At 68.5% G+C, this 55,110-nt stretch carries 54 protein-coding genes (1 of these 54 only partly in view); 7 read left to right on the top strand and 47 right to left on the bottom strand.

Annotated features, from left to right (window positions below):
• Positions 1–972 carry the 3' portion of a GTP-binding protein gene (locus GSQ87_RS16625; RefSeq protein ID WP_158917807.1) on the top strand. Its footprint begins 120 nt before the window's first position, so 972 of the gene's 1,092 nt are visible here — the last part of the coding sequence; its start codon lies off the left edge, out of view; its stop codon occupies positions 970–972.
• Between the two features lie 124 nt (positions 973–1,096).
• On the opposite strand, the gene GSQ87_RS16620 is transcribed toward GSQ87_RS16625, so the two are convergent.
• Complete coding sequence (locus GSQ87_RS16620) at positions 1,097–1,531, bottom strand: biopolymer transporter ExbD (RefSeq protein ID WP_158916445.1); 435 nt, start codon at positions 1,529–1,531, stop codon at positions 1,097–1,099.
• 119 nt (positions 1,532–1,650) lie between these two features.
• Between GSQ87_RS16620 and GSQ87_RS16615 the strand changes: the two genes are divergently transcribed.
• Positions 1,651–2,625 (top strand): WD40 repeat domain-containing protein, encoded by a 975-nt coding sequence (locus GSQ87_RS16615; RefSeq protein ID WP_158916444.1) that lies wholly within the window; start codon positions 1,651–1,653, stop codon positions 2,623–2,625.
• Positions 2,626–2,653: 28 nt separating this feature from the next.
• A complete protein-coding gene (locus tag GSQ87_RS16610; RefSeq protein WP_158916443.1) occupies positions 2,654–2,995 on the top strand; it encodes a response regulator in 342 nt (113 codons plus the stop codon).
• On the opposite strand, the gene flhA is transcribed toward GSQ87_RS16610, so the two are convergent.
• The 7 genes from flhA to fliF are packed head-to-tail and all read right to left on the bottom strand — an operon-like array spanning position 2,992 to position 11,005.
• Positions 2,992–5,082 (bottom strand): flagellar biosynthesis protein FlhA, encoded by a 2,091-nt coding sequence (gene flhA / locus GSQ87_RS16605; protein WP_158916442.1) that lies wholly within the window; start codon positions 5,080–5,082, stop codon positions 2,992–2,994. The genes GSQ87_RS16610 and flhA overlap by 4 nt on opposite strands.
• Complete coding sequence (bla, locus tag GSQ87_RS16600) at positions 5,075–5,962, bottom strand: class A beta-lactamase (RefSeq protein ID WP_158916441.1); 888 nt, start codon at positions 5,960–5,962, stop codon at positions 5,075–5,077. Before bla ends, flhA begins: the two co-directional genes overlap by 8 nt.
• A gap of 4 nt (positions 5,963–5,966) precedes the next feature.
• Positions 5,967–7,334, bottom strand: coding sequence for a sigma-54-dependent Fis family transcriptional regulator (locus GSQ87_RS16595; protein WP_158916440.1), 1,368 nt, complete (start codon positions 7,332–7,334; stop codon positions 5,967–5,969).
• Positions 7,335–7,360: 26 nt separating this feature from the next.
• Positions 7,361–7,687 carry a flagellar motor switch protein FliN gene (gene fliN, locus GSQ87_RS16590; RefSeq protein WP_158916439.1) on the bottom strand — a complete coding sequence of 109 codons (327 nt, stop codon included), beginning with the start codon at positions 7,685–7,687 and terminating at the stop codon, positions 7,361–7,363.
• Positions 7,684–8,346 (bottom strand): flagellar assembly protein FliH, encoded by a 663-nt coding sequence (locus GSQ87_RS16585; protein WP_158916438.1) that lies wholly within the window; start codon positions 8,344–8,346, stop codon positions 7,684–7,686. Before GSQ87_RS16585 ends, fliN begins: the two co-directional genes overlap by 4 nt.
• A complete protein-coding gene (gene fliG, locus GSQ87_RS16580; protein ID WP_158916437.1) occupies positions 8,346–9,374 on the bottom strand; it encodes a flagellar motor switch protein FliG in 1,029 nt (342 codons plus the stop codon). Before fliG ends, GSQ87_RS16585 begins: the two co-directional genes overlap by 1 nt.
• A complete protein-coding gene (gene fliF, locus GSQ87_RS16575; protein ID WP_158916436.1) occupies positions 9,374–11,005 on the bottom strand; it encodes a flagellar basal-body MS-ring/collar protein FliF in 1,632 nt (543 codons plus the stop codon). The genes fliG and fliF overlap by 1 nt, the downstream gene beginning before the upstream one ends.
• 182 nt (positions 11,006–11,187) lie before the next feature.
• Here fliF and GSQ87_RS16570 point away from each other — a divergent pair, with 182 nt between their 5' ends.
• Positions 11,188–12,546, top strand: a complete 1,359-nt coding sequence (locus tag GSQ87_RS16570) for an AarF/ABC1/UbiB kinase family protein (RefSeq protein WP_158916435.1) — start codon at positions 11,188–11,190, stop codon at positions 12,544–12,546.
• Positions 12,547–12,564: 18 nt separating this feature from the next.
• Here GSQ87_RS16570 and GSQ87_RS16565 read toward each other — a convergent pair whose 3' ends face one another.
• The 4 genes from GSQ87_RS16565 to GSQ87_RS16550 all read right to left on the bottom strand — a co-directional run bounded on the left by GSQ87_RS16565 (position 12,565) and on the right by GSQ87_RS16550 (position 15,251).
• Positions 12,565–12,897, bottom strand: a complete 333-nt coding sequence (locus GSQ87_RS16565; RefSeq protein WP_158916434.1) for a (2Fe-2S) ferredoxin domain-containing protein — start codon at positions 12,895–12,897, stop codon at positions 12,565–12,567.
• A 55-nt stretch (positions 12,898–12,952) separates the two neighbouring features.
• A complete protein-coding gene (locus GSQ87_RS16560) occupies positions 12,953–13,348 on the bottom strand; it encodes a protease inhibitor I42 family protein (protein WP_158916433.1) in 396 nt (131 codons plus the stop codon).
• 45 nt (positions 13,349–13,393) lie between these two features.
• Positions 13,394–14,443 carry a ribonucleotide-diphosphate reductase subunit beta gene (locus tag GSQ87_RS16555; RefSeq protein WP_158916432.1) on the bottom strand — a complete coding sequence of 350 codons (1,050 nt, stop codon included), beginning with the start codon at positions 14,441–14,443 and terminating at the stop codon, positions 13,394–13,396.
• A gap of 106 nt (positions 14,444–14,549) precedes the next feature.
• Complete coding sequence (locus GSQ87_RS16550) at positions 14,550–15,251, bottom strand: thiamine phosphate synthase (RefSeq protein WP_158916431.1); 702 nt, start codon at positions 15,249–15,251, stop codon at positions 14,550–14,552.
• 71 nt (positions 15,252–15,322) lie between these two features.
• Here GSQ87_RS16550 and GSQ87_RS16545 point away from each other — a divergent pair, with 71 nt between their 5' ends.
• Positions 15,323–15,967 carry a YggS family pyridoxal phosphate-dependent enzyme gene (locus GSQ87_RS16545; RefSeq protein WP_256375891.1) on the top strand — a complete coding sequence of 215 codons (645 nt, stop codon included), beginning with the start codon at positions 15,323–15,325 and terminating at the stop codon, positions 15,965–15,967.
• Positions 15,968–16,065: 98 nt separating this feature from the next.
• Here GSQ87_RS16545 and GSQ87_RS16540 read toward each other — a convergent pair whose 3' ends face one another.
• The 10 genes from GSQ87_RS16540 to GSQ87_RS16495 all read right to left on the bottom strand — a co-directional run bounded on the left by GSQ87_RS16540 (position 16,066) and on the right by GSQ87_RS16495 (position 25,323).
• Entirely contained in the window at positions 16,066–16,503 is a 438-nt protein-coding gene (locus GSQ87_RS16540; protein ID WP_158916429.1) for a helix-turn-helix domain-containing protein, read from the bottom strand.
• 73 nt (positions 16,504–16,576) lie between these two features.
• Positions 16,577–18,139, bottom strand: coding sequence for an apolipoprotein N-acyltransferase (lnt, locus tag GSQ87_RS16535; RefSeq protein WP_158916428.1), 1,563 nt, complete (start codon positions 18,137–18,139; stop codon positions 16,577–16,579).
• A complete protein-coding gene (locus tag GSQ87_RS16530; RefSeq protein ID WP_158916427.1) occupies positions 18,136–19,131 on the bottom strand; it encodes a hemolysin family protein in 996 nt (331 codons plus the stop codon). The genes lnt and GSQ87_RS16530 overlap by 4 nt, the downstream gene beginning before the upstream one ends.
• Entirely contained in the window at positions 19,124–19,621 is a 498-nt protein-coding gene (gene ybeY, locus GSQ87_RS16525) for an rRNA maturation RNase YbeY (RefSeq protein ID WP_158916426.1), read from the bottom strand. The genes GSQ87_RS16530 and ybeY overlap by 8 nt, the downstream gene beginning before the upstream one ends.
• The gene (locus tag GSQ87_RS16520; protein ID WP_158916425.1) at positions 19,618–20,574 is read right to left on the bottom strand and encodes a PhoH family protein; all 957 of its coding nucleotides are present in this window, start codon (positions 20,572–20,574) and stop codon (positions 19,618–19,620) included. The genes ybeY and GSQ87_RS16520 overlap by 4 nt, the downstream gene beginning before the upstream one ends.
• Positions 20,571–22,034 (bottom strand): tRNA (N6-isopentenyl adenosine(37)-C2)-methylthiotransferase MiaB, encoded by a 1,464-nt coding sequence (gene miaB, locus GSQ87_RS16515; RefSeq protein WP_256375906.1) that lies wholly within the window; start codon positions 22,032–22,034, stop codon positions 20,571–20,573. Before miaB ends, GSQ87_RS16520 begins: the two co-directional genes overlap by 4 nt.
• Before the next feature lie 4 nt (positions 22,035–22,038).
• Positions 22,039–22,452 (bottom strand): Fur family transcriptional regulator, encoded by a 414-nt coding sequence (locus tag GSQ87_RS16510; RefSeq protein ID WP_158916423.1) that lies wholly within the window; start codon positions 22,450–22,452, stop codon positions 22,039–22,041.
• A gap of 31 nt (positions 22,453–22,483) precedes the next feature.
• Positions 22,484–22,963: a ribosomal protein S18-alanine N-acetyltransferase gene (gene rimI, locus GSQ87_RS16505; RefSeq protein WP_254063033.1), complete on the bottom strand. Its 480-nt coding sequence runs from the start codon at positions 22,961–22,963 to the stop codon at positions 22,484–22,486.
• Positions 22,960–23,628, bottom strand: a complete 669-nt coding sequence (gene tsaB, locus GSQ87_RS16500) for a tRNA (adenosine(37)-N6)-threonylcarbamoyltransferase complex dimerization subunit type 1 TsaB (protein ID WP_158916422.1) — start codon at positions 23,626–23,628, stop codon at positions 22,960–22,962. Before tsaB ends, rimI begins: the two co-directional genes overlap by 4 nt.
• 141 nt (positions 23,629–23,769) lie before the next feature.
• Positions 23,770–25,323, bottom strand: a complete 1,554-nt coding sequence (locus tag GSQ87_RS16495; protein ID WP_158916421.1) for an inorganic phosphate transporter — start codon at positions 25,321–25,323, stop codon at positions 23,770–23,772.
• 245 nt (positions 25,324–25,568) lie between these two features.
• Between GSQ87_RS16495 and GSQ87_RS16490 the strand changes: the two genes are divergently transcribed.
• Positions 25,569–27,017, top strand: coding sequence for an AMP nucleosidase (locus tag GSQ87_RS16490; protein ID WP_158916420.1), 1,449 nt, complete (start codon positions 25,569–25,571; stop codon positions 27,015–27,017).
• Positions 27,018–27,133: 116 nt separating this feature from the next.
• Here the strand turns inward: GSQ87_RS16490 and metH are convergent, their stop codons facing one another.
• Genes metH through metF form a run of 4 tightly spaced genes read right to left on the bottom strand, consistent with a single transcriptional unit; the run spans position 27,134 to position 32,161 of the window.
• Positions 27,134–29,782, bottom strand: a complete 2,649-nt coding sequence (metH, locus tag GSQ87_RS16485) for a methionine synthase (protein WP_158916419.1) — start codon at positions 29,780–29,782, stop codon at positions 27,134–27,136.
• Entirely contained in the window at positions 29,779–30,195 is a 417-nt protein-coding gene (locus GSQ87_RS16480; RefSeq protein WP_158916418.1) for a hypothetical protein, read from the bottom strand. The genes metH and GSQ87_RS16480 overlap by 4 nt, the downstream gene beginning before the upstream one ends.
• Positions 30,192–31,253, bottom strand: a complete 1,062-nt coding sequence (locus tag GSQ87_RS16475; protein ID WP_158916417.1) for a homocysteine S-methyltransferase family protein — start codon at positions 31,251–31,253, stop codon at positions 30,192–30,194. The genes GSQ87_RS16480 and GSQ87_RS16475 overlap by 4 nt, the downstream gene beginning before the upstream one ends.
• Complete coding sequence (metF, locus tag GSQ87_RS16470; RefSeq protein WP_158916416.1) at positions 31,250–32,161, bottom strand: methylenetetrahydrofolate reductase [NAD(P)H]; 912 nt, start codon at positions 32,159–32,161, stop codon at positions 31,250–31,252. Before metF ends, GSQ87_RS16475 begins: the two co-directional genes overlap by 4 nt.
• Before the next feature lie 150 nt (positions 32,162–32,311).
• Here metF and GSQ87_RS16465 point away from each other — a divergent pair, with 150 nt between their 5' ends.
• Positions 32,312–32,851 (top strand): hypothetical protein, encoded by a 540-nt coding sequence (locus GSQ87_RS16465; protein WP_158916415.1) that lies wholly within the window; start codon positions 32,312–32,314, stop codon positions 32,849–32,851.
• A 69-nt stretch (positions 32,852–32,920) separates the two neighbouring features.
• On the opposite strand, the gene GSQ87_RS16460 is transcribed toward GSQ87_RS16465, so the two are convergent.
• From GSQ87_RS16460 to glnD, 21 genes are all read right to left on the bottom strand, one after another.
• Complete coding sequence (locus tag GSQ87_RS16460) at positions 32,921–33,511, bottom strand: glycine zipper 2TM domain-containing protein (RefSeq protein WP_216839360.1); 591 nt, start codon at positions 33,509–33,511, stop codon at positions 32,921–32,923.
• 276 nt (positions 33,512–33,787) lie between these two features.
• A complete protein-coding gene (locus GSQ87_RS16455; RefSeq protein ID WP_158916413.1) occupies positions 33,788–34,570 on the bottom strand; it encodes a succinate dehydrogenase iron-sulfur subunit in 783 nt (260 codons plus the stop codon).
• Between the two features lie 81 nt (positions 34,571–34,651).
• Entirely contained in the window at positions 34,652–36,439 is a 1,788-nt protein-coding gene (gene sdhA / locus GSQ87_RS16450) for a succinate dehydrogenase flavoprotein subunit (protein WP_158916412.1), read from the bottom strand.
• Between the two features lie 2 nt (positions 36,440–36,441).
• The gene (sdhD, locus tag GSQ87_RS16445) at positions 36,442–36,843 is read right to left on the bottom strand and encodes a succinate dehydrogenase, hydrophobic membrane anchor protein (RefSeq protein ID WP_158916411.1); all 402 of its coding nucleotides are present in this window, start codon (positions 36,841–36,843) and stop codon (positions 36,442–36,444) included.
• A gap of 4 nt (positions 36,844–36,847) precedes the next feature.
• On the bottom strand, positions 36,848–37,273 hold the full coding sequence (gene sdhC / locus GSQ87_RS16440) for a succinate dehydrogenase, cytochrome b556 subunit (RefSeq protein WP_158916410.1): 426 nt from the start codon (positions 37,271–37,273) through the stop codon (positions 36,848–36,850).
• Between the two features lie 128 nt (positions 37,274–37,401).
• Entirely contained in the window at positions 37,402–37,830 is a 429-nt protein-coding gene (gene mmcB / locus GSQ87_RS16435) for a DNA repair putative endonuclease MmcB (RefSeq protein ID WP_158916409.1), read from the bottom strand.
• 67 nt (positions 37,831–37,897) lie between these two features.
• On the bottom strand, positions 37,898–38,398 hold the full coding sequence (locus GSQ87_RS16430) for a lipocalin family protein (protein WP_158916408.1): 501 nt from the start codon (positions 38,396–38,398) through the stop codon (positions 37,898–37,900).
• A 159-nt stretch (positions 38,399–38,557) separates the two neighbouring features.
• Positions 38,558–39,442 carry a dienelactone hydrolase family protein gene (locus GSQ87_RS16425; RefSeq protein ID WP_158916407.1) on the bottom strand — a complete coding sequence of 295 codons (885 nt, stop codon included), beginning with the start codon at positions 39,440–39,442 and terminating at the stop codon, positions 38,558–38,560.
• Between the two features lie 99 nt (positions 39,443–39,541).
• Positions 39,542–40,615 (bottom strand): XdhC family protein, encoded by a 1,074-nt coding sequence (locus GSQ87_RS16420; protein ID WP_158916406.1) that lies wholly within the window; start codon positions 40,613–40,615, stop codon positions 39,542–39,544.
• A 42-nt stretch (positions 40,616–40,657) separates the two neighbouring features.
• Positions 40,658–41,851, bottom strand: coding sequence for a DUF4167 domain-containing protein (locus GSQ87_RS16415; RefSeq protein WP_158916405.1), 1,194 nt, complete (start codon positions 41,849–41,851; stop codon positions 40,658–40,660).
• Between the two features lie 191 nt (positions 41,852–42,042).
• Entirely contained in the window at positions 42,043–42,921 is an 879-nt protein-coding gene (prmC, locus tag GSQ87_RS16410; RefSeq protein WP_158916404.1) for a peptide chain release factor N(5)-glutamine methyltransferase, read from the bottom strand.
• On the bottom strand, positions 42,918–43,709 hold the full coding sequence (locus GSQ87_RS16405) for an MOSC domain-containing protein (RefSeq protein ID WP_158916403.1): 792 nt from the start codon (positions 43,707–43,709) through the stop codon (positions 42,918–42,920). The genes prmC and GSQ87_RS16405 overlap by 4 nt, the downstream gene beginning before the upstream one ends.
• A gap of 92 nt (positions 43,710–43,801) precedes the next feature.
• Positions 43,802–45,283, bottom strand: coding sequence for a chromosomal replication initiator protein DnaA (gene dnaA, locus GSQ87_RS16400; protein ID WP_158916402.1), 1,482 nt, complete (start codon positions 45,281–45,283; stop codon positions 43,802–43,804).
• Positions 45,284–45,656: 373 nt separating this feature from the next.
• The gene (gene rpsT, locus GSQ87_RS16395; protein ID WP_158916401.1) at positions 45,657–45,926 is read right to left on the bottom strand and encodes a 30S ribosomal protein S20; all 270 of its coding nucleotides are present in this window, start codon (positions 45,924–45,926) and stop codon (positions 45,657–45,659) included.
• Positions 45,927–46,025: 99 nt separating this feature from the next.
• A complete protein-coding gene (locus tag GSQ87_RS16390; RefSeq protein ID WP_158916400.1) occupies positions 46,026–47,132 on the bottom strand; it encodes a 2OG-Fe(II) oxygenase in 1,107 nt (368 codons plus the stop codon).
• A 53-nt stretch (positions 47,133–47,185) separates the two neighbouring features.
• A complete protein-coding gene (locus GSQ87_RS16385; protein WP_158916399.1) occupies positions 47,186–48,799 on the bottom strand; it encodes an FMN-binding glutamate synthase family protein in 1,614 nt (537 codons plus the stop codon).
• A 71-nt stretch (positions 48,800–48,870) separates the two neighbouring features.
• Positions 48,871–49,488, bottom strand: a complete 618-nt coding sequence (locus tag GSQ87_RS16380; RefSeq protein ID WP_254063031.1) for a DNA-3-methyladenine glycosylase — start codon at positions 49,486–49,488, stop codon at positions 48,871–48,873.
• Positions 49,489–49,516: 28 nt separating this feature from the next.
• A complete protein-coding gene (locus GSQ87_RS16375; protein WP_158916398.1) occupies positions 49,517–49,930 on the bottom strand; it encodes a hypothetical protein in 414 nt (137 codons plus the stop codon).
• Between the two features lie 87 nt (positions 49,931–50,017).
• Entirely contained in the window at positions 50,018–51,040 is a 1,023-nt protein-coding gene (trpS, locus tag GSQ87_RS16370; protein WP_158916397.1) for a tryptophan--tRNA ligase, read from the bottom strand.
• Between the two features lie 160 nt (positions 51,041–51,200).
• Positions 51,201–52,817, bottom strand: coding sequence for a murein biosynthesis integral membrane protein MurJ (gene murJ / locus GSQ87_RS16365; RefSeq protein ID WP_158917802.1), 1,617 nt, complete (start codon positions 52,815–52,817; stop codon positions 51,201–51,203).
• 146 nt (positions 52,818–52,963) lie between these two features.
• Positions 52,964–55,110, bottom strand: a 2,147-nt coding sequence (gene glnD, locus GSQ87_RS16360) for a [protein-PII] uridylyltransferase (protein WP_158916396.1), incomplete at its 5' end; no start/stop codon positions are given.

Here is a 55,110-nt window from a genome sequence, read left to right as displayed (position 1 = left end):
ACCGAGGATCACGGGCGCCGCTATGCGGTGATCGTCAACGAGTTCGGCGAGATCGGCATCGACAACGACCTCGTGGTGGACACCGACGAGGAGGTGTTCGAGATGAACAACGGTTGCGTCTGCTGTACCGTGCGGGGCGATTTGATCCGGGTGCTGACGGGATTGATGCGCCGCCAGACGCCTGGGAAGCGGGCGTTCGACGCCATCGTGATCGAGACGACCGGCCTTGCCGACCCCGGTCCGGTCGCCCAGACCTTTTTCGTCGACGAGGACGTGCGCGCCAAGACCCGGCTGGACAGCGTCACCACGGTGGTTGACGCCAAGCATGTGCTGCTGCGCCTGGCCGACAGCCGCGAGGCGCGCGAGCAGGTGGCCTTCGCCGACCAGATCGTGCTCAACAAGACCGATCTGGTCGAGCCGGCGGAGCTTGCCGAGGTCGAACGGCGTCTGCGGGCGATGAACCCCCTGGCGCCGATCCATCGCGCCGTGCGATCCGATGTTCCGCTCGACGCGATCCTGGGACGGGGCGGCTTCGATCTCGACCGGATGGTCAGCCTGGAGCCGGATTTCCTCAATCCGGCGCATGGCGACGCGGGCCACGTCCATGACGAGCATTGCGACCACGACCACGATCATGGGCACGACCACCAGCATGGCGGCCACGCGCACGAGGATCAGGATATTCAGGGGGTCTCCATCACCTCGGAACGACCGATCGACGGCCAAAAGGTGACGCGTTGGTTGAACGAGCTGCTCCAGGCGCAGGGACCCGACATCCTGCGCACCAAGGGCATTCTGGATGTTAAGGGCGAGACACGGCGGTTGGTGTTCCAGGCCGTGCACATGATCCTGGAGGGCGACCTACAGAAGCCCTGGCGCGACGATGAACGGCGCTACAGCCGCATGGTCTTCATCGGCCGCAACCTGGATCGGGCCAAGCTGCAGGCGGGCCTGACGAGCTGCGAAGCCTGACGGCAGGTACGAAAACGTCCCTGGAAACAACAGGTCAGGTTCGATCCGCAAGCCAATGCGGCGAACCTAACCCCTGTTTCGCAGGGACGTCTAAAACAGCGAGACCGCTAAGGCGCGGATCGAATCAGACGCGATCTTCGGTGATCAGCGACACCTTGTAGAAGCCGTTCTTCTGCAGGTCGTTCAGGATGGTCATGAAGGCGTCGTACTTCACTTCCTTGTCGGCGCGGATATAGACCGTCTCGTCCTGGGGATGGGGGACCGACAGGGCGCTGACCAGATCGCCGATCAGGGTCGGCAGCTGGGTTTCGCGCGGGCCGATGAACACCGCGCCCGACTTTTGCAGCGAGATGACCGTCGGCAGCTTGAGCGGCTTGACGGAATTCGGCAGGGCCGGCGGCAGGTCGAGCTTGATCGACACGGTGGCCAGAGGGGCGGCGACCATGAAGATGATCAGCAGCACGAGCATGACGTCCACCAGCGGGGTGACGTTCATGTCGGAATTGGTGGCGACGGTGAATTTGGACCCGCCCGAGGGACCGGAAAGCTGCGCACCCATATACCTGGGACTCCCAAATAGCCCGCTTCGCAGGCGCTTTGGAGGACCTTTTGCGCGTAACTTGCGAGATGTAAAGACCTGCTTCCGCATGAATATCGAGTCTGGCGTTGGGAAATACGATGAGTCCGTTTCAGTATGACGCCCAGGCGGTATCCGCCCATTTCGACGGCGCCGGTCAGGCCTACTTCGTCCTGGGCGACGGCACGGTGCGTGGGCCGGGCCTGGAGAGGCGCCAGGCGCACAAGGGCGCAGCTCTGTGCAGCGTCCCCCACCCATCCGGGCGCGGGGTGCTGACGGGCGGCGACGACGGGCGAGTGTGCTGGACCGATGCGGAAAGCTGCACCGAGGTCTATGCAGGGGGAAGCCGGTGGGTGGACGCCATCGACGCCAGTCCCGCCTCAGGCCTGATCGCCTTCGCCGTGGGACGAGACCTGCACGTATGCGATGCGGGCGATCCGGCCTTTGCACGCAGCTTCAGGCATGAGCGTTCGGTCGCGGCGGTGGCGTTCGAGCCCAAGGGCCGGCGGCTGGCTGCGGCGACCTATGGCGGGGCCATGCTCTGGTACGCCCGTATTGCCGACCAGAAGCCCCAGACGCTGAAATGGGCGGGCTCCCACATCGGGATCGCCTGGAGCCCGAACGGTAAGTTCCTGGTCAGCGCCATGCAGGAGAACACCCTACACGGCTGGCGGCTGTCGGACGGCAAGGACATGAAGATGGGCGGCTACCCGTCCAAGGTCAAAAGCCTGGTCTTCTTCGCCGACGGCCTGATGCTGGCGACGTCGGGGGCGGCCGGGGCGGTGGTCTGGCCCTTCGCCGGGGCCAATGGGCCCATGGGCAAGGAGGCGTCCGAGGTCGGCTATCAGGAGGGGGCCGAGGTGGTCCTTGTGGCCGCCGCGCCGGGCGAGCGGGTGATTGCGGCGGGCCTGGCCGACGGACGGGTGTGGACGACGGACCTGCGGAGTGGCAGGACGGTCGCGGTGGAGGCTGGCGCGGGCGCGCGGGTTTCCGCGCTCGCGATGTCGGGGGACAGCCGCCGGATCGCCTTCGGCGACGAGGGTGGTCGCGCCGGGGTGATCGAGCTGGACGGCTGAAGGCCAAGTTGGGGAAGCGACCACACCGATGCGGATACTGATCGTCGAGGACGAAGCGCTCGTGGCCATGTTGCTCGAGGATATGCTGGCCGATCTCGGCCACACGGCGGTGTTCAGCGCGGCGAGCACGACCGAGGCGTTGGCCTATATGAGCCAGAACCCCGACGCCTTCGACTTCGCCATCACTGATGTGAATCTCGCTGGCGAGCAGAGCTACCCGATCGCCGAGGCGCTGGCGGCGGCCGGCAAGCCCTTCGCCTTCGCCACCGGCTATGGCCCCGGCAGCCTGCCCGAGGCGTGGCGCGACCGGCCGGTCCTGGCCAAGCCCTTCGGCACCAGCGACGTCGCGCGGGTGGTCGGGCCGGCTTAGATCTGCCCCACCGTCTTCAGCCGCGCGCGGGGATGCACCTCGTTCTGGGACATGACCACGGTCTGGCCGCGGAACCGCTCGACGATGGAGCGGACATAGGGGCGGATGGCGGGGCTGGTCAGCAGCACGCCGGTTTCGCCGATCCGGGCCGCCTGGTCGAAGGTCTCGCGCACCGAGCGGATGAACTGCTGCAGCTTGGAGGGCGCCAGCGCCAACTGTTTGTCCTCGCCCGTGCCGATCAGGGCGTCGGCGAAGGCTTGCTCCCAGTCCGGCGACAGGGTGATGATCGGCAGGGCCCCATCGTCGCCGCGGTTTGACCAGCAGAGTTGGCGGGCCAGTCGCGAACGCACGTGTTCGACCACGCTGCTGACGCCGGCCGACTGGGCCGCCGCTTCGCCCACGCCCTCCAGGATCAGCGGCAGGTCGCGGATCGAGACGCGCTCCTTCAGCAGCGCCTGCAGCACGCGTTGCAGCGTGGTGGCGGTGACGACGCTGGGGATCAGGTCGTCGGCCAGCTTCTTCTGGTCGGGCGTCAGCTCCTTCAGCAGTTTCTGCACCTCCGCATAGGAGAGCAGGTCCGACATGTTGTCCTTCAGCACCTCGGTCAGGTGGGTGGTCAGCACGGTGGCCGGGTCGACCACGGTGTAGCCGCGGAAGGTGGCCTCCTCGCGCAGGCTCTCGTCGACCCAGGTGGCGGGCAGGCCGAAGGCGGGTTCGCGCATCTGCTCGCCGGGCAGTTCGACCTGGCCGCCGCGCGGGTCCATGGCCATCAGGCAGCCGGTGCGCACCTCGCCGGTGCCCGCGTCCATCTCCTTGATCCGCAGGGCGTAGCCCTGGTTTGGCAGGCGCATGTTGTCCAGGATGCGCACCGCCGGCATGACAAAGCCGTAGTCGGCGGCCAGCGTCCGGCGCAGCGCGCGAATCTGGTCGGTCAGCTTGCGTCCGTCCAGGTCGTTGATCAGGCCGAGCAGGTTGTAGCCCAGCTCGATCTTGACCTCGTCGATAGCCAGCGCGGTGGAAATCGGCTCGTCGGCCGCCGCCTGGGCGACGACCGGCGGCGGCATGGCGGCGGCTTCGGCGGCCTTGGAGCGCTTCCAGGCCAGGGCGCCGGTCGCCAGCGAGATGCCCGCGAACGGCAACAGCGGCATGCCGGGCACGAACCCCATCATCCCCGAGGCCGCCGACACCATGCCCAGGCTGATCGGGTTGGTGGCGAGCTGGGTGACCAGGGCCTTGTCGGCGGAGCCTTCGACCCCGGCCTTGGAGACCAGGAAGCCGGCGGCGATGGAGATCACCAGGGCGGGAACCTGGCTGACCAGGCCCTCGCCGATGGTCAGTACGGTGTAGGTGGAGGCGGCGGTGGCGAAGCTGACGTGGTGCTGGAACACCCCGATCAGGATGCCGCCGACGATGTTGATGCCCAGGATGATCAGGCCGGCGACCGCATCCCCGCGCACGAACTTGGAGGCGCCGTCCATGGCCCCGAAGAAGGTGCTTTCCTGCTCCAGCTCCTTGCGGCGGCGCTTGGCGTCTTCCTGGTTGATCAGGCCGGAGGACAGGTCGGCGTCGATCGCCATCTGCTTGCCGGGCATGGCGTCCAAGGTGAAGCGCGCCGCCACTTCGGCGATGCGGGTCGAGCCCTTGGTGATGACCACGAAGTTCACCACCACCAGGATGATGAACACGATCACCCCGATGATGAAGTTGCCGCCCATCATCAGCTGGCCGAACGCCTGAATCACATGGCCCGCCGGATCGCCGCCCTCGTGCCCGTGGCTCAGCACCAGCCGTGTGGCGGCCACGTCCAGGCCTAGACGGTACAGGGTGGTCGCTAGCAGGACGGTGGGGAAGGCGGTGAACTCCAGCGGCCGCCCGATCAGCAGGGAGGTCATCAGGATCAGCACGGCGGTGGTCAGCGACAGCGCCAACAGCAGGTCGAGCAGCATCGCCGGCAGCGGCAGGATCAGCAGCACGACGATGCCGATCACGCCCAGGGCCAGCGCGACCTGGCCGCGGCCGACGATCGCCCAGATGTCCTTGGGCGTGGAGGCGGAGATGTTGAACTTGGGCAGGGCGAGTTCAGCCATGGGCCGGTCTCCATCGCCCGATCAGCGCGCCGACCGAAGCAATCGCGTGATTCGCGGCTTCCTGCGAGGTGGCGCGGGTGACGAATACCGCGGCGATCAGCGGCGCGCGGCCCGGCGGTCGGATCAGGGCCACGTCGTTGGCGGTGTCGGCGCCGTTGGAGCCGGTCTTGTCGCCGAGCGTCCAGGGTCCCGGCAGGCCGGCGCGCAGCCGATCCGCGCCCGTGGTGTTGGCGGCGAGCCAGGCCTGGAGCCGGTCCCGCGAGGCGGGTTTCAGGATATCGCCCAGGGTCAGTCTCTCGAACGTCGCGCCCATCGCCAGGGGCGACGTGGTGTCTCGCGGATCGCCGGGAATGGCTGAATTCAGGGCCAGCTCGTTGCGGTCGAGCCGAGTGATGGCGTCGCCCTGACCGCGCAGCCACGCGGTGAGACTGGCGGGGCCGCCGATCTCGCGCAGGATCAGGTTGGCCGCGCCATTGTCGCTGTATTCGATCACCGCCGCGCACAGCTCGCGCAGGGGCAGGCCGCCCTTGGCGACATGTTTCGAGGTGACGGGCGAGGTGGGCAGCAGGTCGGTGCGTCCGTAGGCGATACGCTTGTCGAGGGACACCTGACCGTGGTCGACCTGGCTCAACACCTGTCCCACCATCAGCGCCTTGAAGGTGCTGCACATCGGAAAGCGTTCGTCGGCGCGGTGGAGCAGGCGGCCGCCCGATCCCGTGTCGCGTACATAGACGCCCATGCGGCCGCCGCAGGCCCGTTCGATGGCGACGAGTTCGCCCGCCGTGACGCCGCTCGCCCATGCGCCTTCGAACCCGCCGATGGCGAGCCCGGCGCCCAGAAGCACGGCGCGGCGATGGGGGATTGTGGCGCGCGCCGTCATGGCGTCAGGCCGCGTAGGCGCCCTGGGGCGCGGGGACGCTGACGCCCGCCTCGCCGTACTCCTTCAGCTTGTTGCGCAGCGTGCGGATGGAGATGCCCAGGATGTTGGCCGCGTGGGTGCGGTTGCCGAAGCAGTGGACCAGGGTGTCCAGGATCAGCTGCTGCTCCATCTGCGACACCGTCTGGCCGACGAAGGCGCGCGAGGCGCTCTCGGCCGCCTGGGTGGCGCGCGCGACCGTCTGCTGAGCCGGATCGGGGCCGAGCGACATCGGCTGGCCGTCGGGCAGGCGCACGGCGGTTTCCTCGATCTCGGCGCCCGGAGAGAGCAGCACCGCGCGGTGCATGGCGTTCTCCAGCTCCCGCACGTTGCCGGGCCAGCGATGCAGCACCAGGCGGCGCCTGGCCTCCGCCGACAAAGGCTTGGCTTGCAGGCCGTTGGCGGCGGCGTACTTCTTCACGAAGTGCTCGCACAGAGCCAGCACGTCGGCCGGACGATCGCGCAGCGGCGGCAGGCGCAGGTTGACCACGTTCAGCCGGTACAGCAGGTCCTCGCGGAAGCCGCCGGCCTTCACCGTGGCGGCCAGGTCGCGGTTGGAGGTGGCCAGGATGCGGATGTCGATCTTGACCGGCTTGGAGCCGCCGACCCGGTCGATCTCGCGTTCCTGGATGGCGCGCAGCAGCTTGGCCTGCAGGCGCACGTCCATTTCCGAGATTTCGTCGAGCAGCAGGGTGCCGCCGTCGGCCTCCTCGAACTTGCCGATCCGCCGGGCCAGGGCGCCGGTGAAGGCGCCCTTCTCATGGCCGAACAGCTCGGACTCCAGTAGGTTTTCGGGGATGGCGGCGCAGTTGACCGAGATGAACGGCTTGTCGGCGCGGCGCGACTTCTTGTGGACGTAGCGGGCCATCACCTCCTTGCCGACGCCGCTTTCGCCGGTGATCAGGATCGAGGCGTCCGACGCCGCCACCTGGTCGGCCAGCGACAGCACCACCTGCATGGAAGGATCACGCGTGACCAGCGGCCGGTCGTCGTCCGACACCGCCGCCAGCACCGCCGCGATCAGCTCCGCGTCGGGGGGCAGGGGGATGAACTCCTGCGCCCCGGCCCGGATGGCGGCGGCGGCCTTGCGCGCGTCGTTGCCCACGCCGCAGGCCACGATCGGCACGCGGATGCGTTCGGCCTCGTTGGCGGCGATCAGGCTGGCGATGTCGAGGTCGAAGTCGACCATCAACAGGTCCGCCCCCTGGCCCGCGCGCAGGGCGTGGGTCGCCTGCGCCTCGGTCTCCACGTGGGCGACCTTGGCGCCGGTCTGCATCGCCATCTTCACCGCCAGGGCGAGTTGGCCGCTGAGACGGCCGACGACTAAGAGCCGCATCGGTTTTCTCCTTCAGCTTCCGGACCTTACAGGCCCTGATCGCCGTCCTTGATGATTTCGGTCATGGTCACGCCCAGGTGCTCGTCGACGATGACGACCTCTCCCCGGGCGACCAGGCGATTGTTGACGTAGATGTCGATGGCCTCGCCGACCTTGCGGTCCAGCTCCAGGATGCTGCCCTGGCCGAGCTTCAGCAGCTGGGCGACGGACATGTGGGCCTTGCCCAGCACCGCGGAGATATTGACCGGGACGTCGAACACCGGGGCCAGGTCGGTGGCGGATTTCTCCTCGGCGTCGTCCACCGCGACCAGCGCGGCGGTGGGTTCGAATTCCTCGAGGGTCAGGTCGCTCATCGATCGGTCTCCAGGGTCGGGACGAGGGGATCGGCGTGCAGGCCTTCGGCCGCCAGGGCGGTTTCCAGGGCTGCAGCCACGCGGGCCGCGGCGGCTTGCGGATCGAAGGCCGCGCGGCCGTCGCCCCAGTCGAAGGTGAAGGCGGCGCGGGGTAGGGCTGGGTCGGTCTTGACCAGGACCTGGGCCGAAAGCCCGAGCCCGTCGCCCATGCGCTGCAGCGCCTCGCCGATCCGCTCGGCCTCTTCGGGCCGTGCGCGCACCACCAGGCGGGCATGGCCGTCGAGCTCGCGTCCGAGCGCGGCCAAGGCTTCGGCGGCTGGCTGTTCGGGGAAACGATCCAGCGCCGCATCGGCGATCTTGCGGGCGCAGGCCATGGCCAGTCGGGCGCTGTCGATGCGGTTGGCGTGGGAGATTTGGCTCAGATAGCCCAGCGCCGTGCGCGTGGCGGCGGCGATCTCCGATAGGGCGCGGGCGGCCTCGGCCTCGGCGCGGGCCACGACGGAGCGCTCGCCCTCGGCGAGACCCTTGGCGTGGGCGGCCTCGACCTCCTCGGCGGAGAAATGGCGCTTAGGCTTGGGCGGCGCGATCACCCGATCGCCGTCGAACACGGTGTCGAAGGTGAAGGGCCTGGCGACCGAAGGGGTGGGCGGAGCGGCCATCAGTAGATCAGCTCATCGTCGCTGCTGGAGCCGGCCAGCATGATCTCGCCCGAGGCGGCCAGGTTCTTGGCGGTCAGCACCATGGCCATCTGGGCCTGGTCGACGTCCTTGAGCCGGACGGGACCCATGGATTCCATGTCCTCGCGCATGATCTTGGCGGCGCGCTCGCTCATGTTGGAGAAGAACATCTCCCGCAGCGCGTCCGAGGCGCCCTTCAGGGCCAGGCCGAGCTGATCCTTGTCCACTGCGCGCAGCAGGGTCTGCACACCGCCGGGGTCGAGCCGGCCCAGGTCCTCGAACACGAACATCAGGGCGCGGATGCGCTCGGCCGCCTCGCGGTTGCGCTCTTCCAGGGCGGACAGGAAGCGGACCTCGGTCTGGCGGTCGAAGTTGTTGAATACCTCAGCCATCATCTCGTGGCTGTCGCGCTTGGAGGTGCGCGCCAGGTTCGACATGAACTCGGTGCGCAGGGTCTGTTCGATCTTGTCCAGGATCTCGCGTTGCACCGGCTCCATGCGCAGCATCCGCTGCACGCATTCCAGGGCGAAGTCCTCGGGCAGGGCGGCCAGCACACGGGCGGCGTGCTCGCCCTTCACCTTGGACAGGATGACGGCGACGGTCTGAGGGTATTCGTTCTTCAGGTAGTTGGCGAGCACGGCCTCGTTCACGTTGCCGAGCTTGTCCCACATGGTCCGGCCCGCGGGTCCGCGGATCTCGTCCATCAGCGCCTCGACCTTGTCGGGGGCCATGAAGCTGGCGAGCAGACGCTGGGTCTGTTCGTAGGAACCCATGATGGCCCCGCCGCTGGACATGCCCGAGACGAAGTCGACCAGCAGGCCTTCCACCGCGCCGGCGCTGACGGTGCCCAGGTTGGACATCACCTGGGAGATCTCGCGGATCTCCTCCTCGTCCAGCGCCTCCCACAGCCGGGTATGGTCTTCGCCGAGTGCGAGCAGGACGATCGCCGCCTTCTCCGGGCCGGAGAGCCGTTCGGGGTCCTCGACGGTTTTTTTGCGGGCCGGCAGCATCAGGCTTCGTGCAGCCAGGTGCGAAGGATGGCGACCGACTCGTCAGGATGCTTTTCCACGAACTCGGAAACTCGCCGGACCGACGAGGCCTTCACCTGACCCTCGATGCGGGCGATGTCGATACGGGCGTCAATCTCGGGATTGGGCAGGGCCAGAATCTCCCCGCTTGGTCCAGTTAGGGCGCCTCCCGGCGCCGGAGACCCCGGACGCGGCGTCATGTTCAGGGCCGTGACCATCGGACCGCCTCCGCCGCCCGAACCGCTCAGCATCGGCTTGATCACGAAGAAGACCACCAGTCCCGCCACCACCAGCAGGACGCCCAGCTCGGCGATCCGCATGATGTCGTTCTTGTCGAAGGTGAAGGGCGAGGCCGCGCTGACCCCGTCGGCGCCGCTGAGGTCGTGATCGAAGCGCACGTTGACCACGGTGACCTGGTCGCCGCGCTGGGCGTCGAAGCCCACCGCCGAGCGGACCAGTTGTTCGATGTGCTTCATCTCGTCGGCCGAACGCGGGGTGTAGGGACCGGGCTTGCCGCCCTTGGCGGGGGTCGAGACCCCGTCCACCGCCACCGCCACCGACAGGCGCTTGACGCTGCCGGGTTCCTGCACCTCGCTGCGGGTGGTCTTGGAGATTTCGTAGTTGGTGGTCTCCTCCTGCTTGCCGGCGACGGAGCTGTCGCTGCTGCTCGGCGCGGCGGGCTGGGCGCCGGGTACGTTCTGGGATGCCGAGGTCGCACCCGAGCTGTTGGGCTTGCTCTCGTTGGACTTCTCGTCGGCGGTCTGGGTGGAGCGCACGACCTGGCCGTCCGGATCGAACTTCTCCTGCTGGGTGGTGATCCGGTTCATGTCGAGATCGGCGGAGACCTGGACCCGCACCTTGCCGGGACCGACCATGCCTTCGACCATATCCTTGACTGAACGGCGGATGCGCTCCTCGACCTGGCCGCGGGCCGAGCCCCCGGCGCCGTCGGGGCTGACCCCGGAATCGCCTTCGCTGGCGAGCAGTTCGCCCTGCTGGTCGGTGATGCTGACCCGTTCGGCCTTCAGGTCGGGGACCGCGCCGGCCACCAGGTTGCGGATGGCGCGCACCTGCTCGGCGCCCAGGCGACCGCCGCCGGTGGCGATCAGGATCGACGCGGTGGGCGATTCGGTGTTTTCCTCGAACAGCTGGTGCTTGGGCATCACCAGGTGGACGCGAACGAAGCTGACGCCCTGGATCGAATGGATGGTGCGGGCCAGTTCGCCCTCCAGGGCCCGCTGGCGGTTCAGGTTCTGGATGAAGTCGGTTTGGCCCAGCGCCGAGGCGTTGTCGAAGATCTCGTAACCCACCGAGCCCGAGGTCGGCAGGCCCTTGCCCGACAGCAGCAGGCGGGTGGAGGCGACCTTGTCGCGATCCACGAAGATGGTGGAGCCGTCGCCCTTCAGTTCGTACTTCACCCCCGACTGGTCGAGTTGGCCGGTGATCTGGGACGCCTCCTTCATGTCGAGGTTGGCGTAGAGCAGCGACTTGGATTCGCCGCCGACGCGCAGCATCACCGCGACCAGGACGGCGGCCACGCCCGCGCCCGCGCCCAGGATGGCGGCGAGCCGGCCGATGCCGAAACCCTGCAGTGCTTTTAGGAAAGACTCCAACGCCCGGCCCCACTGGCGGTCATGTCCAAGGGACCGCGCTAGGCAGGAATTACCGGGTCTAAGGTAAAGGACCGCTTAAGGTTAACGACGCGACCCACCGGCGCCGGCGCAAAATGCATTGCGTGGGCGGTAATCCGCGCCGTGGGCTGTTCGTCCGAAGCCGCCGTGCTTAGCTGTGTTCCATGTCCGACGACGCCCCCGATCCCGAACGCAACCGCCTGACCGGGCGAGTGCAGCGCTTCGCCAAGGTCGGCGCAGGGCTGGCGGGCGCGGGCGCCGCCTACGGCGCCAATCGCCTGTTCGGCGGGGATGAGACCGAGGTCCGCAACGCCCGCGCGCTGAAGGCGGCCCTGGGGCAGCTCAAGGGGCCGCTGATGAAGGCGGCGCAGATGTTCGCCACCGTGCCGGACCTGCTGCCGCCCGAACTGGCGGCGGAGCTGACCGAGCTGCAGACCAACGCCCCGGCCATGGGCCGACCCTTCGTGCGCCGTCGCATGGCCGCCGAACTCGGGCCGGATTGGACCGCGAAGTTCAAGAGCTTCGATCTGGACGCCGCCGCCGCCGCCTCGCTCGGCCAGGTGCACCGGGCGACGGGGCTGGACGGACGCGGCCTGGCGGTGAAGCTGCAGTACCCGGAGATGCAGAGCGCGGTGGAGAGCGACCTCGGCCAGCTCCGCGCCGTGTTCGCCCTGTTCCGGCGCATGGACAAGGCGCTGGACCCGTCGGAGATCGTCGACGAGATCGGCGATCGCTTGCGGGAAGAGCTGGACTACACCCGCGAGGTGAAGGCCATGCGCCTGTACAGCCGCTTCTTCGAGGGCCGCGCCGACATCGGCACGCCCGAGCCGGTGGATGCGCTCTGCACCCGGCGGTTGCTGACCATGACCTGGCTGGACGGGCGCGGGCTGATGGCGTTCAAGGACGCGCCGCTGGAGACCCGCAACCGCATCGCCGCCCTGCTGTTCGAGGCCTGGTGGGGCCCGATGATCAAGCTGGGCGTGATCCACGGCGATCCGCATCTGGGGAACTACACCTTCGGCGGCGAGGCGGAGCGGCTGAACCTGCTGGACTTCGGTTGCGTGCGCATCTTCCCGCCGCGCTTCGTGGCCGGGGTGGTGCGGCTGTTCCACGCCCTGTCCAGCGACGACCGCGCCGAGCAGAAGGCCGCCTACGAGAGCTGGGGCTTCCGAGGCATCTCGGACGATCTGGTCGAGGTGCTGAACCTGTGGGCCCGCTTCATCTATGGCCCGTTGCTCGACGACCGGGTGCGCACGGTGGCCGACGGGGTGAAGCCCGGCGCCTATGGCCGGCGCGAGGCCTTCCAGGTGCGTCAGGCGCTGAAGGACAAGGGGCCGGTGCGGATTCCGCGCGAGTTCGTGTTCATGGACCGCGCCGCCATCGGCCTGGGCTCGGCCTTCCTGCACCTGGAGGCGGAGCTGAACTGGCGCCAGCTGTTCGAGGCGTCGGTGCAGGGCTTTTCCGAAGCCGCCCTGGCCAAGCGGCAGGGCGAGGCGCTGGGGGCGGTGGGGCTGGAGGGATAGTACGGCGCGGCTTGGCGCTCAGTCCCCCACCGGCCCCAGAAGTTGCCCTAAGGCGGCGTCGATATCGAAGCCCGGCTCGACCACCACCAGCCGGTGCTCGGCCAGGGTGCGGCCGCTGGCCAGCACTTGGCGGCGCTTGGGACAGAGATCGAAGCAACGGGTCTCCACCACCCGCACCTTGCCCCAGCGCCGATCCTTGAGCGCCGCCTTCAGCCGCTTGGCGACGCCCTTGGCGTTCTTCTCGCCGAGGAACTTCCTGGCGCACTTGCCGCAGACGAGCACGGTCTCGGCGAAAGGCGTCTTGGCGAGCTTGATCCGTTCGATGTGGGCGGCCTGTTCGGAAACTGACATGGAAGCTCTAACGCCGGCCGTGGCGGTCGGATGCCCCGCCAGTCACGCCGGCCAACTAGGCCGGATGGGCGGCGAGCACCTTGATTTTCACCTGGTAGACCTTGGCCAGGGTCATGTGCAGGTTCCCGCGGGTGTAGACCATGGACAGCTTGATGGTCTGTCCGGGCCGGCCTGCGACGCGCATGCGGAACACCTGCTGGCCCACCGGCGGATCTGTTGGACCCGGTCCGAGCGCCTTGGGGCCGAGGATATGCGGTGGCGGAGCGCCGTGGGGATCGTAGCTCTGGCTGATCGGGGTGAGCGCCGGCGGCCCGGAGGTCACGCGCCAGCCATAGCCGGTGCCCGGACGGGCGCCGAGGCGGATGTTCAGCACCTGCCCGACGGCCGCGTTTATTTTCGCGCCGTTCTGAGCGTCGAACAGGACCAGTTCGCCGGGTGGGATCGGGACCATGATGGGCCCTGAATACGCCTACCCGGCGCGTCTGTCAGCTTTGCCTTATTCGGCGGGCAGGGTGTTTTCGCTTCGCCGGCTCATCAGGTTGTCGAATTCCGACCAGACACCGCCCGCGCCCTGCCACTGGCCGCGCGTCGCCGCCTTGGAATATTCGGTGGAGCGCGCCTCGAAGAAGTTGGCGTGCTCCACGCCCGACAGCAGCGATTGGAGCCAGGGCAGCGGGTTCTCCTGCACCCCATAGACGGGAGGCAGGTCGAGCTGGCGCAGGCGCCAGTCGGCGATGAAGCGGATGTAGCGCTTGATGTCGTCCGGGGTCATGCCCTCGATCTCGCCGGCCTCGAACGCCAGGTCGATGAACTTGTCCTCGAGCGCCACCACGGTCTTGCAGCAGTCGACGATGTCGTCGGCGACCGACTTGGTGACGCAGCCCGTCTCCTTGTTGAAGGCGTGGTAGAGCTTGATCATGCCTTCGCAGTGCAGGCTCTCGTCGCGCACCGACCAGGATACGATCTGGCCCATGCCCTTCATCTTGTTGAAGCGCGGGAAGTTCATCAGCATGGCGAAGCTGGCGAACAGCTGCAGCCCCTCGGTGAAGCCGCCGAACATGGCCACGGTGCGGGCGATGTCGGCGTTGGTCTCGACCCCGAAGGCCTGCATGTAGTCGTGCTTGGCCTTCATCGCCTCGTATTCGAGGAAGGCGCCGAACTCGGACTCCGGCATGCCAATGGTCTCGAGCAGCAGGGCGTAGGCGGCGATGTGGACGGTCTCCATGTTGGAGAAGGCCGACAGCATCATCTTCACCTCGGTGGGGCGGAAGACGCGCGCGTACCGCTCCATGTAGTTGTCGTTCACCTCGATGTCGGACTGGGTGAAGAAGCGGAAGATTTGGGTCAGCAGGTTGCGCTCGCCGTCGTTCAACCGCGCCGCCCAGTCCTTGCAGTCCTCGCCGAGCGGGACCTCTTCCGGCATCCAGTGGACCTGCTGCTGGCGCTTCCAGAAGTCGTAGGCCCAGGGATAGCGGAACGGCTTGTAGGCGTAGGAGGGGGTGAGCAGGCCGGGACGCGCCGGAGTGGGGATAATGAGTTCGGCCATGTCGAATCCCAGGGAATCGGTGAACGTCTGACGATAACCAAGCTGCACAGAATGTGGAGCCCCCATGGGGACCACTCCACAAGATATGGTGTGTCTGTGGATAAAATCAAAGCAGGTCGCTTAGGCAGGCCTCTGTTTGCGCTGGGATTCGGGTCGTCGAAGCGCGAGGGGTGAGACCATCCACCGCGGCCAGGCCCACAGCTCCGGTCAGCCCCAATCTTCTTGCGGTGATCGCGTCCACGCCCCCCAGGGCATAGACCGGTACGCGCGCCAGGGCGACCAGGCTGGCAAACCGCAGCGGACCGAGCGGTCGGGTCGCCGAAGGACTGCGACTCGGGAACACCGGCGACAGCAGGACGGCGTCCACCCTCAAACGCCCGGCGGCGACCACGGCGCGGGCGTCGTGGGCGGCGCAGCTCAGTCTCCATTGCGGCCATCGCGCGCGCAGGCGGGGCGCCAGATGCATCAGGCGCTGGGGCAGGTGGACGCCGTGCGCGCCGATGCGTCGGGCCAGCACCGGGTCGGCTCCGACCAGCAGCATCAGTCCTCGTCGCCGGGCCAGCGCCGCCAAGGTTCGTCCCACCGTCTCCGCATCGGCCGCCCCGAAGGCGCGGTAGATCACGCCCGAACCGCGCGGCAGGGTCTCGGCCACGGCGAGGGGGTCGGGCGTTCGAACCGGATCGGTGACGAACCAGAGGTCGGGCAGGCGCGTATCGGCCGAGCGCGCATCGCGCTTTTCCCGAGCTGCGCGACGGCCTAGGGTCGCCGCCGCCCGCGCCAGGGCTTCAGCCTCTGATTTCGATGCCATCGTTCGACACGCTATCCGGCTCGGGGCCGGCCGACCAGACGGATGACCGGACTCAGGATCGGTCCAAGGGATTGGACGATGTCCGCGCGCGCATGGCGGCGGCGGCGAAAACGGTCGGCCGCGAGCTTGGCGCGATAACCCTGGTCGCGGTGTCTAAGCAGCAACCCTGGAGCCATGTCGCGCCCGTGCTCGACGCCGGCCAGCGGGTGTTCGGCGAGAACCGGGTGCAGGAGGCGATGGTGCGCTGGGGCGAACTTCGCGTGGCGCGCCCGGACCTGGAGCTTCGCCTGATCGGCCCCCTGCAGACCAACAAGGCCAAGGAGGCGGTTGGGTTCTTCGACGTGATCGAGACCGTGGATCGCGATCGGTTGGCGCGCGCCGTGGCGGACGCCGTCCAGGCGCTAGGCCGAACGCCGAAACTGTATATCCAGGTCAATACCGGCGAGGAGCCGCAGAAGGCCGGCGTGACCCCCGCCGATGCGGACGCCTTCGTCGCCGCGCTGCGCCGGGACTATGGCCTGTCGGTGGAAGGCCTGATGTGCATTCCGCCGGCGGACGAACCGGCCGGCCCGCATTTCGCCCTACTGGCCAAGATCGCGGCCCGCAACGGTCTGACCGGGCTGTCCATGGGCATGAGCGCCGATTTCGAGACCGCGATCCGGTTCGGAGCGACGTCGGTGCGGGTGGGTTCGGCCCTGTTCGGCGTGCGGAACTAGAGCGTTTTGCGAACCTGTCGGTTCGGCCGAACACTCTAGTTTCCTCATTCGGCGCATTTCCCCCGCGCGACCCGATATCCACGTCGCTGGAAGATGCTCTAGCCTTCCGATGTAGTCTCGGCCGAGCCCTCGGTGTCGGCCAGTGTGCGGACCAGATCCAACAGGCGTTTGCGCACCCGCCGGCTTTCGATCTGCGACAGCCAGGTGGCGAACTCCCGCTCTTCCGGCGTCAACGGCAGTTCACGGACGAACGTCGCGGGCTCGACCGGCTCCACATCCTTGTTCTGCGCCGGGTCCGGTAGGCCATCGAAAAAGTAGGGGATCGGCGCATGCAGGGCGTGGGCGACCTGGTAGAGCTTGGACGCACTGACCCGATTGGCCCCGCGTTCGTATTTCTGGACTTGCTGGAAAGTCAGGCCAAGCGCCTCGGCCAGCTTGTCCTGGCTGATGCCTAGGGCGCGGCGGCGGCGGCGGATCCGATCGCCGACATGGACGTCGACGGGGTTGGGGGAGCGGTCGTCGTTCAGGGCTTCCATACCTGCCTCTGACCTGCTCAAAAACGTATTGTCAAGCTTTCGCCCATTTGGCCCAGGTGATGGTGCGGCTGATTTATAGTTTAGATTTCTTAATAAACAACGCCGACGCGAAACCGAGCAACAGAAGCACGCAGAACGGCAGTTCTCGCAACTTTGAATAGGGTGTGGGAGCAAGACGACCGGGCAGGGCCGTGTCGATGATCCCTTGGCGGCCAAGGCCCAGCCGTGCGCGAACTCGTCCATAGGCGTCAACAACAGCAGAAACGCCCGTAGGGGTTGCGCGGATCAGTGGGAGTCCTTCTTCGATCGCCCGGTAGCTGGCGAGATTCAGGTGCTGGAGCGGTCCGGTGGTCTGACCAAACCAAGCATCGTCAGAGACATTGACGATCCAGTCGGGTCGTCCGCCTATGGATGAGGTGAAGCCGGGAAACAGGCTTTCGTAGCAGATCAGGGGTTGCATCCGCGGCACGCCCGGGATGCTGACCGGCGCCGGTACGGGCCCGGGCGAGAACGGTTCGCCGTTCTGCACCAGGCTGCTCAGGTGCAACAGCGAGAACAGTCCAGGAAAGGGCAGGAACTCGCCGAACGGCACCAGCCGGTACTTGTCGTAGACGGCCAGGGCGCGGAAACCCGTCTGGGTCCGGCGCATCATCAGCAGGCTGTTGTAGGCCTTCTGCGCGCTTTCCGGTCCGCTGAAGCGGTAGCCGCCGTTCAGCAGGGTCTGGCCGGGACGGAAGGCTGAGGCCAGTTCGGCTTCGGTCCAGGTCCCCTCCGCCAGGTAGGTGTTGAACGGGGCCGGGATCGCGCCTTCGGGCCAGATCACCACATCGGGCGTCCGCGCGGCCGGCCAGGCGCTGAGGCGCATGAACCGATCGAACCGCTGGCGGAACAGGGCCTCGGTCCAGACCGGTTCCTCCTTCAGTCCCGGTTGGACGATCCGTAACCGGACGGATGTATCGGCGGGAAGCGGTACGGCGAGCCGCATCGCGCCATAGCCCCACAGCACTCCCAGGGCGAGGGCTGCGGCGGCGAGGGCGGCGGCGCTCGATTTCGGGCGGTCCCGGTCGGCCAGGACGATCGGGGTCGCGCCTATGGCCACGGTGAGGAAGGTCATGCCGTAGGCGCCGATCAGGCTGGCGCCCTGCGACATCGCCGATCCCGCGCGCCACGTCTCGCCCGGCAGGTCCCAGGGAAAGCCGGTCAGCACATGGCCGCGCAACCACTCGAAGCTGGACCAGACCGCGGCGAAGGTGAGGATGCGCCAGGCTCCTCGCGGTGCGATCAGCCGATAGACCAGGCCCGCCCCGCCCCAGAACACCCCGATGCCGCCAGCGGTGAACAGCACCGCCAGCGGCGCCTGCCAGCCATGGGCGGCGGCGTCGACGAAGAAGGCCTCCGCCACCCACCAGGTGCCGACCAGCAGATAGCCCGTCCCCGCAGCCCAGCCGCGGAAGAAGGCGGCGCGCAAGGGTCGGTGCGCTGGCGTCAGATCCAGGCTCAGTTGCAGCAGGGCGTAACCGAACACCCCGATCCAGAGCCCGAACGGCGGGTGGGCCAGGGCGGCGATCACCCCCGCCGCGCACGCCAATCCAGCGCCTCGCCAGGGAGCGAGACCATCCGTCGATCGCAGGTTCACAAAGTCTCGCTGCTAGGCAGGCTGAGCGGTTCGACCCCGAAGGCCTCGGATATGGGCGTGGCGGATGGGTTGGTTTGAGCCGACATCGGCCCGAGCGCGGCCGCACCGGCCCGGTCGGGCGCCGGACGGATGCGCAGGCGGCGGATGCGCCGGGGATCGGCGTCGACCACCTCGAACTCCACCCCTGCCGGATGCACGATCACCTCGCCCCTCTGCGGCACGCGTTTGGCCAGGGTGGCCACCAGACCCGCCACGGTGTCCACCTCCTCGTCCTCGTCGGGCAGGGACAGGCTGTGGCCGAGCAGGGCTTCCAGCTCGTCCAGGGGGACGCGGGCGTCGGCTTCCAGCAGGCCGCCGGGGCGCGCCACCACCGAGGGTTCGGCCTGTTCATCGTGTTCGTCGGAAATCTCGCCGACCACCGCCTCGACCAGATCCTCCAGCGTGACCAGGCCGTCGGTGCCGCCAAACTCGTCGATCACCAGCGCCATGTGGCTGCGCGCCACCCGCATCCGCAACAACAGGTCCGCCGCTCGCATCGAGGCGGGGACGTACAGCAGGTCACGTCGCAGGCGGTGCAGCACCGGTTCGCGCCACGACAGGGCGATATCGGTGGCGGGTTCGGCGCCCATGGGCGCGATCAGCCGCAACAGGTCCTTGATGTGGACCACCCCGATGGGGTCGTCCAGGGTCTCCCGATAGACCGGCATGCGCGAATGCTCGGAGTCCACGAACCGGCGCACCACCTCCGATAGGGGGACGGACACCTCCAGCGCCAGGATGTCGGCGCGCGGTGTCATCACGTCGGAAATCCGCAGGTTCTGGAAGGCTTCCGCCTGGTCGACCAGGTCGACCGCCGCTTCGTCGGCCTCGGGCGCGGCGGTGTGGGGCGCGGCGTCGCGGCGCAGCCAGCGCGACAGCAGGCCGCCCATGCCGGCCCGGCGGGTGCGCCGACCGTAAGGATCGCCCGGACTTCGGCCGTGTGGATCAGCCATGACGGATCATCCCGTCCTGTCCGAGCCCGTCGGGGTCGGCGTAGGGGTCCGAAATATCGAGCGTCTGGAGGATCGCCCGTTCCATCGCTTCCATGGCCTCCGCCTCGGCGTCCGCCTGATGGTCGTAGCCGAGCAGGTGCAGGGTCCCATGCACCGCGAGATGCGACAAGTGGTGGCTCAGCGGCTTGCCCTGGGCCTCCGCCTCGCGCGCGCAGACGCCGTAGGCCAAGGCGATGTCGCCCAGGTGCGGATGGGCGCTCTCGGCGGCGGGGAAGGACAGCACGTTGGTCGGCTGGTCCTTGTCGCGGAAACGGGCGTTCAGCTCGCGTACCGCTTCGTCGTCCGCGAGCAGGACGGCGATGGTCTCATCCGAAACGGTGGGCGCTTCGACCTCGAACGCCAGCGCGGCTTCGACCGCGCGGCGGACCAGCGTTTCCGCGTCGGGCAGCGCCTGGGTCCACGCCTCGTCCTCGACTTCGACCTCGATCATTTGCGGCCCTGCGCGGCGTCGGCGTCGTAGGCCTTGACGATCCGCTCCACCAGCGGGTGGCGGACCACATCGGAGGCCTCGAACCGCGCCACCGCCACGCCCTTGACGTTCTCCAGGATGCGGGTGGCGTGGGACAGGCCGCTGTCGCCGCCGTTGGGCAGGTCGACCTGGCTCGGATCGCCGGTCACCGCCATCCGCGCGCCCTCGCCCAGCCGGGTCAGGACCATCTTCATCTGCAGCCGGGTGGTGTTCTGCGCCTCGTCGACGATGACATAGGCGTGCGACAGGGTGCGGCCGCGCATGAAGGCGATGGGCGCCACCTCGATCTCGCCCCGGTCGCGGCGGCGGCGCAGTTGTTCGGCCCCCATGATGTCGGACAGGGCCTCCCAGATCGGGGCCAGATAGGGATCGACCTTCTCGGTCAGGTCGCCGGGCAGGAAGCCGAGCCGTTCGCCGGCCTCCACCGCCGGGCGGGTGACCACCAGCCGATCCACCTCGCCGCGCATCAGCAGCGAGGCGCCGTAGGCCACCGCCAGGAAGGTCTTGCCGGTGCCGGCCGGCCCGACGCCGAACACCAGCTCGCAGCGGGCGAGATCGTCGAGATAGCGCGCCTGGGCCGGGGTCTTGGGCGCGATGGCGCCTCGGCGGCCCATCGGGAGGGCGGGTCCACCCGAGGCGGCGGCGTCGCCTGAACGGGCGGTGAGGATGGCGGCGCGCACATCGCTCTCGCCGACATCCGAGCCGTCCTGAGCGCGGGCGGCGATGGCGCCCACCGCGCGCTTGGCCCCGGCGCGGCCCTTGGCGTCGCCCTTGATCCTCACGCCGCCGCCGGGCGTTTCGAGCAGCACATGGAAGGCGTCCTCGATCAGGGCGGTGTGTCGGCTGTGGGGTCCGGCGACCGCGCGCACGGCGAGGTCGGGCAGGGCGAGGAACTCTTCGGCGTCGCGGCTCAAGCCGACGCCTCGGTGCGTGGTCGAACCGGCGTGTCCGCCGATGCGCCCGCCAAGGCGTTGGCTAGAGAGTCGGCTAGGGAGCCAGTGAGGCTGTTGGGACCTTGGGCGGTGATGTCCACCTGGACGATTTCTCCGATCATCGACGCCGGCGCCTCGGCCCAGACGGCCTGGAGATAGGGGCTGCGGCCGATCAGCTGACCGTCCTGGCGCCCCAGTTTCTCGAACAGCACCGGCAGGCGTCGCCCGACCGTGACGGCGTTGAAGGCCGAGGTCTGCGCGGCCAGCACGGCTTGCAGCCGGGCCAGGCGTTCGCTTTTCACGGCTTCGTCGACCTGACGCGGCATGGCGGCGGCGGGGGTGCCGGGGCGGGACGAATATTTGAACGAGAAGGCCGAAGCGTAACGGACCTGCTCGATCAGGCTCAGGGTGGCCTCGAAGTCGGCGTCGGTCTCGCCGGGGAAGCCGACGATGAAGTCGCCGGACAGCGCGATGTCAGGCCGGGCCGCACGGACGCGCTCGACCAGCCTGACGTAGTGATCGGCGGTGTGGCCGCGGTTCATCGCCTTCAGCACCCGGTCGGAGCCGGACTGGACCGGCAGGTGCAGGTAGGGCGCCAGCGCCTCCACCTCGGCATGGGCTAAGACCAGATCCTCGCCCATGTCGCGCGGATGACTGGTGGTGTAGCGGATTCGGTCAAGGCCTTGGATTTCGGCCAGCCGGCGGATCAGCCGGGCCAGCGACCAAGTTCCGTCCGAGTGCCGGCCGTCAGAACCCTGGCCCGCATAGGCGTTGACGTTCTGGCCGAGCAGGGTGACTTCGCGCACGCCCTGGGCCGCGAGGCTTTCCGCCTCCGCCAGGATCGCCGAGGCCGGGCGGGAATATTCCGCGCCACGGGTATAGGGCACCACGCAGAAGGTGCAGAACTTGTCGCAACCCTCCTGAACGGTGAGGAAGGCCGCCGGGCCGCCGACGTGGCGCGCGGTGGGCAGGGCGTCGAACTTGTTTTCCGGCGCGAAATCCGCCGCTAAACGCTCGCCCTTGGCGCGCGACACCCGCGCGATCAGTTCGGGCAATTGATGATAGGCCTGGGGTCCGACGACGAGGTCCACCGCCGGCGCGCGGTTCATGATCTCCGCGCCTTCCGCCTGGGCCACACAGCCGGCCACAGCGATCGTCATACGCGGGCCGCCGGCCTCAAGCCGCTCGTCGCGCAGCTCGCGCATGCGGCCGATTTCGGAATAGACCTTTTCGGCGGCCCTCTCGCGAATGTGGCAGGTGTTCAGCACCACCAGGTCCGCGCCTTCGGCGGCGTCGGCCAGGCTGTAGCCCAGCGGGCGCAGGACGTCGGCCATCCGCTCGCTGTCGTAGACGTTCATCTGACAACCGTAGGTCTTGATGAACAGGCGCTTTGGCGCGGTCTCGCCGACTGCCGCCGCGCCGGAAGGGACGTCGGGTTCCAGGTGCCTACGCGCCCTTATCCAGCGGTATGCCGTACAGCTCCAGCCGGTGGTCCACCAGCCGGTAGCCCAACCGCTGGGCGATCAGGCTCTGCAGACGTTCGATCTCCTCGTCCACGAACTCCACCACCTGGCCGGTCTTCATGTCGATCAGGTGGTCGTGGTGGATGTCGGGCGCCTCCTCGTAGCGGGAGCGGCCGTCGCGGAAGTCGTGGCGGGCGATGATGCCGGCCTCCTCGAACAGCCGCACCGTGCGGTAGACGGTGGCGATCGAGATGTGGGGGTCCACGGCCACGGCGCGACGGTACAGCTCCTCGACATCCGGATGGTCGTGGGCGTTCGACAGCACGCGCGCAATGACGCGACGCTGGTCGGTCATGCGCAGGCCCTTGTCCGCGCAGGCTTTCTCTATCCGGTCCAAGTCGCCGCTCCTCAACCGTCTTTACATAGTCTCAACCGCGCCCGGTGTTAAGCGGACGCCGCATCAGCAGGGCGTCGATTGCGACCCCGCCCGTACGGGCATAATAGCGCGGCCGGCGGCCTTCGGCGACAAAGCCCGTCCGGCGATACAGCGCAATGGCGGCGGCGTTGTCCTCGGCGACTTCCAGCCACAGAGTTTCGGCCCCGGCCGCCAGGGCCACGGCGACCCCCGCCTCGACCAGGGCGGCGGCGAGGCCCTGCCGGCGAGCGGTGGGAGACACCGCCAGGGTCAGGATCTCGGCCTCTCCGGCCACGGTGCGGATCAGCAGGAACCCGGCGGCCTTCATGTCCGTCCCGGCGACCAGTCCCGCGACGCAGGGACCGTCCAGCGTCTCGCGCAGGGCGTCGGCCGACCAGGGGTGATCGAACCCCGCGGCATGGATGTCCGCCAGGGTCGGCAGGTCCGAGGGCGCGACGGGCCGCAGCCGGGCTTTGGCCGCCGGGATGCTCACGATGCGGCCGCGGTGCGTTCGGCGATCGTGCGGGCGTCCGGCGCCCGCAGGTAGAGCGGTTGGGGCCGGCGGTCGGGGACGGAGCGGTTCAGGGCCAGGCGGCCCAGGATCGAGGCGTCCGCTTCCGGGCTGGGCAGGATGTCCACGCCTGCGAGGCGCTCGGCGAGCAGGGCCGCGCCCGAGCCGGTCAGGACGCCGCCGTCCCGGAAACCTAGCCCCTCCAGGCGCTCGGCCGCGGCTTCGATGTCCATAGCGGCCGGCGGGTCGAGCGGCGTCCCGTCGCGGAAGGCCTGGAGATAGACCTGCCCCCGCTTGGCGTCGATCACCGCCGCCGCCAGGCCATGGGCCGCGCCTGGCGTCGAGGCGATCATGACCTCCAGCGTGCCGACGCCGATACAGGGGACGTCCAGCGCCAGCGACAGCGCCTTGGCGAAGGCCAGCCCGACCCGCACGCCGGTGAAGGAACCGGGGCCGACGACCACGGCGATCCGCGCCAGGTCCGCGAAGGCGAGGCCGGCTTCGGCCATCGCCTCGGCCACCATAGGGGCGAGACGCTCCTGGTGCCCGCGCTGCATGGGTTCGGAGCGGACGGCGAGGGCGGCGGAGCCGTCGAGCACGGCGACCGAACAGGCGTCGAGCGCGGTGTCCAAGGCGAGAAGTTTCATCCCACCAAATCTAGAACCAAATCGGCGCGCTTAGAACCGGATCGGTTCCGTTTTAGGTCCAGCGAGGCCGGCGGGGGGCCAAACGAATTCGGGCGGCGCCGTTTCCGACGCCGCCCGCAGCTTTCGTTGCTGACGGATGCCTTAGCCGGCGGCGCCGAAGACCATGCGCAGGATGGCGTAGAGCACCCCGGAGATGGTGATGGCGGCGGGCAGGGTCAGCACCCAGGCCAGGCCGATGTTGCGGAGCGTGCTCCACTGCAGCCCTGATCCGTTGGCCACCATGGTTCCGGCCACCCCGCTGGAGAGGATGTGGGTGGTGGACACCGGCAGGCCCAGATATTCGGCGCCGCCGATGGTGATGGCGGCGACGATCTCGGCTGCGGCGCCCTGGCCGTAGCTCAGATGGTCCTTGCCGATCTTCTCGCCGACCGTGACCACGATCCGCTTCCAGCCGATCATGGTGCCCAGGCCCAGCGCGATGGCCACCGAAGCCTTCACCCAGAAGGGGATGAAGCGGGTGCCCTTGTTCAGCAGGCCGCCGTAGCTCTTCATGTCCTTGGCTTGGTCGCCGGCGAACTTGAAGCCTTTCTTGCCCAGCGCCGTGACGGCGTCGGAGACCATGAACATGTCGGCGCGCAGGTTCTGGGTCCGGGCGGCCGGCACCTTGCGGACCGCGCCGTAGGTCTTCACCTCGTTGCCGATCTCGCCGGACAGGACGGCGAGCGCCGCCATGCTCTGGCCGTTGGTGACGTCGCCGCCGTTCAGGGCGGTCTTCACCTGGGCGCGGGCCGTGGTCGGGTCCGGCGCGGCGGCGCCTTTGGCGTAGCTCAGGAAGGCGGTCTGGGCCTTGGCCGAGGAGCTGATGAAGGCCGGGGCCTGGCTGTCGGGCATGGTGCGGTTCAGCGCATAGGCTGTGGGCGCCACGCCGATCAGGATCAGCATGATGATGCCCATGCCCTTCTGCCCGTCGTTGCCGCCGTGGAAGAAGGACACGCCGGTGCAGGTCAGGATCAGCAGGCTGCGGATCCACAGCGGAGGGCTGTGGTCTGGGTCGGCCGGCTCGTAGAGCTTTTTCGAGCGGACCAGCAGCTTGAACATGAGCAGCATCAGGGCCGCCAAGGCGAAGCCGCAGACCGGGCTGAACAGCAGGGCCTGGATGATCTTGCCGGCCTGGCCCCAATCCACTCCGGCCGAGGCGTTGCGGCCGGACAGCAGTTGGTTGGCCAGACCCACGCCCAGGACCGAACCGATCAGGGAGTGGGAGGAGGAGTTCGGCAGGCCGAACCACCAGGTGCCCAGGTTCCAGATCACGGCAGCCAGCAGCAGCGAGAAGATCATGGCGTAGCCGCCGGCGCTGCCGACGCCCAGGATCAGGTCCACCGGCAGCATGGTGACGATGGTGTAGGCCACCGCTCCGGTGGAGACCATCACGCCCAGGAAGTTGAAGAAGCCGGACCAGACCACCGCGACCATGGGTGGCAGGCTCTTGGTGTAGATGACCGTGGCCACCGCATTGGCGGTGTCGTGGAAGCCGTTGACGAACTCGAAGCCCAGCGCGATCAGCAGCGCGATGCCGAGGAGCACGAAGGCGCCGATGGCCAGGGGCTCGCCGCCGCCGTAGGTCTTCAGGTCGCTCAGCAGGCCGTAGACGGCAAAGCCGACGCCCGCCACCAGGAACAGGGCGAAGGCCGCCATGCCCGAGGGGTGTACCTTGCTGTCGAGCGATATACCCTTCTTGGGCGCAATATCATGCTCCCCAACGCTAGGCTCAAAAGTCACTGTCGCCACGAGCGATATCCCCCTGCTCTGGTAATCGACTCTAGCAAAGCATAAGGATTAACTGTTGTGGCGTGAACTTTACATGACGCCGATTCTAGGGCAGGCGACCTCGACTCATCTTCGCCTATCAAGCGCCGCCGTACGACGGTAGAGTCCGGGCGATGACACCCCAAGACCTCTCCGCCCTCGTCGACGATCTGGACAACATCTATCGGCGCTCGGTCGCCAATCTCCGCCAGGCGCTGGCGGCCTATCTGCGCGAGGGCGTGCGGCCCGATCCGCAGACCCGCGTGAACGGCGCCTTCGCCTATCCCGAGCTCAGGGTGCTCTATGCGCCGGAGGGCGCGCCGGCGCGGGTGCAGCGGGCCTTCGCGCGGGTGAGCCGACCGGGCGTCTACGCCACCAGCGTCACCCGCCCGGCCTTGTTCCGCGCCTATCTGGTCGAGCAGCTCGGCCTGCTGGTGCGCGACTACGGCGTCGAGCTGACGGTAGGGCTTTCGGAGCAGGAGATTCCCTATCCGTACGTGTTGGACGGCGGCGAGAGCCTGGGCCTGGACGGGGCGGCGGCGGCGGACCTGGCGCGCTTCTTCCCGGCGACCCAGCTCTCCCACATCGGCGACGAGGTGGCTGACGGGCGCTGGATCAACATGCCCGAGACCCCGCACCCGCTGTCGTTGTTCGACGGGCCGCGGGTGGACTTCTCGCTGGCGCGTCTACGGCACTACACCGGCACGCCGGTGGAGCACATCCAGTCCTATGTTCTGTTCACCAACTATCACCGCTATGTCGACGAATTCGTGCGCTGGGGCGCGGCTCAACTGAAGACGGACGGCCCTTATCAGAGTCTGTCCTGCGCCGGCGGGGTGACGATCACCGCCGATACTCAGGACCCGGAGCGCGTCGCCGGCGAAGCGCCCTGGCGGCGCCACCAGATGCCGGCCTACCACCTGACCGCGCCGGGCGGGGCGGGCGTGACCCTGGTCAACATCGGCGTCGGCCCGTCGAACGCCAAGACCATCACCGACCACCTGGCGGTGCTGCGGCCCCACGCCTGGCTGATGATCGGCCACTGCGGCGGGCTGCGGGCGAGCCAGACCATCGGCGACTATGTGCTGGCCCACGCCTACCTGCGCGACGACCATGTGCTCGATCCGGTGCTGCCACCGGAAATCCCGATCCCGCCCATCGCCGAGGTCCAACTCGCCTTGCAGCGCGCCGCGGAGATCGTCACCGGCGAAACCGGCGAGGCGCTGAAGTCACGCTTGCGCACCGGCACGGTGGTGACCACCGACGACCGCAACTGGGAGCTCCGCTTCACCAAGTCGGCGCTGCGGTTCAACCAGTCGCGCGCGGTGGCCATCGACATGGAGAGCGCCACCATCGCCGCCCAGGGCTATCGCTTCCGGGTGCCGTACGGGACGCTGCTGTGCGTGTCCGACAAGCCGCTGCACGGCGAGATCAAACTGCCGGGCCAGGCCAACCGCTTCTATGAGCAGGCGATTTCCCAGCATCTGCAGATCGGGATAGCGGCCATGGACCTGCTGAAGCGCGAGGGTGCGCGGCTGCATTCGCGCAAGCTGCGGGCCTTCGACGAGCCGCCATTCCGGTAGGTCCTGCGTCCTTCGAGACGCCCCTTTGGGGCTCCTCAGGATGACGAGCGTGGGTGGGTTCCAAAACATTCGTCATGCTGAGGAGCGCGTAGCGCGTCTCGAAGCACGCAGTGCGTTTACCGCGACGGCTCGTAGTTGAGGATCGGGGAGAGCCAGCGTTCGGCGGTCTTGATCTCCCAGCCCTTGCGGCGGGCGTAGTCGCTGGTCTGGTCTCGGTCGATCTTGCCGACGCCGAAATAGTGGGCCTCGGGGTGGGCGAAATACAGGCCCGAGACCGAGGCGCCAGGGAACATGGCGAAGCTCTCGGTCAGCACCATCCCGGTGGCGGCCTCCGCGTCGAGCAGTCGAAACAGAGTGGCCTTCTCGGTATGGTCGGGCTGGGCCGGATAGCCGGGGGCGGGACGGATGCCTTGGTACTTCTCCGCCAGCAGGTCTTCCAGCGGCAGGGCCTCGTTCGGCGCGTAGCCCCAGAGTTCGTGGCGCACCCGCGCATGCAAGGCCTCGGCGAACGCCTCGGCCAGACGGTCGGCCAGGGCTGTGGACAGGATGGCGGAATAGTCGTCGCCGGCCTGCTTGTAGCCCAGCGACAGCTTGGTCTCGCCATGGCCGGCGGTGACCGCGAAGGCGCCGATATAGTCCGGCGGCCCGCCGACCGGAGCGATGAAGTCCGATAGCGCCAGGTTGGGCTTGCCGTCGCTCTTCTGCATCTGCTGGCGCAGGGTGTGCAGGCGCGTCAGCTCGGTGGTGCGGGTTTCATCCGTATACAGAACGATGTCGTCGTTCTCGCTGTTGGCCGGCCAGAACCCAACCACGCCCGAGGCCTGGAACAGGCCCTCTTGGACGATGCGGTCGAGCATGGGACGGGCGTCGGCGAACAGCGACTTGGCGGCTTCGCCGACCACGTCGTCCTCGAAGATGGCGGGGTAGCGGCCGACCAGCTCCCAGCTGGCGAAGAAGGGCGTCCAGTCGATCACCCGCGCCAGCGAGGCGAGGTCGTAGTTGTTGAAGGCGCGCGTGCCGAGGAAGCTCGGCGCCTTGGGCGGGTGGGCTGCGAAGTCGGTCCGATAACGGTTCTCGCGCGCCTGGGTCAGGCTGACACGGGCCTTCTGCTCGCGCCCCTTGGCGAACTGCTCGCGGATCTTGACGTATTCCTCGCGCACAGCCGCGCGCGCCTTGACCCCTTCGGTCGGCGACAGCAGGCCGGAGACCACGCCCACGCCCCGGCTGGCGTCGGCGACATAGATGGTGGAGCCCGAGAAGGCCGGCTCGATCTTCACCGCCGTATGGGTGCGGCTGGTGGTGGCCCCGCCGATCAGCAGCGGCAGGTCGATGCCGCGTCGCTCCATCTCGCTGGCCACGAACACCATCTCGTCCAGCGACGGGGTGATCAGGCCCGATAGCCCGACCACGTCCACCTTCTGCTCGACGGCGGCGTCCAGGATGCGGTCGGCGGGCACCATCACGCCCAGGTCGATCACCTCGTAATTGTTGCACTGGAGCACGACGCCGACGATGGACTTGCCGATGTCGTGCACGTCGCCCTTGACCGTGGCGAGCAGGATCTTGCCGGCGAACGAGCGGGGCTGGCCGGCCTTCTCGGCCTCCATGAAGGGCATCAGATAGCCCACGGCCTGCTTCATCACCCGGGCCGACTTGACCACCTGGGGCAGGAACATCTTGCCCGCGCCGAACAGGTCGCCGACCACGTTCATCCCGTCCATCAGCGGGCCTTCGATGACGTGCAGCGGGCGCTCCACGGTCAGACGCGCCGCCTCGGTGTCCTCGACGATGAATTCCGAGACGCCGTGGACCAGGGCGTGGGCCAGGCGCGCGGCCACCGGCTGGTCGCGCCATTTCAGGTCGACCACGCGCACTGCGCCCTTGTCGCCCTTGTACTTGGGGGCGAGGTCGACCAGCCGCTCGGTGGAGTCCGGCCGGCGGTTGAGGATCACGTCCTCCACCGCGTCGCGCAGTTCCGGGTCGATCTCGGAATAGACCGGCAGGTCGCCGGCGTTGACGATACCCATGTCCATGCCGGCGGCGATGGCGTGATAGAGGAACACCGCGTGCATGGCCCGACGCACCGGCTCGTTGCCCCGGAAGCTGAACGAGACGTTGGACACCCCGCCCGAGACATGGGCGTGGGGCAGGCTCTCGCGGATGCGGCGCGTGCCCTCGATGAAGTCGAGCGCGTAGCCGTTGTGCTCCTCGATCCCGGTCGCCACCGCGAAGATATTGGGGTCGAAGATGATGTCCTCGGGCGGGAAGCCCACCTGTTCGGTCAGGATGCGGTAAGCGCGGGTGCAGATCTCCACCTTGCGGTCGGCGACGTCGGCCTGGCCCTGTTCGTCGAAGGCCATCACCACCACCGCCGCGCCGTAGCGCAGGCAGGTCCTGGCCTGGCGGATGAACTTCTCTTCGCCCTCCTTCAGGCTGATGGAGTTGACGATGCAGCGACCCTGCACGCACTTCAGCCCGGCCTCGATCACCTCCCACTTGGAGCTGTCGACCATGATCGGCACCCGCGCGATGTCGGGCTCGCCGGCGATCAGGTTGAGGAAGGTGGTCATGGCCGCCTGGCTGTCGAGCAGGCCCTCGTCCATGTTGACGTCGATGACCTGGGCGCCGGCCTCGACCTGCTGGCGCGCGACCACCAGGGCCGCGCCATAGTCGCCGGCCGCGACCAGCTTCCTGAACTTGGCCGATCCGGTGACGTTGGTGCGCTCGCCGATGTTGACGAAGACGGGGCGGGGCGCTGTGGTCATGAATGGGCGCTCGGATTTGGCTCGCGACCCGCGAGTTGAAGGCGGCGCGAGATCACGGCCTGGGGCGCGCCGGCGCTCTGCAGCGCCCGCCACGCAGCGGGGTTGGTCGTCAGACGCGGGTGCAGCACCGCCAGCAACAGGTTCAGCTCCGCCATGCCGGCGTCGCGTGTCGCCGCCACGGCCGCAGCCGGCGTGGGGCCGATCGTGGCGTCCAGCCGGGCTATAGCCACTGGATCGCCGGCCGGCGCGAGATCGGCGCGAGCGATCAGCTGGTAGAAGACGCGGCCCAGGGTGGCGGATGCGGCGTCGCTTATCGCCGGCTTGTTCAGCCGGGTCCGCAAGGTGCGTAGGGCTTCCACCTCCACCTGGGAGAGGACGAGCCGGGGATTGGGACGGCCGGCCAAGTCGGTCATGCCATCTCGAACGGTTCCAGCCCCGACAGGCGCATCGCGGTCGGGCGGGTCGGCACGCGGCGGGGCGGTTTGCCCGCGACGCTTTCGGCGATGTGGCGGATGTGGTCCGGGGTGGTGCCGCAGCAGCCGCCCAGGATGTTGACCAGGCCGCTGGTCGCCCATTCCTCAAGCTGGCAAGCGGTCTCGTGCGGCTCTTCCTCGTATTCGCCGAAGGCGTTGGGCAGGCCCGCATTGGGGTAGGCCGAGACCATGCAATCGGCGATCCGCGACAGCTCGGCGACGTGGGGCCGCATCAGTTCGGCGCCGAGCGCGCAATTCAGGCCTACCGCCAGCGGCCGGGCGTGGCGGATCGAGTTCCAGAACGCCTCCACTGTCTGGCCCGACAGGGTGCGGCCCGAGCGGTCGGTGATGGTGCCCGAGACCCAGATCGGCAGCGGCTCCAGCCCGTCGTCCTCCAAGTCCAGGATCGCCTTGATCGCGGCCTTGGCGTTCAGCGTGTCGAAGATGGTCTCGACCAGGAACATGTCGACGCCCCCGGCGTGCAACACCAGGGCCTGCTCGCGATAGGCGTCGTAGACCTCGTCGAAGGTCACCGCCCGCTTGGAGGGATCGTTGACGTCGGGCGAGATCGACAGGGTGCGGTTCAGCGGTCCGATACAGCCGGCGACATAGCGCGGCTTGTCCGGGGTTTTGGCGCTCCAGGCGTCGGCGGCGGTGCGGGCCAGCTTGGCGGCGCAGGCGTTGATGTCCTTGACCGCCGCCTCCAGCCCATAGTCGGCCTGGCTGATCCAGGTGGAGTTGAAGGTGTTGGTGGAGATGATATCCGCGCCCGCCGCCAGATAGGCGTCGTGCAGGCCGGCGATCACGTCGGGGCGGGTCACGCACAGCAGGTCGTTGTCGCCTTGGAGCGGGCTGGGATGATCCTTGAACCGCTCGCCGCGGAAGTCGGCCTCCGACAGCTTGTGCTGCTGGATCATCGAGCCGGCGGCCCCGTCCAGGATCAGGATACGTGAGCGAGCGGCGGCCCTCAGGACCGTGATGCGATCGGCCCGGTTCATGCCGCGGCCTCCACCGGCGGGGCCGTGACGCCCAGCATCCGGCACACCGCATAGACCAGCTCGGCCCGGTTCAGGGTGTAGAAGTGCAGCTCGGAAAAGCCATTGGAGACCAGCTCCTTGCACAGTTCGCTGGCCATGGTGGCGGAGACCAGGCTGCGGGTCTCGGGGTCGGCGTCCAGGCCGTCGAACACCTTGGCCACGCGTTCGGGGATGCGGGCATGGCTGATCTCGGCCATGCGCTTCAGCCCCTTGACGCTGGTCACCGGCATTACGCCCGGCACGATGGGGATGCTGATCCCGGCCTTGCGCACCCGGTCTACGAACCGGAAGAAGGCCTCGGTATCGAGGAAGAACTGGGTGATGGCGCGGGTGGCGCCGGCGTCGACCTTGGCCTTCAGCACGTCGATGTCCTGTAAGATCGAGGGGCTTTCGGGGTGCTTCTCCGGATAGGCGGCGACGCTGATCTCGAAGGGTGCGATGCGGGCGATGGCGGCGGTCAGCTCGCCGGCGTTGCGATAGCATTCCGGACCCGGCTCGTAGGCGCCGCCGAGCTGGCCTGGCGGATCGCCGCGCAGGGCCACGATGTGGCGCACGCCCGCCTCCCAGTAATCGCGCACCACCTGGTCGACTTCCTCGCGGGCGGCGGCGACGCAGGTCAGGTGGGCGGCGGGACGCAACGGGGTCTCGGCCAGCATCCGTTTCAGCACGCCGAGCGTCCGCTCGCGGGTGGAGCCGCCGGCGCCGTAGGTCACCGAGACGAAGGTCGGGCCGAGCGGGGCCAGCCGGTCCACCGCCCGCCAGAGCTGGGTTTCCAGCTCGGCCGTCTTGGGCGGGAAGAACTCGAACGAAACGCGGGGGCGGCGATCCGTAGTCGGGCGGGCGGGAGCCGCGTCGGGCTGAACATCCATGTGAAGGCCATCATCGCGGGCGAGGGCGAGCCTCATATAAAGATATACTTATGTCCTTATTCGTTTCGGGTCAATTAAGCCGTCGTGCGTCGGGGGTGTAAACGCGCGAGGGATTGGCCATATTCGGCAAGGCGGGGCATGGAGGTTGTGATGCGCTTTCCATTGGTGCTGTTCGCCTGCATCTCGTTCATGCCGGCGCTGGCCTTGGCCCAGCAGCCGCCGCAAGTGGCGGTCGTCCTTGGGCCGGCGGTCCAGGCGCGGGTGGCCGATCTCGGCCGCAGCGATCTCGACGCGGTCAGCGACACGCTCGCACGCGAGGTCGGCCGCGCCGCCCAGCGCTCCAAGGCGCCCATTTCCCACATCGACCTGGTGATCGAGGACATCCAGCCCAATCGGCCGACCGTCGCCCAGCTCGGGCGCAGCGCCGGGCTTTCGCCGCACACCTATGGTCTGGGCGGCGCGGCGATCACCGGGTCCATGACGGTGGGTGGGGAAAACAAGCCGATCCGCTTCCGCTTCTTCCAGACCGACCGCCGCAATGCGGTGAATTTCAGCAACTGGGGCGATGCCGACCAGGCGTTCGACATGCTGAGCGATCGTGTCGCGCGGGGCGAGGCGCCCTATGACGACAAGCCCTGGCCGGCTCCGCGCACGGCCCAGTCGCTGACCGGCACGCGTATTCCGGGCTGAATAGGTCGACGCAAAAAGGGGCCGCCCTCGCGGACGACCCCTTCCTTGGTGCGACCTGATCGGGTGGGATCAGTAGCCGGTGCGTTCCATCCAATGGATGCTGGCGCCCAGATGGTCCAGGCGGGACTGGATGTAGCCGCGATCGTCTGGGCTCAGCCCGCCGCCGTTCTGGCCGCGGCGTTGGCCTTCCCAGGCACGGATGCTGCGCAGTTCGCCCCACGCCCGGCGAGCTTCCTGCGGGTTCAGGCGGCCCGTGTCGATGGCCCGCTGGATGCGCGTCTGCATGAAGTCCATCCGCTGGTGGATGCCGGTCGGGGCGCCCTGCCAGAAGCCGGCGGGGCCGGGGCCGCCGGGGCCGTAGCCGGGCCCACCTGGAGGCGGGCCGTAGTCATAGCCGGGAGGGCACGGGTCGTTGCGGCCGTTGGCGATCGTGCCGCCGGCGACAGCGCCGCCCACGGCGCCAAGGGCTGCGCCCGTGCCGCGCGAGTGGCGACCGGCCAGGACGCTGCCGAGCAACGCGCCCGCGCCCGCGCCGAGGATGGTGCCCTCGGCCGTGCTGGCCTGGTTGGACCGCACGCAGTTCGGGTCTGGCGGTTGGGCCAGGGCCGCGCTCGGCAGCAGGGTCGCCAGAATGCCCGCGACGACTAGTTTCTTGTTCATTCTCGCCTCCATCGCCGCGTTCGACCCGTTTCCAGGGCGCGCAGCCAGTGTGCTTGTTCTAGGGACGCCAAGCTGAACACAAGCTGACGAGCAGCTTAAACTGATCGTCAGGCTCGGCGGCCGTGGAGACGGCGTCCATAGCCCGCCCGCAACCCCGAACGAGGGTCAGCGTAGCGGGAGCAGATATGTTTCTCACCAGAAATCTCCGACAGCCCGCGTCTAACGCGCGAGCCGTCGGTTTGGTCTCAAAGCTCGGCTGTGAGCCTCGTCGCGAGCCTAGACGACCCGGTCGACCAGCATGGCCTTGATCGAGGCGATGGCCTTGGCCGGGTTCAGCCCCTTGGGGCAGACCTGGGCGCAGTTCATGATGGTGTGGCAGCGATAGAGCTTGAACGGGTCTTCCAGGTAGTCGAGCCGCTCGCCGGTGGACTCGTCGCGGCTATCGGCCAGCCAACGATAGGCCTGCAGCAGGGCGGCCGGGCCCAGGTACTTCTCCTGGTTCCACCAGTAGCTGGGGCACGAGGTCGAGCAGCAGGCGCACAGGATGCACTCGTACAGGCCGTCGATCTTCACCCGATCCTGCGGCGACTGCACCCACTCCTTCTGGGGTTCGGGCGTGTCGGTGTGCAGCCAGGGCTCGATCGACTCGTACTGGGCGAAGAACAGGGTCAGGTCGGGCACCAGGTCCTTGACCACCGGCATGTGCGGCAGGGGCGAGATGCTGATTTCCTTGCCGGGGATGTCCTTCCAGGCGTGAGTGCAGGCCAGGGTGTTGCGCCCGCCGATGTTGAACGCGCACGACCCGCAGACGCCCTCGCGGCAGGACCGGCGGAAGGCCAGGGTCGGGTCCATGGTGTTCTTGATGTGCAGGACCGCGTCCAGCACCATCGGCCCGCACTGGTCGACCGCCACGTCGTAGGTGTCCCAACGCGGATTCTCATCCGTTTCGGGATCGTAGCGATAGACCTTGAAGGTCTTCACCTGCTTGGCGCCCTCGGGCGCGGCGTGGTGCTTGCCCTTGGTGATCTTGGAGTTCTTGGGCAGGGCGAATTCGACCATCGAACAAGTCCTCTAGAGACGGGGCGCGGAGGCGGCGGCGGCAAGGCCGCGCAGCGGTGCGGAAGGCGTAGGCATCGCGGCTCAGTACACCCGCTTCTTGGGGGGGATGTAGGCGATGTCGTTGGTCATCGTGTAGGTATGGACCGGGCGGTAGTCGATGTTGACCTTGCCCGAAGTCGGCTCGAGCCAGGCCAGGGTGTGCTTCATCCACTCGCCGTCGTTGCGATCGGGATAGTCGTCGCGGGCGTGGGCGCCGCGGCTTTCGGGACGGTTGACCGCCGAGTTCACCGTCACCGCCGCCTGGCCGATCAGGTTGTCGAACTCCAGCGTCTCCATCAGGTCGGTGTTCCAGATCATGCCGCGGTCGGTGACCTTGATGTCGGGTACCTTGTCGTAAACCGCGGCGATGCGCTTGACGCCCTGCTCCATGGTGTCCTGCACGCGGAAAACCGCCACATCCTCCTGCATCGCCTGTTGCATTTCGAGGCGGAGCTTGGCGGTTGGAGTAGAGCCCGAGGCGTTGCGGAAGCGGTCGAAGCGCGCCAGGTGCGGATCGGTCATTTCCTTGGGAATCTCGCGCTGGCTGGCGCCCGGCTTGATGATCTCGGCGGCGCGCAGGCCCGCCGCGCGGCCGAACACCACCAGGTCGGTCAGCGAGTTGGAGCCCAGCCGGTTGGCGCCGTGGATCGAGACGCAGGCGGCTTCGCCCACGGCCATCAGGCCTGGCACCACCTTGTCGTTGTTCTCGCCTTCCTTGGTCAGCACCTCGCCGTGATAGTTCGCCGGGATGCCGCCCATGTTGTAGTGCACCGTCGGCAGCACCGGAATCGGGTCCTTGGTCACGTCGACGCCGGCGAACACCCGCGCCGATTCCGAGATGCCCGGCAGGCGCTCGGCCAGGATCTTGGGATCCAGGTGGTCCAGGTGCAGGAAGATGTGGTCCTTGTTCGGACCGACGCCGCGGCCCTCCTTGATCTCCACGGTCATCGAACGGCTGACCACGTCGCGCGAAGCCAGGTCCTTGGCCGAGGGGGCGTAGCGCTCCATGAAGCGTTCGCCTTCGGAATTGGTCAGATAGCCGCCCTCGCCGCGAGCGCCCTCGGTGATCAGCACGCCGGCGCCGTAGATGCCGGTCGGGTGGAACTGGACGAACTCCATGTCCTGCAGCGGCAGGCCGGCGCGCAGGACCATGGCGTTGCCGTCGCCGGTGCAGGTGTGGGCGCTGGTGCAGGACAGGTAAGCCCGGCCGTAGCCGCCGGTGGCCAGGATCACCATCTGGGCGGAGAAGCGGTGGATGGTGCCGTCGTCCAGCTTCCAGGCGGTGAGGCCCCGGCACACGCCCTCGTCCATGATCAGGTCGAGCGCGAAATACTCCACGAAGAACTCCACCTGCCGACGGAGCGCCTGGCCGTAGAGGGTGTGTAGGATGGCGTGGCCGGTGCGGTCGGCGGCGGCGCAGGTGCGCTGGATCGGCCCTTCGCCGAAGTTCTTGGTCATGCCGCCGAAGGCGCGCTGGTAGATCTTGCCCTCGTCGGTGCGCGAGAAGGGCACGCCCCAGTGCTCCAGCTCGTAGACGGCGGCGGGCGCGTTGCGGGTCAGGTATTCGATGGCGTCCTGGTCGCCCAGCCAGTCCGACCCCTTGACGGTGTCGTACATGTGCCAGCGCCAGTCGTCGGCACCCATGTTGCCGAGCGAGGCGGAGATGCCGCCCTGGGCCGCGACCGTGTGCGAGCGGGTGGGGAACACCTTGGACACGCAGGCGGTCTTCAGCCCCGCCTGGGCGCATCCCAGCGCCGCGCGCAGGCCGGAGCCGCCCGCGCCCACAACCACGACGTCGTAGGTGTGGTCGACGAACTCGTAGGCCGCCATGTTCAGTGCGCTCCCGCGCCCAGGAGGGCGACTTTCAGGATGGAGAAGACGCCGAGGGCGCCGGCGAGCCAGCAGACGGCGGAGTTGAGCAGCAGGGCCGGAATCTTGCTGCGCGGCTGGTGGACGTAGTCCTCGATGATCACCTGCATGCCCATCTTCATGTGCAGTGCGGTCACCGCGATCAGCAGCACGGCGAGGACGGCGTTCACCGGGGACTGCAGGAAGGCTGTAGCCCCCGCATAGCCGGCATGGGAAATCTTCAGCGCGCCGTAGATCGCCCACAGCGACAGCGGGACCAGGGCGACCGAGGTGGCGCGCTCGCTGATGAAGCGGGCGACGCCGTCATGGGCGCTGCCCAGGCCGCGGGCGCGGGACAGGGGTGTGCGGTAGGAGGAGTCGCCCATCGGATCAGCCCTTGATCATGAAGGCGCCGATGAACACGGCTATGGCGGCGACGATGCCGAAGGCGAAGGACGCCCAGGCGGTGGCGTTGGCGGTGGCCGGCAGGAAGCCCTTGCCGGAGTCGAAGGCCAGGTGCCGCAGCCCCGCCGCCAGGTGGTAGAAGATCGAGACCGCCAGGCCGAACAGCACCAGCAGGCCGAGCGGCGAACCCATCACGGTCATGAAAGTCCCGTAGGCGCTCGGGCCGAGCGCCAGGGTCAGCGCGCCGCCGACTACGATCAGCAGGCCGACGTACAACGCCACGCCGGTCGCGCGGGTGGCGATGGAGGCGGCCATGGTCACGTGCCAACGCCAGATCTGCAGGTGGGGCGACATCGGCGCCGCCCGGCGAGCGCCTGTCGGCGCCTTCGCGTCGGCCTTGACCTGACTCATTCCCGTCCCTTCGCGTCTGCAACAACGGCTCGGGCTATTTAAACCGCCGTCAGGGGGTGTCAACGAAAGCGGCCCAATCGCGGCATTGCTGCAACACGTTCGCAACTGAACGGTCGGTCTGCCTGGTTTTATAGCGCCCGCAGCGCCGCCAGCCGGGCGAAGGCCAGGGTCAGCGCCTTGCGCCGCGCCGGCGCCAGCGTGCAGAGCGGCGCTTCGGCCAGCACCGCGCCGCCGAACCCATCCGCCACGATCAAGCCCAGCCCCTCGGGCAGGATCTCGCGCGGGAATTCCGGCGCCACCGCAAAATAGAAGGCGTCGCAATAAGGAGCGTATTCGGACCATTTGTGATCGGCCCGGTAGTCTTCCAGCGAGGACTTCACCTCGACGATGACCAGTTCGCCCTTGGGCCCGAGCGCCAGCACGTCCGCCCGCCGCCCATTGGGCAGCGGCGCCTCCAGCACCGGCGCATAGCCGAGCTGCACCAGCAACCGCGCCGTCCCGCGCGTGACCACGCCGGTGATTTCTGGACGGGGGGCGGGGAGGGTGGCGAGGCTCACCCGGCTAGAATGTTCGCCCTTCGTTCGGAGTCAAGCGGGACGGCGAAGCGCTGGGCCGCGTCCGTGCTCACGCGCCCTTGTCGTAGATCAGCTTGGAGGTGTCGTAACCCAGCGACTTGGCGCGGGCGACGAGCGCGCTCCTGTTGGCCTTCAGGTCCGGGGTCCGGCTGAACAGCCAGAGGTACTTGCCGGTCGGTTCGCCCAGCACCACCCAGCTATGGTCGGGCGCGTAGTCCAGCACCCAGTAGTCCTTGTGCACCACCAGGAAGAAGGTCAGGCGGAACTTGGCGTTCATGCCCGGGTCCATGATCTTCATGTTGGCGTGGAAGAGCCTGGGCCTGGCGTTCTCGGGCAGGCAGGCCTGGGTCACGGTATAACCGCCGTCCGCCGTGGGCGTGTAGGTGGCCTCGGCGTTGGTGCAGTCCTCTTCCAGCTTGTTGTGCAGGCGCGCCACCTCGTACCAGCGGCCGGCGTAGCGCTGCAGGTCGACGGGCTTCTGCGGCTCCGGCGCGGCGGCGCCGAGCAACAGACAGAGCGGGGCGAGGGCGAGCAGGCTCTTGAGGTGCATCAGATTGTTCGGCCGTTGTTGGTCTCGAAAACACCGATCTCTAAAGCGCGACGGCCGAACGGGTTTCCGTAATTCGGTCGCCAAGCCTCGGATATCGAAGCCTTTTGAACATGAGATCGTCTAGATGAACCGGGCCTGACGGGCGCCGTAGCGCGAATGTCAGGCGACCCCGTTGGCCCGGAAGAAGGCCAGCATCCGCCGCCAGCCGTCCTCGGCGTCCTTGGCGTTGAAGCTCTCGCGGTAGTCGGCGTGGAAGCCGTGGCCTGCGTCCGGGTAGACCACCAGCTCGTCATGCACGCCGGCCTTGGCCAGGGCGTCGCGCATGGCGGCGATATCAGGGGCGGTGATGCCCTTGTCCTGCCCGCCATAGAGGCCGAGCACCGGGCACTTCAGCTTGCCGGGCAGGTCGATCGGATAGTCCCGGCCGGCCTCGCCATGGCCTTCCGGCGGATGGGCCAGCGGGCCGTACCAGGCGACGGCGGCCTTCAACTCGGGGAAGCGCGAGGCGGACATCCAGGTGGTCCCGCCGCCCCAGCAGAAGCCGGTCACCGCCAGCTTGTGCGGATCGACGAAGGGCTGGGCCTGCAGCCATTTCAGGGTGGCGCCGACGTCGCCCATCACCTGCTCCAGGTGGGCGGTGGCGACGATCTTCATGATCGCGGGGAATTCGGTGATGGTCGGCAGCTTGTCGCCGTCCGGGGCGCGGAAGAAGAAGGCCGGGGCGATGGCGACATAGCCCAGCTTGGCCAGCCGGCGGCAGATGTCCTGGATGTAGGCGTGGACGCCGAACACCTCCGAGCAGACCAGCACCGCCGGATGGCGGCCGTGGCCCTTGGGGCGGGCGATGTAGGCGGGCAGCTGCTCGCCGCCTTCGGGGATGGCGATGGTGGCGGTGTCGAGGCCCTCGGCGTCGGTGACGATCGGGGCGGCCTCGGCGGCCAGGGCCGCGGCGGCGTAGCCGGCGAAGATCATGCCGCCCAGCATCCGGCGCGACAGGTGGAAGTCCTCGGGCTGGGGCCCATCGGCTCGGGTGAGGCTCAACATGACCGGCTCCTGTCGCAATCGGCGGGGAGATTGCCCGAGCTTTCGGGGCGCTGTCAAAGCCGGGGTTGTTTCAGCAGCGTCACGCGTGACGGGCGAGCCTCAGGCGGCGGCTTCGGCCTTTTCGGCGTCCAGGCGCACCCAGGTCGAGGGGCGGGTGGCGCAGGCCTGGCCGATCACTTCCGCCAGCACCGAGACCGCGACCTCGAACGGCGCCTTGCCGCCGAGGTTCAGGCCGATGGGCGCGTGCAGCCGCTCCAGCGCCGCATCGTCGGCGCCCAGGGCCTTCAGCCGGGCCAGACGTTCAGGCAGCCGCCGCCGCGCGCCCAGCACACCGACATAGGCGGCCGGGGACTTCAGCGCGGCGAGCAGGGCGGACTCGTCGGCCTCCAGGTCGTGGGTGGCCACCGCCACATAGGTCCAGGGATCGAGGCCGATGTCGCCCAGGGCCTCGGCCGCGTCGCGGCGGTCGTAGCGCAGGCCGGGCAGGGGCGGCGGTTCGGACGGACCCTTGGGCCGCACCAGCCAGGTCTCGAACTCGCTCTGGATCGCCAGGCTGGAGATGGCGATGGCGATGGGGTCGGAGCCGACGACGATCAGCCGGCGCCGGGGCAGCCGGCGCAAGCCGAGCGCCAGACCCTGGCCCACGACCGCACAGCCGACGTCGGGCCGGGCCATGGTGGCCAGCAGGGGTCCGAAGACCGGATCGTTGAGATTGGGGAGCGGGGCGTCGGCGGGTGCGCACAGCCGCCGGGTCCCGTCGCTAAGCCAGATCGCCTCGCGCCGAGCCTCGCCCAGAGCCAGCAGGTCGCGTACGGCGGCGTCGCCGGGCGGGATCGGTTCGAGCAGGATGTCGACGCGGCCGCCGCAGACCAGACGGATGTCGGGCGGACCGCCCTCGCCATAGATCAGACGTTTGGGGCTTCCCGTCGCCAGGCTGTCCATGGCGTGCATGCAGATGTCGGCCTCGATGCAGCCGCCGGAGAGGAAGCCGTGCGGCTCGCCCCCGTCGATCAGCATCTGGGACCCCACGGGCCGGGGCGATCCGCCGATCACCGCGTGGATAGTGGCCAGGGCCACGGCCCGCTTGGCGGCGAAGGCGGACGCGAGCGCAGGCCGCACATCGTCTGTCAGGCCGAACATCGGCCAGTCGGGCAGGCTCAGGATCTCCGACATGACGGTTCAATCGTCTCGTCGGAGATCAAGTTCCCCACAGGCCTAGGCCTCTTCGGCCGCCGGCGTGGCCGGGGCGCCGGTGTCGCCGGTTTCTTCCCCGCCTTCGAAGGTGCGGGGACGGCGGCGGCGGGTGCGAGGACGGCGGACTTCGCCATCTTCCGCGGCCGGCGCGCCTTGCAGGAAGGCCGGCGCTTCGCTCACGCCGCCGTCATGTGACCGCAGCATGGGGGACGCATCCGCTTCCGGCGCTTCGGGAGAAGGGAAGGACGAGGCTTCGGACGCGACGGCTACGACGGCCAAGGGGTCGCGAGCCTCGGCCGACGCATCGGCTTCGACACGGGGTTCGCGGGGCGCTCGCTCGCGGCGCGGACCTCGTTCGAAGCGCGGGGCGCCCTCGCGGGGAGCCTCGGCGCGGGTCTCGCCCCGGAGTTCGTTGTTGCGCGGCTCGCGGGGTTCGCGCGGCTCGTTGCGGGGCTCGCCGCGAGGTTCGCGCTGTTCACGCGGTTCGCTGCGAGTTTCATTGCGCGATTCGTTGCGGGTGTCGGACCGGCCTTCGTTCGCCCGCCCTTCGTTCGCCCGACCGTCATTGCGGTTGTCCGGGCGTTGTTCGTTGCGGCCGTCGCGGTTATTGTCGCGGTTGTCGTAGCGCTCGCCGCTTTCGCGACGCGTCTCGCGACCGTCGGACCCGTCGCGGCGTCCGTCCTGACCGTTGGGGCGGTTGTCGCGTTCGCCGTAGACGTTCTCGCGGCGGTTCTCGAAACGGTTGTCCCGCCGGCCATCCTGGTTGTTGGCCTGGCTGTAGGTTTGGCCGTTGGCGTCGCCGTTCATGGCCTCGCCTTCGCCCTGGGGCTGGCCTTCGCCGTTGTCTTCCATCCCCTCGAAGTCTTCCTCGAAGTCGATGTCGAGGCCGGAAGCGAACACGTCGCGGCCGAGGATTTCCGCCGGCGGCCGCTGGGGCTGGATCGTCCTCAGCACCCGGAAATAGTGGTCGGCGTGCTGGAGATAGTTCTCGGCAAGCACCCGGTCGCCGGACGCGAAGGCGTCACGGGCCAGTTGCTGGTATTTTTCGAACACGTGCTGGGCGTGGCCGCGAATCTTCACGTTGTCCGGGCCGTTGGAGTCGAAGGCGCGATTGACGTTCTGCTGCGGTTTCCCGCCGCCGCCGCCCCCGCTGGGACTTCCACCGCTGCCGCGATTGCGGCCGCGCTGGCGCTTCATGTTCTTGAAATCTCTCATCGTGTGCTTGACCGTATGCGTCGCGCGCGACGCCTGAGCGCTAAAAGGGACCGCCGGTTCTGAGCCGTGTTCCCGTCACCGAGGACGGAGGCGCGAACTGCGCTGGCGCGAACGAACGTCGCGTCTTCGGCCACGTTCACCGGGTTACGCCGGGATCGCTCCGACAAGTCTGAGCAGGAACGATTCGAGACTTAATGGCTCATTCCCGGATTTCCAAGGGCTTTCTTGCGGCCGATGACCACGCGGTCGCGGTCGGACAGGTCCTTGAGCACGCCCACGGCCTGGGCGCCGGCGGCGTGGAACAGCGGCGGGACGCTCTCGCCCTGGTCGAAACCGATCTCCACCAGCAAGAGGCCGCCGGGTTTCAGGACGCGCAGGATCTCCGGCGCGAGCAGGCGATAGGCGTCCAAACCGTCCTCGCCGCCGTCCAGGGCCAGGCGCGGCTCGTGGTCTCGCACCTCCGGGGCCAGGGTCTCTATGTCGCGGCTGGGGATGTAGGGCGGGTTGGCTGTGACCAGGTCGAAGCCTTCGTCCTGAAGGCCCGCAGTCCAGTCTCCGCGCAACAGCGCCACCCGGTTGTTCAGATCCAGGTTGGCCGCGTTCTCGCGGGCCACCGCCAGCGCCTCTTCGGAGACGTCCACGCCCAGCCCGCGCGCAGCGGGACGCTCGGCCAGGATCGCCAGCACGATGGCGCCCGAGCCGACGCCCAGGTCCAGCATGTCGAAGGCCTGGTGCTCCTCGAAGGCGCGCAGGGCGTGGTCGACCACCACCTCCGTTTCTGGCCGAGGCGTCAAAACATGGGAGTTCACGCCCAGCATGATCTTCCAGAAGCCCTTGCGGCCCAGGATGTGGCTGACCGGCTCCCGCCGCGCACGGCGTTCGACATAATCGTCAAGAGTTGCGGCCTGATCGGGCGTCAGGGGCCGGTAGGGATCGGTGAGCAGGTCGGCGCGGGTGGCGCTGGCCGCCGCCTCGACCAACAGGCGGGCGTCGATCACCGGGCTGTCGACGCCGGCGCTCTTCAGCCGGTCGCGGGTGGTGGTCCAGGCCTGGACGAGGGTCAGGGTCATGGGGACAGCTCTGCTGGGTGGGCTGGAACAAGGGTCGCGAGGTCGCCTTCGGCGAGTCCGCCGCCTGCGATGGGCTTCAGATATAGGCCGCACAGCCCATGGCCATAGTGGCTGCGCAAGGCTGGGACCAGATCGAGGTCGCGCTCGCCCGAGACGGGATCGACGTGGGTGGCGATGCAGCGGGGGATCGGCTTGACCACCTCCGCAACACTCTCGCCCAGGCGCAGGCGGGTTCCCGTCGGAAGATCGAGCTCCGCCCAAGCCGGCCAGCCTTCGACGTAGAGATTGGCGCGCATGCGCAACGGATCGACCCCTCGTTCGAGCTTGGCGGCGAGATCGCGAAGGCTCGCGAGATTGATCAGCGAGACCCAGCCCTCGCAATCATCGGTGAAGCGGTGGCGGGGACCCGCCTCGATCAGGTGCAGCGGGCCCATCTCCTCGTCTTCCCCGAGATAGGCGGCGAGCCAGTCGGCGAAGGCCTGGCGGCCGGCGTGGTCATGCAGGTCGAAGTGCTCGATCCATTCGCCTATCTTCAGCGAAAGCGTGCCCGAAGCCGGATCGAAGGCGGTGACGGCCCGCGCCAGTTTCGGATGGTTGGCGAGCACCGTGAAGCGCCATTTGGAGATGAAGGCCGGGGTGTCGGGATCGAAGCCGCTCGGGCCGCGCTCGACGGCGTATAGGCGGTCGCAAGGGAAGTTCCCGCCGGCCTCCAACATGACCGCGCCGACCCGCTCGGGCGTGAAGCCCTTGACCGGATAGCGATAAAGGCTCCCGACGCGTCCTTCCATAGCGCCGACCTAGCCCATGAGCGGCGGCCAAGGAAGCCGGACGCCGGAAAGCTTCAGGCCACAGAGGTCGGGGCCAGGAAGGCCGCAGCCTGTCAGTCGCGCAGCTTGCGGGCGATCGCTTCCAGGTCGGAGGCGAGCACCAGGTCGTCCACCTTCAGCACTTCGATCCGCTTCACCGCATGCAGCACGGTGGTGTGGTCGCGCCCGCCGAAGCGGCGGCCGATGTCGGGGTAGGAGCGGGTGGTGAGCTGCTTGGCCAGGTACATGGCGGCGTGGCGGGGCCGCGCCACCGCGCGGGTGCGCTTCTCGCACAGCAGGTCCGCCTGCTTCAGCCCGTAGTGCTCCGCCACCGCCTTCTGGATGTCGTCCACGGTGATCCGCTTCTCCACCGTGCGCAGATGCGGGCGCACGATGGTCTGGACCTCTTCCAGCGAGAGCTTGGCGAGACGGTCGCCGGCGCGGGCGACCAGGGTGTTGAGACCTCCCTCGAGTTCGCGCACGCTGTCGGCGAAGCGGTCGGCCAGGAACTGCATCACCTCGGGACGGGCCTTGCCCTCGATCTGCAGGTCGCGCGACAGGGTGGCGAGCTTGCGCTCCAGGATGCCGAGCCGCAGGCTCCGGTCCGCCGGTTCGATCCCGCAGACCAGGCCCGCGCCCAAGTGCGACCGCAGGCGGGCGTCCACCTCGCTCAGCGCATGGGCGGGCCGGTCGGAGGCGAACACCACGCGGCGGCCTTCCGCCATCAGGGCGGTCAGGGTGTGGAACAGCTCCTCTTCCGAAGACTTCTTGCCGCCGATGAAGTGGACGTCGTCCACCAGCAGCAGGTCGGCGGTGCGCAGCTCGTTCTTGAACCCGGGCGCGGCGCGATCCATCAGCGCCTTGACGAAGGTGGAGGTGAACCGTTCGGCGGTCAGGTAGACGATCTTCTTGTCCGGCCGCACGCGGGAGGCTTCCCAGGCGATGGCGTTCAGCAGGTGGGTCTTCCCGAAGCCGTAGGGGCCGTGGAAGTAGACCGGGTTGAAGCAGCCGCCGTCGGCCCAGGAGGCCACGCGGCGCGCGACGCTGAGGGCGAACTCGTTGGACGGGCCGGCCACGAAGCTGTCGAAGGTGAAGCGGTCGGCGATCCCCGCTGGCCGCGGATTTTCGATCCCCGGGGCGGTCTCCGGAGCGGCGGCGGGCGCTTCCGCGACCCGCGGCGCGCTCGACGGTGCTGCGGGAGGCGCGGCGTTGGCCGATGCGACATGGGCGGCGGCCATGGCGGGGACGGCGTCGCCCTCGAACTCCAGCCGCGATTTCAGGTCGAGCACCCGGCGCTCCGGGTCCGCCTGGGTCCAGATCTCGCCCAAACGCCGCCAGGCGTTGCGGCGAATCCAGTCGCGCGCCAATCCGGTCGGGGTCACCACCACCAGGGCGCCGCTGCGCGCCTTGCGCAGCTTCGCCGGCGCGATCCACGAGCCGAAGGTGTCCTCGCCCAACTCGCCCCGCAACACATTGCAGGCGAGCGACCAAGTCACCGCGGCGCCCGCGCCGCCGTCCAAATCCGACGCCAAAGTCTTCGTCACGTCCGTCGCCATGTCCTTGACCAACCCCAAAGACTTGGTTGCGTGCTCAACTCAAGCGTGCGCTCAAGCTGTTGCAGCCCCCTTCGCCCAGCAGACACAGTCCCTCTATCAGCGATCGCCCCCGCGCCGCTGTCGCCTTTTGGAGATGAAAGATGAACTGTCCTGAGAGGGTCAGAGTAGCCCCGGCAGGGGGGGGGTCAACGGGGATTCTCGGGTGATTCGGCGGATAAAATGTTTGACTCCTGACAAGCCCCTAAAGTGGCTTGGGAATCTTTTTAAGAATGGGGGAGGTGTGCAAATCGTCGCGGCGGAAATGTTCCGAACACAAAGAAAAGGCCGCAGGTGCTTTTGCACCTACGGCCTTGTTTTCACATAATTTCTTTAATTAGGCTGCGGAAAGCTTCTTCAGCTGGGCAGCCAGACGCGACACCTTGCGCGAGCCTGTGTTCTTATGAACCACGCCCTTGGAGACGGCGCGCATAAGTTCCGACTGCGCCTCAATGAAGGCGGACTTCGCGGCGCCGGCGTCGCCGGCCTGGACCGCCTCGTCGAAGCGCCGCAGGAAGGTGCGCACGCGCGACCGGCGAGCCCGGTTGACGGCGGTACGACGTTCGATCTTGCGGACCGCTTTCTTGGCGCCCGGCGTATTGGCCATGATTAATTCAACCTGAGATGTGGTGCTCCGCCACAAGCGGCGGATGAATCGGGAGGGGCGCATATACTGAAGTCGGCCCGTGCCGTCAATCTTGCAGTCCTAAAGCGCCTCCGATTGCGGGGCGACTTCACCGACCCGATCCAGATAGGCGCGCCGCACGCGGACCCCGTCCTGGTCGTATAGGAAGGGAACCAGCGCATATCTGACCCCGGTGGTCACGGGCAAGGCCTCGTGCAATAGGCCGCACCCGAACACCACCGCCGCGCCCGTGGGCGGCTTGTAGAGGCGGCGCCCGAATTCGGGGAAGCGCAGCTCACCGCCCGTATAATCCTCGGCGTTCAGGTTCAGGGTGACGGCGAAGCGCCGGTGCGCGGTGCCGGGGGTGGCGTCGTCGCGGTGGGCGCTGAAGAAGCCCTGGTCGGCGGCGTCGTAGCAGGTGATCAGGTCGCGCTCCATCTCCCGCCCCCGCCATCCCCAGGCCCGCACCAGCATGGGCAGCAGGCGGTCTCGCAGGCGGTCGCGGGCGGCTTGGCGCAGAGCGGGATCGGCGATGGTCACGTCGCGTCGCCGCTTGAAGCGGGGGTCGGCGAGATTGACCGTGCGCCCCTCCGACTCGATCGCGAACCCGGACTCTTCGCTCCGGGAGCGCCGGTAATGGGCGATCAGCTCGGCGCAGAACGCCGGCTCGAACACACGGGGGATTTCCAGCACCGGCGCGAAGCCGGCCTCTGCGCCAACGCCGTCCGTCGCCAAGGCCGCTTCCAGCTGGTCGAGCACCACGCCCGTCGCCTCGATCGGCTCGGCCGCGATCACCCGCAACATCCGGTCCAGCAGGAAGACGGCGGGCTGTAGGCTATCGCCGCGCACCAGGCCGTAGAGCCCCGCCACCTTCAGGTCGTAGTCGTCGAAATATCTCAGGCCGGGCGAAAGGTTGCGCAGGCCCCGCTGGGCCCGGTCGGCCCGGTCGGCGGTGACGCCGAAGAACAGGGCCTCGCGGTCGTCGAACAGGCCGCGCCGCGCCAGCACCTGGGCGTGGGCCGTGGCGCAGGCTTCCAGGCCCAGGCTGCCGAAGACCATCAGCACCACATACCGGCCCGCCACCACGTCCAGGCTGTAGGCGGCGATGCCGTCGGTGGGCGCGCTGAACAGGGGCGCGGGCTCGCCGAATTCCGGGGCGCGGGGTAGATGGGGATCGGAGTCGCTCACGGCCGCAGGCTCCGCCCTCATGGTGAACGAAGCCCTAACCGGGCCAAGGCGCCTTACTCGGCCAGGGCTTCGAACCGGTCGGTGGCGGCGAGCTTCCAATTCTGGGCGTAGAAGGCGTGGTTGCAGTCCCCGCTCAGCAGCTCTCCTTTTTTCAGGAAGGTGTGAATCTCGGAGAACTGCTTGATCTCCGTGGCGCTGATCCGGCGCGACAGATGGTGGGCCCCAAGTTCGGACGGATGCTGCAGGCCGGCGGCGGCCAGGATGTCCGCCAGCGCTTGAACGGTCTTGTCATGGAAGTTGCGCACCCGCTCGGCCTTGTCGGTGACCACCAGGGCGCCCTGGCGCAACTTGTCCTGGGTGGCGACGCCAGTGGGGCAGTGGTTGGTGTTGCAGCTCAGCGATTGCACGCAGCCCAGCGCGAACATGTAACCGCGCGCTGCGTTGGCCCAGTCCGCGCCGATGGCGAGCACGCTGGCGATGTCGAAGGCGTTGGCAATCTTGCCCGCCGCCCCGATCCGGATCTGGTCGCGAAGGCCCGCGCCGACCAAGGTGTTGTGCACGAACAGCAGGCCCTCGCGCATGGGGGCGCCGATATGGTCGGTGAACTCCTGCGGAGCGGCGCCCGTGCCACCCTCGGTGCCGTCCACCACGATGAAGTCGGGGCGCACGCCGCTCTGCAGCATGGCCTTGACCATGCCCATGAACTCCCACGGGTGGCCGATGCAGAGCTTGAATCCGACCGGCTTGCCGCCCGAGCCCTCGCGCAGGCGGGCGATGAAGTCCATCAGCTCCAGGGGCGTGGAGAACTCGCTGTGGCGAGCAGGCGAGACGCAGTCCACGCCCTCGGGTACGCCCCGGGTCTCGGCGATCTCGCGCGTCACCTTGGGGCCGGGCAGCACGCCGCCGTGCCCGGGCTTGGCGCCCTGGCTGAGCTTGATCTCGATCATCTTGATCTGCTCGGCCTGGGCCTGTTCGGCGAACCGGACCGGATCGAACTTCCCGTCCTTGGTGCGACAGCCGAAATAGCCGCTGGCCACCTCCCAGACGATGTCGCCGCCGTTCTCGCGGTGATAGGAGCTGATCGAGCCCTCGCCGGTGTCATGGGAGAAGCCGCCCATGGCCGCGCCCTTGTTCAGCGCCCGGATGGCGTTGGCCGACAGCGAGCCGAAGCTCATGGCCGAGATGTTGAAGATCGAGGCGGAATAGGGCTTGGCGCACAGATCGCCGCCGATCTTGATCCGGAAGCTCTTGGGGTCTCCGGGTGTCGCCGGGCGGTTGGAGTGGCCGATGAACTCGTAGCCGTTGGCGTAGGGCTCGAGCAGGGTGCCGAACGGATGTTCGCCCATCTCGCCCTTGGCGCGCTTGTAGATCAGCGAACGCTGATCGCGGGTGAAGGGCGCGGCCTCCTCGTCGCCCTCGATCAGGTACTGGCGGATTTCCGGGCGGACGAACTCCACCATCCAGCGGATGTGGCCGATGATGGGATAGTTGCGCTGGATGGAATGGCGGGTCTGGGCCATGTCGCACACGCCCAGCAGGAATAGAGCGGCTGCGATCCCCGCGATCGGCCAGGCCCAGTCCCAGGCCAGGGTCGCGGCCGCGGCTCCGGCGGCGAGCATCGCGATCACGCACAGGGCGAAGACGGTATAGCGGCTGAGCAGGGTCATTCGCGGGTCCGAAGTCTTGCTGGCGATCTCTCATCGCCATCCGGCGCGACCTTAGCCTCCGCCGATGACGATCAGGAAGCCGTCGCGTCCGATTGCGGTTCCGATATCGTCGCGCCGGCCGGAAAAGGCCGGCTCAGGTACGGCGAGCCGGCCAGTCCGAACCGCCAGGGCAGCTCGACCGCCTTGGTGAGGCCGATCCTCGGACCGGCGATGACTCGCTGAGGCTGGCCGGCGCCGAGCGCGAACGGCGGGGCGTCCAGCGGCAGGCCGTTGTGTTCGTGGGTGACGCCGAGGGCCTGGCATAGCTTGCCGGGTCCCGAACACAGGCTGCGCAACGGCTCCAAGCCGCGGCGGGCGCGCATCTGTGCGAGGCCTGTCTCGGGCTCCAGGGCGCGGATCAGCACGGCGCTGCCGGGCTCCTCGCCCGCGACGATGTTGAGGCACCAGTGGATACCGTAGGAGCGGTAGACATAGGCGTAGCCGACCGGGCCGAACATCACCGCGTTGCGCGCGGTCGGGCCGGGATAGGCGTGGGAGGCCGGCTCCAAGTGGTGATAGGCCTCGGTCTCCACGATGACGCCGCCCACGCCCTCCAACGTCAGGTGCGCGCCGATCAGGTCTCGCGCCACCGTCGTCACCGGCCGGGCGAGGAAGGCGTGGTCCAGCGCCAGGCCGGCGAACGTGTCCAAGGACTTCAGAGGGGGCTGCAGCGGGGGCTCAGAGGATCCAGGCGCGCGGGCGGCCGTAAGGCTGGTCCTGCAGCGCGGCGATCAGGCCGACGACGCAGCGCACCGCGTACCAGACCGCGATCACGACCTGGATGCAGTGGGCGATGAAGATGATGCCGAAGCCGATCACCACCACGGTCAGCAGCAGCCCACCCCACCAAAGCACTGCGGAGACGACAAGCCAGATCAGCGCGATCCAGAAGGTGCGGATCTGGAAGACGTAGTGGCTGAGCGCGCGCTGGCCGGCGCTTCCCTTCAACACATAGGCCATGATCACGCCGATCATCGCCGTCAGTCCGCCGGTGATGAAGCCGAGCAGGTACAGGACATAGACGACGACGCTCATCGTCTTGTCCTCGGGGCCGACCAGGGCCGCCGATGGATTGTAGATCGGATCACTCATCGCATTTCGCCCCGCCTAGTGTGGTCAGGGTCCCATGACGACGGGCGGCGATCCAGGCCTTTGTTGTGAATTAATGGAAAGGCGAGATCACCGTCCCGGCCAGAAGCCGACGATGCGCTTCACCTCCGCCAGGGTGGGCTCGGCGGCGGCGTTAGCGCGCTCGGCGCCCGCGGCCAGGATGCGGTCGATCTCGGCCGGATCGGCCAGGTAGCGGCGCATGGCGTCGCCCACGGGGGTCATGGCGGCCACCGTCACCTCGGCCAGCGCGGGCTTGAAGGCGCCGAAACCCTGGCCGCCAAACCGTTCCAGCACCTGGGCCTTGGTCTCGCCCGTCAGCGCCGCATAGATGCCGACCAGGTTGTCGGCCTCGGGCCGATCGGTCAGGCCTTCGATGGTTTCGGGCAAGGGCTCGGGATCGGTCTTGGCGCGCTTGATCTTCTGCAGGATCTCGTCGGCGGTGTCGGTCAGGTTGATGCGGCTCTGATCGCTGGGGTCCGACTTGCTCATCTTGGCCGAGCCGTCGCGCAGCGACATCACGCGCGCGCCCGGCCCCTGGATCAGCGGTTCCGGGATCGGGAAGAAGTCCGGTGCGTCGAAGTCGGTGTTGAACTTGCCGGCGATGTCGCGGGTGAGTTCCAGGTGCTGCTTCTGGTCCTCGCCCACAGGCACGTGGGTGGCCTTGTAGACCAGGATGTCGGCGGCCTGCAGCACGGGGTAGGTGTACAGCCCGACCGATGAGCGCTCCTTATGCTTGCCGGACTTCTCCTTGAACTGGGTCATGCGGTCGAGCCAGCCCAGCCGGGCCGTGCAGTTGAAAATCCAGGCCAGTTCGGCGTGCGCGCGGACCGCCGACTGGGGGAAGATGGCGGCGCGCTTGGGGTCGAGGCCGGCGGCCAGATAGGCGGCGGCGATCTCGCGGGTCTGATCGGCCAGCTTGGCCGGCTCCTGCCACACGGTGATGGCGTGCAGGTCGGCCACGAACAGGTAGCAGTCGTAGGTCTCCTGCAAGGCGGTGAACTTCTTCAGCGCCCCCAGGTAGTTGCCGAGGTGAAGCGCGCCGGACGGCTGCACGCCGGAAAGCACGCGCTGGGAATGGGTCGGTTCGGTCATGAGCTTCGCTTAATTCCTTCCCCCTCGAAGGGGGAAGGGCAGGGTTGGGGGTGTGGCCACGAGTCTTGGGAGTAGGCGATGGCGGCGCCCCCCGCGTGAATGCCGGAAACAGGGCGGCCACACCCGCACCCCTGCCCCTCTCCCTTCGAGGGAGAGGGGTTCATGGCGTGGCCTTCTTCGGCGAACGCTTCAGCGCGGCCTTGATGTCGGCCGGCGTCACCGCCTTCAGTGCGAACAGCAGGGCGAGATAGATCCCGGCGCCCACGATCACGGTGACGCCGACCGCGATCTCCTTGCGCAGCAGCAAATGCTCGTAGTGGGGACGCAGCCACGAGGCCGTCGCCATCACCGCGCCCATGATCAGGCTGGCGGCGATCAGCTTGCGCAGGCGCACGATGGCCTCCCAGCTGGGCGTGTAGTGGTCCTGGGTCTGGAGCAGCATGGCCATCATGATCACGTTCAGCCAGGCCGCCGTCGCCGTGGCCGCCGCGATGCCTGGAAAACCGATGAAGTGGAACAGGGTCAGGCCGAGCAGGATATTCACCACCACCGAGATCATGGCGAACTTCATCGGCGTCTTGGTGTCGCCGCGCGCGAAGAAGGCGCGGCTGAACAGCTGCTGCAGCACGAAGGCCGGGGTTCCGATCCCGTACCAGAACAGGGCGTGGGCGGTGTTGTGGGCGTCGAACACCTTGAATTCGCCGCGGGTGAACAGCCCGTCGATCAGGAAGAAGGGCATGGCCGTCAGCGCCGCCGCCGCCGGCAGGGTCAGGGCCAGGGAGAAGCCCACCGCCTCGTCCATGGCGGCTTGGCCGCCAGCGTGGTCCTTGGCCTGGACGGCCTGGGACAGGCGCGGGAGCAGGGCTACGCCCATGGCTACGCCCACCAGGCCCAGGGGGAGCTGGTACAGCCGATCCGCCACCGCCAGCCAGGAGCGGGCCCCGTTCACCTGGCTGACCAGGATGCCGGAGATGAAGATGTTGATCTGGGTGGCGCTGGCGGCCGCAGCCCCGGGGATGGCCTTGGCGATCAGGGCCTTCACGTCCGGCGTCAGTCGCGGCAGGTTCCAATGCACCGCCGCCCCGGATTTCCTGACGCCCCAGGTCAGCAACCCGACCTGGGCCAAGCCTGCGCCCAGGACGCCCCACGAGGCGGCGACGGCGGCGCCTCGAGCGGTGTGCTGGGGCAGCACGGCGATCAGCATGCCGAGGTTCAGCAGGCTGGGGGCCAGGGCGTAGACCACGAACCGCCCCCGCGCGTTCAGCACGCCCGACAGGTGGGCGTAGATGGCCATGCAGGGCAGGTAGGGCATGGCGATCTGGGTCAGCAGCACCGCCAGCTTGAACTTGGCAGGATCGTGCGCGTAGCCTGGATTGATCAGGTACATCAGCCACGGCATGGTCAGCTGGGCGACGATGGTGATGGCGATGGTGGCGGCGGCGAGCACGGCCATGGCGTCGCCTGCCAGCACGTCGGCCACCTCTTCCCCATCCTTGGCCAGGGCCTTGGAATAGGCCGGCACGAAGGCGGCGGCGAAGGCCCCCTCGGCGAAGATGCGGCGGAACAGATTGGGGAAGGCCAGGGCGGTGTTATAGGCGTCGGCCGCGAAGCCGACGCTGGCGCCCATGGTGTAGCTGATCGCCAGGTCGCGCAGGAAGCCCAGCATGCGGCTGACCAGGGTCAGGCTCGACACGATCATGGACGAGCGGATCAGGCTGGGCCGGGGCGACGCGGCCTGCGCCTGGGTCTGAAGCGGCGGTCGGCTGGGATCGGCCATGGCTTCGGACAGCGGGTCGTCGGCGGCGGGCGCATCCAGGCCCGGAGCGTCAGGCAGGGGGATCGGCTTGGGTCCAGTCACCTCGCGGCCCTATCGGGGTGCGGCGCGGGGGTCAACCGTTCCCGGCCATCGCTCCCGGGTGTTCGTCAGACTAGGGCGCGGGCGCCAATGCGGGCGCGGGCCTTCTCGACCTCGGGCTCCACTGCGAGCAGCACGGCCTTCAACTCCTGCTTCAGGGCGGCGATGGCGTAGGGCTCGGTCAGTTTCCGCCCTTCCGCATCGGTGACGTAGAAGGCGTCCACCGCCCGCTCGCCGAAGCTTTCGATGTGGGCGGACTGCACGGACAGGCCGGCGTCGGCCAGGGTGCGCGACACCGCCTGGAGCAGGCCGGGCCGATCGCGGCCGGACACTTCGACCACGGTGGCCATGTCCGACGCCTCGTTGTCCACCGCCACCGCCGGAGCCACGGAAAAGGCGCTGGCGCGTCCGAGATCGAGGCGGCGGGGCTCGTCCGCCGGAGATTGGCCGCATCCGGCGGTTTCCAGCGCCGCCAGCAGCCGGTCCAGGCTGCGGGGATCGGCCTCGCCGAACGGTGCGCCCGAGCGATCCTGGACATGGAAGATATCCAGCGCGCCCCCGGACGCGGAGGTGAACACCCGCGCGCCCACCACATTGGCGCCGAGCGAGGCCATGGCCGCGGTCAGGTCGGCGAACAGGCCGCGCCGGTCCGGGGCGGCGACCGAGATCTCCACCGCGTTCCAGTCCGCCATCAGCCGGGCGGAGGCCGCCGCGCCCTCCTGCACCGCGCGCTGGACCAGGGACAGGTGCTCGAGCTGGGCCTTGGCGGCGAAGGCGACGAAGTAGGCGTCCTCCATCGACTGGGCCCAGCTCCGGGCCGCGCCGCCGTTTTCTGCGGCGTTTTCCAAGCGCGTGCGCGCGGCCTCGGCCAGGATCTGCTGGATGTCGTCCACCGCCTCGAACGCCAGGTCGGACGGCCGTCCGCCGCGGAACACCGCCTCGGTGGAGGTGTAGAGCTGGCGCAGCAGCTGGCCCTTCCAGCCGTTCCAGACGCCGGGCCCGACCGCGCGGATATCGGCGGCGGTGAGCACGGCCAGGCAGCGCAGCCGGTCGGGGTCCTGCACGATGCGGGCGAAGGCGGCGATGGTGCGCGGATCGCCCAGGTCGCGCTTCTGGGCGTAGTCGGACATCACCAGGTGGTGCTGGACTAGCCAGGCGGCGAACTCCACCCGCTCCGACGACAGGCCCAGCCGCTCGCAGGCCAGGCGCGCGTTGCGGGCGCCGGCCAGTTCCTGGCCGCCCGGCGCGCCGCCCTTGCCGGTGTCGTGCAGCAGCATGGCCAGGAACAGCGCCTCGCGGTCGGCGATCAGCGGCAGGATGCTCACCGCCAGCGGATGGTCCTCGCCCAGCCGACCGCCGGCGATGTCGGCGATGTAGCCCACCGCGCGCAGGGTGTGCTCGTCGGTGGTGTAGGCGTGGTACATGTTGAACTGCATCTGGCCGACGATGCGGCCGAACTCCGGCAGATAGCGGCCGAGCACCCCGCTCTCGTTCATCAGCGTCAGGGTGCGCAGGGTCTCGGTCCCGAACGCCAGCACGTCCAGGAAGGCCCGCGCCGCATCGGGATCGCGTCTCAGCTTGGCCCCGATCAGGTGCAGCGAGCGGTTCACCGCCGCGAAGGCGTCGGGATGCAGGTCGAGGTCGTGGACATCGGCGACGCGGAAGATGCGCAGCAGGTTCACGGGATCGCGCTCGAAGGTCTCCGGCCCCTCGACGCAGAGTCGCCCGTCGCTTTCATGGAAGCCGGGCTCCAGCTCGCGGCGAGGCGGGCTGCGGCGCGGGAACAGGCGTGACAGGCCCTGCGGCCGCTTGGCGTGATCGGCTTCCAGCTTGGCGCAGAAGGTGCGGGTCAGCACGCCCACCTCGCGGGCGATCAGGAAGTAGCGGCGCATGAAGCGCTCCACCACCACCGCGTCGCCGGTCTCGTCGCCATAGCCCATGCGCCGCGCCACCTCGGGCTGCAGGTCGAAGGTCAGCCGCTCCTCGGCCCGGCCGGTGATGAAGTGCATGTGCGCACGCACCGCCCACAGGAAGTCGAAGGCGCGCAGGAAGGCCTTCACCTCGCGCCGGTTGAAGTCCTTCAGCCGCATCAGCTCGCGCGGCTCGTCCACCGGGTGCAGGTACTGGGCGATCCAGAACAGGGTGTTGAGGTCGCGAAGGCCGCCCTTGCCCTCCTTGACGTTGGGCTCGACCATGTAACGCGAGGCGCCGGCCT

This window comes from Caulobacter sp. S45 (assembly GCF_009765965.1).
Classification (GTDB): Bacteria; Pseudomonadota; Alphaproteobacteria; order Caulobacterales; family Caulobacteraceae; genus CAHJWH01.
The sequence above is the reverse complement of the archived record's forward strand: the minus strand, read 5'-3'. Positions and strand labels throughout refer to the sequence as shown.

Excerpts from the sequence above, each read along its gene's own strand:
- GSQ87_RS16620 (WP_158916445.1), bottom strand. The coding sequence starts at position 1,531 with ATGGGTGCGCAGCTTTCCGGTCCCTCGGGCGGGTCCAAATTCACCGTC.
- GSQ87_RS16615 (WP_158916444.1), top strand. The coding sequence starts at position 1,651 with ATGAGTCCGTTTCAGTATGACGCCCAGGCGGTATCCGCCCATTTCGAC.
- GSQ87_RS16610 (WP_158916443.1), top strand. The coding sequence starts at position 2,654 with ATGCGGATACTGATCGTCGAGGACGAAGCGCTCGTGGCCATGTTGCTC.
- flhA (WP_158916442.1), bottom strand. The coding sequence starts at position 5,082 with ATGGCTGAACTCGCCCTGCCCAAGTTCAACATCTCCGCCTCCACGCCC.
- bla (WP_158916441.1), bottom strand. The coding sequence starts at position 5,962 with ATGACGGCGCGCGCCACAATCCCCCATCGCCGCGCCGTGCTTCTGGGC.
- GSQ87_RS16595 (WP_158916440.1), bottom strand. The coding sequence starts at position 7,334 with ATGCGGCTCTTAGTCGTCGGCCGTCTCAGCGGCCAACTCGCCCTGGCG.
- fliN (WP_158916439.1), bottom strand. The coding sequence starts at position 7,687 with ATGAGCGACCTGACCCTCGAGGAATTCGAACCCACCGCCGCGCTGGTC.
- GSQ87_RS16585 (WP_158916438.1), bottom strand. The coding sequence starts at position 8,346 with ATGGCCGCTCCGCCCACCCCTTCGGTCGCCAGGCCCTTCACCTTCGAC.
- fliG (WP_158916437.1), bottom strand. The coding sequence starts at position 9,374 with ATGCTGCCGGCCCGCAAAAAAACCGTCGAGGACCCCGAACGGCTCTCC.
- GSQ87_RS16570 (WP_158916435.1), top strand. The coding sequence starts at position 11,188 with ATGTCCGACGACGCCCCCGATCCCGAACGCAACCGCCTGACCGGGCGA.
- GSQ87_RS16565 (WP_158916434.1), bottom strand. The coding sequence starts at position 12,897 with ATGTCAGTTTCCGAACAGGCCGCCCACATCGAACGGATCAAGCTCGCC.
- GSQ87_RS16560 (WP_158916433.1), bottom strand. The coding sequence starts at position 13,348 with ATGGTCCCGATCCCACCCGGCGAACTGGTCCTGTTCGACGCTCAGAAC.
- GSQ87_RS16555 (WP_158916432.1), bottom strand. The coding sequence starts at position 14,443 with ATGGCCGAACTCATTATCCCCACTCCGGCGCGTCCCGGCCTGCTCACC.
- GSQ87_RS16550 (WP_158916431.1), bottom strand. The coding sequence starts at position 15,251 with ATGGCATCGAAATCAGAGGCTGAAGCCCTGGCGCGGGCGGCGGCGACC.
- GSQ87_RS16540 (WP_158916429.1), bottom strand. The coding sequence starts at position 16,503 with ATGGAAGCCCTGAACGACGACCGCTCCCCCAACCCCGTCGACGTCCAT.
- GSQ87_RS16530 (WP_158916427.1), bottom strand. The coding sequence starts at position 19,131 with ATGGCTGATCCACACGGCCGAAGTCCGGGCGATCCTTACGGTCGGCGC.
- ybeY (WP_158916426.1), bottom strand. The coding sequence starts at position 19,621 with ATGATCGAGGTCGAAGTCGAGGACGAGGCGTGGACCCAGGCGCTGCCC.
- tsaB (WP_158916422.1), bottom strand. The coding sequence starts at position 23,628 with ATGAAACTTCTCGCCTTGGACACCGCGCTCGACGCCTGTTCGGTCGCC.
- GSQ87_RS16495 (WP_158916421.1), bottom strand. The coding sequence starts at position 25,323 with ATGGCGGCCTTCGCCCTGTTCCTGGTGGCGGGCGTCGGCTTTGCCGTC.
- GSQ87_RS16490 (WP_158916420.1), top strand. The coding sequence starts at position 25,569 with ATGACACCCCAAGACCTCTCCGCCCTCGTCGACGATCTGGACAACATC.
- metH (WP_158916419.1), bottom strand. The coding sequence starts at position 29,782 with ATGACCACAGCGCCCCGCCCCGTCTTCGTCAACATCGGCGAGCGCACC.
- GSQ87_RS16480 (WP_158916418.1), bottom strand. The coding sequence starts at position 30,195 with ATGACCGACTTGGCCGGCCGTCCCAATCCCCGGCTCGTCCTCTCCCAG.
- GSQ87_RS16475 (WP_158916417.1), bottom strand. The coding sequence starts at position 31,253 with ATGAACCGGGCCGATCGCATCACGGTCCTGAGGGCCGCCGCTCGCTCA.
- metF (WP_158916416.1), bottom strand. The coding sequence starts at position 32,161 with ATGGATGTTCAGCCCGACGCGGCTCCCGCCCGCCCGACTACGGATCGC.
- GSQ87_RS16465 (WP_158916415.1), top strand. The coding sequence starts at position 32,312 with ATGCGCTTTCCATTGGTGCTGTTCGCCTGCATCTCGTTCATGCCGGCG.
- GSQ87_RS16460 (WP_216839360.1), bottom strand. The coding sequence starts at position 33,511 with ATGAACAAGAAACTAGTCGTCGCGGGCATTCTGGCGACCCTGCTGCCG.
- GSQ87_RS16455 (WP_158916413.1), bottom strand. The coding sequence starts at position 34,570 with ATGGTCGAATTCGCCCTGCCCAAGAACTCCAAGATCACCAAGGGCAAG.
- sdhA (WP_158916412.1), bottom strand. The coding sequence starts at position 36,439 with ATGGCGGCCTACGAGTTCGTCGACCACACCTACGACGTCGTGGTTGTG.
- sdhD (WP_158916411.1), bottom strand. The coding sequence starts at position 36,843 with ATGGGCGACTCCTCCTACCGCACACCCCTGTCCCGCGCCCGCGGCCTG.
- sdhC (WP_158916410.1), bottom strand. The coding sequence starts at position 37,273 with ATGAGTCAGGTCAAGGCCGACGCGAAGGCGCCGACAGGCGCTCGCCGG.
- GSQ87_RS16430 (WP_158916408.1), bottom strand. The coding sequence starts at position 38,398 with ATGCACCTCAAGAGCCTGCTCGCCCTCGCCCCGCTCTGTCTGTTGCTC.
- GSQ87_RS16425 (WP_158916407.1), bottom strand. The coding sequence starts at position 39,442 with ATGTTGAGCCTCACCCGAGCCGATGGGCCCCAGCCCGAGGACTTCCAC.
- GSQ87_RS16420 (WP_158916406.1), bottom strand. The coding sequence starts at position 40,615 with ATGTCGGAGATCCTGAGCCTGCCCGACTGGCCGATGTTCGGCCTGACA.
- GSQ87_RS16415 (WP_158916405.1), bottom strand. The coding sequence starts at position 41,851 with ATGAGAGATTTCAAGAACATGAAGCGCCAGCGCGGCCGCAATCGCGGC.
- prmC (WP_158916404.1), bottom strand. The coding sequence starts at position 42,921 with ATGACCCTGACCCTCGTCCAGGCCTGGACCACCACCCGCGACCGGCTG.
- GSQ87_RS16405 (WP_158916403.1), bottom strand. The coding sequence starts at position 43,709 with ATGGAAGGACGCGTCGGGAGCCTTTATCGCTATCCGGTCAAGGGCTTC.
- dnaA (WP_158916402.1), bottom strand. The coding sequence starts at position 45,283 with ATGGCGACGGACGTGACGAAGACTTTGGCGTCGGATTTGGACGGCGGC.
- rpsT (WP_158916401.1), bottom strand. The coding sequence starts at position 45,926 with ATGGCCAATACGCCGGGCGCCAAGAAAGCGGTCCGCAAGATCGAACGT.
- GSQ87_RS16385 (WP_158916399.1), bottom strand. The coding sequence starts at position 48,799 with ATGACCCTGCTCAGCCGCTATACCGTCTTCGCCCTGTGCGTGATCGCG.
- GSQ87_RS16375 (WP_158916398.1), bottom strand. The coding sequence starts at position 49,930 with ATGAGTGATCCGATCTACAATCCATCGGCGGCCCTGGTCGGCCCCGAG.
- trpS (WP_158916397.1), bottom strand. The coding sequence starts at position 51,040 with ATGACCGAACCGACCCATTCCCAGCGCGTGCTTTCCGGCGTGCAGCCG.
- murJ (WP_158917802.1), bottom strand. The coding sequence starts at position 52,817 with ATGGCCGATCCCAGCCGACCGCCGCTTCAGACCCAGGCGCAGGCCGCG.